The organism is Actinokineospora xionganensis (genome assembly GCF_014323725.1).
Lineage (GTDB): Bacteria > Actinomycetota > Actinomycetes > Mycobacteriales > Pseudonocardiaceae > Actinokineospora > Actinokineospora xionganensis.
This window is the reverse complement of the sequence record NZ_JABVED010000005.1, coordinates 225847-280603: the sequence shown is the minus strand read 5'-3', so window position 1 is coordinate 280603 and position 54757 is coordinate 225847. Positions and strand designations below refer to the sequence as shown.

General features: G+C 68.9%; 62 protein-coding genes, 4 pseudogenes and 1 riboswitch (2 of these 67 running past the window's edge). Of the genes and pseudogenes, 22 read left to right on the top strand and 44 right to left on the bottom strand.

Annotated features, from left to right (window positions below; all coding sequences use genetic code 11):
* The 5 genes from gcvT to GPZ80_RS11745 all read right to left on the bottom strand — a co-directional run.
* Positions 1–71: the 5' portion of a glycine cleavage system aminomethyltransferase GcvT gene (gcvT, locus tag GPZ80_RS11765; RefSeq protein ID WP_187220341.1), read on the bottom strand. Its footprint begins 1051 nt before the window's first position; the window shows 71 of its 1122 coding nt (coding positions 1–71); the start codon lies at positions 69–71; the stop codon falls past the left edge of the window.
* A 268-nt stretch (positions 72–339) separates the two neighbouring features.
* Positions 340–447: riboswitch (glycine riboswitch) on the bottom strand.
* A gap of 31 nt (positions 448–478) precedes the next feature.
* A complete protein-coding gene (locus GPZ80_RS11760; RefSeq protein WP_187220340.1) occupies positions 479–1207 on the bottom strand; it encodes an energy-coupling factor ABC transporter ATP-binding protein in 729 nt (242 codons plus the stop codon).
* A complete protein-coding gene (gene cbiQ / locus GPZ80_RS11755) occupies positions 1204–1944 on the bottom strand; it encodes a cobalt ECF transporter T component CbiQ (RefSeq protein ID WP_187220339.1) in 741 nt (246 codons plus the stop codon). Before cbiQ ends, GPZ80_RS11760 begins: the two co-directional genes overlap by 4 nt.
* Positions 1945–2277: a PDGLE domain-containing protein gene (locus GPZ80_RS11750; RefSeq protein ID WP_187220338.1), complete on the bottom strand. Its 333-nt coding sequence runs from the start codon at positions 2275–2277 to the stop codon at positions 1945–1947.
* A complete protein-coding gene (locus tag GPZ80_RS11745) occupies positions 2274–2981 on the bottom strand; it encodes an energy-coupling factor ABC transporter permease (RefSeq protein WP_187220337.1) in 708 nt (235 codons plus the stop codon). The genes GPZ80_RS11750 and GPZ80_RS11745 overlap by 4 nt, the downstream gene beginning before the upstream one ends.
* Before the next feature lie 185 nt (positions 2982–3166).
* Between GPZ80_RS11745 and GPZ80_RS11740 the strand changes: the two genes are divergently transcribed.
* Positions 3167–3844: an Rv0361 family membrane protein gene (locus tag GPZ80_RS11740; protein WP_187220336.1), complete on the top strand. Its 678-nt coding sequence runs from the start codon at positions 3167–3169 to the stop codon at positions 3842–3844.
* A 104-nt stretch (positions 3845–3948) separates the two neighbouring features.
* Positions 3949–4929: a hypothetical protein gene (locus tag GPZ80_RS11735; RefSeq protein ID WP_187220335.1), complete on the top strand. Its 981-nt coding sequence runs from the start codon at positions 3949–3951 to the stop codon at positions 4927–4929.
* On the opposite strand, the gene GPZ80_RS11730 is transcribed toward GPZ80_RS11735, so the two are convergent.
* From GPZ80_RS11730 to GPZ80_RS11715, 4 genes are all read right to left on the bottom strand, one after another.
* Positions 4834–5724, bottom strand: coding sequence for a GNAT family N-acetyltransferase (locus tag GPZ80_RS11730; RefSeq protein WP_222719150.1), 891 nt, complete (start codon positions 5722–5724; stop codon positions 4834–4836). The genes GPZ80_RS11735 and GPZ80_RS11730 overlap by 96 nt on opposite strands.
* A 41-nt stretch (positions 5725–5765) precedes the next feature.
* Positions 5766–6845, bottom strand: coding sequence for a zinc-binding dehydrogenase (locus GPZ80_RS11725; RefSeq protein ID WP_187220334.1), 1080 nt, complete (start codon positions 6843–6845; stop codon positions 5766–5768).
* A gap of 189 nt (positions 6846–7034) precedes the next feature.
* The gene (locus tag GPZ80_RS11720) at positions 7035–8204 is read right to left on the bottom strand and encodes an acyl-CoA dehydrogenase family protein (RefSeq protein WP_187220333.1); all 1170 of its coding nucleotides are present in this window, start codon (positions 8202–8204) and stop codon (positions 7035–7037) included.
* A 31-nt stretch (positions 8205–8235) separates the two neighbouring features.
* Complete coding sequence (locus GPZ80_RS11715; RefSeq protein WP_187220332.1) at positions 8236–9387, bottom strand: acyl-CoA dehydrogenase family protein; 1152 nt, start codon at positions 9385–9387, stop codon at positions 8236–8238.
* Positions 9388–9486: 99 nt separating this feature from the next.
* On the opposite strand from GPZ80_RS11715, the gene GPZ80_RS11710 reads away from it, so the two are divergent.
* Positions 9487–10119 (top strand): TetR/AcrR family transcriptional regulator, encoded by a 633-nt coding sequence (locus GPZ80_RS11710; RefSeq protein WP_187220331.1) that lies wholly within the window; start codon positions 9487–9489, stop codon positions 10117–10119.
* A 3-nt stretch (positions 10120–10122) separates the two neighbouring features.
* Here GPZ80_RS11710 and GPZ80_RS11705 read toward each other — a convergent pair whose 3' ends face one another.
* Entirely contained in the window at positions 10123–10527 is a 405-nt protein-coding gene (locus GPZ80_RS11705; RefSeq protein WP_187220330.1) for an Imm32 family immunity protein, read from the bottom strand.
* A gap of 175 nt (positions 10528–10702) precedes the next feature.
* On the opposite strand from GPZ80_RS11705, the gene GPZ80_RS11700 reads away from it, so the two are divergent.
* Both GPZ80_RS11700 and GPZ80_RS11695 read left to right on the top strand, forming a co-directional pair.
* Positions 10703–11125 (top strand): hypothetical protein, encoded by a 423-nt coding sequence (locus GPZ80_RS11700; protein WP_187220329.1) that lies wholly within the window; start codon positions 10703–10705, stop codon positions 11123–11125.
* Positions 11126–11190: 65 nt separating this feature from the next.
* Positions 11191–12057, top strand: a complete 867-nt coding sequence (locus tag GPZ80_RS11695) for a phosphatidylinositol-specific phospholipase C (RefSeq protein ID WP_187220328.1) — start codon at positions 11191–11193, stop codon at positions 12055–12057.
* 3 nt (positions 12058–12060) lie between these two features.
* Here GPZ80_RS11695 and GPZ80_RS11690 read toward each other — a convergent pair whose 3' ends face one another.
* The 5 genes from GPZ80_RS11690 to GPZ80_RS11670 form a co-directional block, all read right to left on the bottom strand.
* Complete coding sequence (locus GPZ80_RS11690) at positions 12061–12663, bottom strand: GTP-binding protein (RefSeq protein ID WP_187220327.1); 603 nt, start codon at positions 12661–12663, stop codon at positions 12061–12063.
* A complete protein-coding gene (locus tag GPZ80_RS11685; protein WP_187220326.1) occupies positions 12644–13204 on the bottom strand; it encodes a DUF742 domain-containing protein in 561 nt (186 codons plus the stop codon). The genes GPZ80_RS11690 and GPZ80_RS11685 overlap by 20 nt, the downstream gene beginning before the upstream one ends.
* A 7-nt stretch (positions 13205–13211) precedes the next feature.
* Positions 13212–13652 carry a roadblock/LC7 domain-containing protein gene (locus GPZ80_RS11680; protein WP_187220325.1) on the bottom strand — a complete coding sequence of 147 codons (441 nt, stop codon included), beginning with the start codon at positions 13650–13652 and terminating at the stop codon, positions 13212–13214.
* Positions 13653–13680: 28 nt separating this feature from the next.
* Positions 13681–16956 carry a sensor histidine kinase gene (locus tag GPZ80_RS11675; RefSeq protein ID WP_187220324.1) on the bottom strand — a complete coding sequence of 1092 codons (3276 nt, stop codon included), beginning with the start codon at positions 16954–16956 and terminating at the stop codon, positions 13681–13683.
* Positions 16957–17094: 138 nt separating this feature from the next.
* Positions 17095–17274 (bottom strand): hypothetical protein, encoded by a 180-nt coding sequence (locus GPZ80_RS11670; RefSeq protein ID WP_187220323.1) that lies wholly within the window; start codon positions 17272–17274, stop codon positions 17095–17097.
* 514 nt (positions 17275–17788) lie between these two features.
* On the opposite strand from GPZ80_RS11670, the gene GPZ80_RS11665 reads away from it, so the two are divergent.
* The 5 genes from GPZ80_RS11665 to GPZ80_RS11645 all read left to right on the top strand — a co-directional run bounded on the left by GPZ80_RS11665 (position 17789) and on the right by GPZ80_RS11645 (position 22336).
* Positions 17789–18196 (top strand): DUF485 domain-containing protein, encoded by a 408-nt coding sequence (locus GPZ80_RS11665; RefSeq protein WP_187220322.1) that lies wholly within the window; start codon positions 17789–17791, stop codon positions 18194–18196.
* Positions 18193–19779, top strand: a complete 1587-nt coding sequence (locus tag GPZ80_RS11660; protein ID WP_187220321.1) for a monocarboxylic acid transporter — start codon at positions 18193–18195, stop codon at positions 19777–19779. Before GPZ80_RS11665 ends, GPZ80_RS11660 begins: the two co-directional genes overlap by 4 nt.
* Before the next feature lie 110 nt (positions 19780–19889).
* Complete coding sequence (locus GPZ80_RS11655; protein WP_312880263.1) at positions 19890–21059, top strand: type III PLP-dependent enzyme; 1170 nt, start codon at positions 19890–19892, stop codon at positions 21057–21059.
* A 24-nt stretch (positions 21060–21083) separates the two neighbouring features.
* Positions 21084–21485 (top strand): adenosylmethionine decarboxylase, encoded by a 402-nt coding sequence (speD, locus tag GPZ80_RS11650; RefSeq protein WP_187220319.1) that lies wholly within the window; start codon positions 21084–21086, stop codon positions 21483–21485.
* Positions 21482–22336: a spermidine synthase gene (locus GPZ80_RS11645; RefSeq protein ID WP_187220318.1), complete on the top strand. Its 855-nt coding sequence runs from the start codon at positions 21482–21484 to the stop codon at positions 22334–22336. Before speD ends, GPZ80_RS11645 begins: the two co-directional genes overlap by 4 nt.
* 36 nt (positions 22337–22372) lie before the next feature.
* On the opposite strand, the gene GPZ80_RS32665 is transcribed toward GPZ80_RS11645, so the two are convergent.
* From GPZ80_RS32665 to GPZ80_RS11590, 12 genes are all read right to left on the bottom strand, one after another.
* Positions 22373–23209, bottom strand: a complete 837-nt coding sequence (locus GPZ80_RS32665; protein ID WP_246476979.1) for a hypothetical protein — start codon at positions 23207–23209, stop codon at positions 22373–22375.
* A gap of 60 nt (positions 23210–23269) precedes the next feature.
* Entirely contained in the window at positions 23270–23614 is a 345-nt protein-coding gene (locus GPZ80_RS32660) for a hypothetical protein (RefSeq protein ID WP_246476978.1), read from the bottom strand.
* Positions 23615–23689: 75 nt separating this feature from the next.
* Positions 23690–24043, bottom strand: coding sequence for a DUF3817 domain-containing protein (locus tag GPZ80_RS11635; RefSeq protein WP_187220317.1), 354 nt, complete (start codon positions 24041–24043; stop codon positions 23690–23692).
* Positions 24040–24378 carry a hypothetical protein gene (locus GPZ80_RS11630; RefSeq protein WP_187220316.1) on the bottom strand — a complete coding sequence of 113 codons (339 nt, stop codon included), beginning with the start codon at positions 24376–24378 and terminating at the stop codon, positions 24040–24042. Before GPZ80_RS11630 ends, GPZ80_RS11635 begins: the two co-directional genes overlap by 4 nt.
* A 38-nt stretch (positions 24379–24416) precedes the next feature.
* Complete coding sequence (locus GPZ80_RS11625) at positions 24417–24656, bottom strand: DUF397 domain-containing protein (RefSeq protein ID WP_187220315.1); 240 nt, start codon at positions 24654–24656, stop codon at positions 24417–24419.
* 99 nt (positions 24657–24755) lie between these two features.
* Positions 24756–25511 (bottom strand): DUF5753 domain-containing protein, encoded by a 756-nt coding sequence (locus GPZ80_RS11620; RefSeq protein ID WP_187220314.1) that lies wholly within the window; start codon positions 25509–25511, stop codon positions 24756–24758.
* A gap of 72 nt (positions 25512–25583) precedes the next feature.
* Complete coding sequence (locus GPZ80_RS11615) at positions 25584–26858, bottom strand: ATP-binding protein (RefSeq protein ID WP_187220313.1); 1275 nt, start codon at positions 26856–26858, stop codon at positions 25584–25586.
* 394 nt (positions 26859–27252) lie between these two features.
* Entirely contained in the window at positions 27253–28080 is an 828-nt protein-coding gene (locus GPZ80_RS11610; protein WP_312880262.1) for a lytic transglycosylase domain-containing protein, read from the bottom strand.
* A gap of 101 nt (positions 28081–28181) precedes the next feature.
* Positions 28182–28670, bottom strand: a complete 489-nt coding sequence (locus tag GPZ80_RS11605; protein WP_091374757.1) for a transcriptional regulator — start codon at positions 28668–28670, stop codon at positions 28182–28184.
* Between the two features lie 224 nt (positions 28671–28894).
* Positions 28895–29056, bottom strand: coding sequence for a hypothetical protein (locus GPZ80_RS11600; protein ID WP_166658057.1), 162 nt, complete (start codon positions 29054–29056; stop codon positions 28895–28897).
* Between the two features lie 326 nt (positions 29057–29382).
* Positions 29383–30519: a CaiB/BaiF CoA transferase family protein gene (locus GPZ80_RS11595; RefSeq protein ID WP_187220312.1), complete on the bottom strand. Its 1137-nt coding sequence runs from the start codon at positions 30517–30519 to the stop codon at positions 29383–29385.
* A 40-nt stretch (positions 30520–30559) separates the two neighbouring features.
* Complete coding sequence (locus GPZ80_RS11590; protein WP_222719208.1) at positions 30560–31681, bottom strand: acyl-CoA dehydrogenase family protein; 1122 nt, start codon at positions 31679–31681, stop codon at positions 30560–30562.
* 141 nt (positions 31682–31822) lie between these two features.
* Here GPZ80_RS11590 and GPZ80_RS11585 point away from each other — a divergent pair, with 141 nt between their 5' ends.
* Positions 31823–32440 (top strand): TetR/AcrR family transcriptional regulator, encoded by a 618-nt coding sequence (locus GPZ80_RS11585; protein ID WP_312880261.1) that lies wholly within the window; start codon positions 31823–31825, stop codon positions 32438–32440.
* 178 nt (positions 32441–32618) lie between these two features.
* Here GPZ80_RS11585 and GPZ80_RS33995 read toward each other — a convergent pair whose 3' ends face one another.
* Together GPZ80_RS33995 and GPZ80_RS32080 are read right to left on the bottom strand one after the other, a co-directional pair.
* Positions 32619–32819 carry a zinc ribbon domain-containing protein gene (locus GPZ80_RS33995; protein ID WP_222719149.1) on the bottom strand — a complete coding sequence of 67 codons (201 nt, stop codon included), beginning with the start codon at positions 32817–32819 and terminating at the stop codon, positions 32619–32621.
* Positions 32735–33289 (bottom strand): annotated as a pseudogene (locus GPZ80_RS32080) (RNA-guided endonuclease InsQ/TnpB family protein); the annotation flags it as partial. The pseudogene GPZ80_RS32080 and the gene GPZ80_RS33995, both read right to left, overlap by 85 nt.
* A 534-nt stretch (positions 33290–33823) precedes the next feature.
* Here GPZ80_RS32080 and GPZ80_RS11575 point away from each other — a divergent pair.
* The 3 genes from GPZ80_RS11575 (at position 33824) to sph (ending at position 37326) form a co-directional block, all read left to right on the top strand.
* Positions 33824–34978: a sialidase family protein gene (locus GPZ80_RS11575; RefSeq protein ID WP_187220309.1), complete on the top strand. Its 1155-nt coding sequence runs from the start codon at positions 33824–33826 to the stop codon at positions 34976–34978.
* Positions 34979–35943: 965 nt separating this feature from the next.
* Positions 35944–36336: a hypothetical protein gene (locus GPZ80_RS11570; RefSeq protein WP_187220308.1), complete on the top strand. Its 393-nt coding sequence runs from the start codon at positions 35944–35946 to the stop codon at positions 36334–36336.
* Between the two features lie 57 nt (positions 36337–36393).
* Entirely contained in the window at positions 36394–37326 is a 933-nt protein-coding gene (gene sph, locus GPZ80_RS11565) for a sphingomyelin phosphodiesterase (protein WP_246476976.1), read from the top strand.
* Here sph and GPZ80_RS11560 read toward each other — a convergent pair.
* The gene (locus GPZ80_RS11560) at positions 37314–37892 is read right to left on the bottom strand and encodes a pyridoxamine 5'-phosphate oxidase family protein (RefSeq protein ID WP_187220306.1); all 579 of its coding nucleotides are present in this window, start codon (positions 37890–37892) and stop codon (positions 37314–37316) included. The genes sph and GPZ80_RS11560 overlap by 13 nt on opposite strands.
* Before the next feature lie 57 nt (positions 37893–37949).
* On the opposite strand from GPZ80_RS11560, the gene GPZ80_RS11555 reads away from it, so the two are divergent.
* The gene (locus GPZ80_RS11555; protein WP_222719148.1) at positions 37950–38399 is read left to right on the top strand and encodes a MarR family winged helix-turn-helix transcriptional regulator; all 450 of its coding nucleotides are present in this window, start codon (positions 37950–37952) and stop codon (positions 38397–38399) included.
* Here the strand turns inward: GPZ80_RS11555 and GPZ80_RS11550 are convergent.
* Positions 38369–38926 carry a carboxymuconolactone decarboxylase family protein gene (locus GPZ80_RS11550; protein WP_246476975.1) on the bottom strand — a complete coding sequence of 186 codons (558 nt, stop codon included), beginning with the start codon at positions 38924–38926 and terminating at the stop codon, positions 38369–38371. The two genes, GPZ80_RS11555 and GPZ80_RS11550, sit on opposite strands and share 31 nt — an antisense overlap.
* A gap of 217 nt (positions 38927–39143) precedes the next feature.
* On the opposite strand from GPZ80_RS11550, the gene GPZ80_RS11545 reads away from it, so the two are divergent.
* Genes GPZ80_RS11545 through GPZ80_RS11535 form a run of 3 tightly spaced genes read left to right on the top strand, consistent with a single transcriptional unit; the run spans position 39144 to position 42476 of the window.
* Complete coding sequence (locus tag GPZ80_RS11545; protein ID WP_187220305.1) at positions 39144–40241, top strand: GNAT family N-acetyltransferase; 1098 nt, start codon at positions 39144–39146, stop codon at positions 40239–40241.
* Between the two features lie 33 nt (positions 40242–40274).
* Entirely contained in the window at positions 40275–41858 is a 1584-nt protein-coding gene (locus GPZ80_RS11540) for a succinic semialdehyde dehydrogenase (protein ID WP_187220304.1), read from the top strand.
* A gap of 15 nt (positions 41859–41873) precedes the next feature.
* Positions 41874–42476 (top strand): hypothetical protein, encoded by a 603-nt coding sequence (locus tag GPZ80_RS11535; protein WP_187220303.1) that lies wholly within the window; start codon positions 41874–41876, stop codon positions 42474–42476.
* Between the two features lie 106 nt (positions 42477–42582).
* Here the strand turns inward: GPZ80_RS11535 and GPZ80_RS11530 are convergent, their stop codons facing one another.
* From GPZ80_RS11530 to GPZ80_RS11515, 4 genes are all read right to left on the bottom strand, one after another.
* A complete protein-coding gene (locus GPZ80_RS11530) occupies positions 42583–45576 on the bottom strand; it encodes a helix-turn-helix transcriptional regulator (protein WP_187220302.1) in 2994 nt (997 codons plus the stop codon).
* A 25-nt stretch (positions 45577–45601) separates the two neighbouring features.
* Positions 45602–45769, bottom strand: coding sequence for a hypothetical protein (locus tag GPZ80_RS11525; protein ID WP_187220301.1), 168 nt, complete (start codon positions 45767–45769; stop codon positions 45602–45604).
* A 151-nt stretch (positions 45770–45920) separates the two neighbouring features.
* The gene (locus tag GPZ80_RS11520) at positions 45921–46127 is read right to left on the bottom strand and encodes a DUF397 domain-containing protein (RefSeq protein ID WP_187220300.1); all 207 of its coding nucleotides are present in this window, start codon (positions 46125–46127) and stop codon (positions 45921–45923) included.
* A complete protein-coding gene (locus GPZ80_RS11515) occupies positions 46124–47005 on the bottom strand; it encodes a helix-turn-helix domain-containing protein (RefSeq protein ID WP_187220299.1) in 882 nt (293 codons plus the stop codon). Before GPZ80_RS11515 ends, GPZ80_RS11520 begins: the two co-directional genes overlap by 4 nt.
* 295 nt (positions 47006–47300) lie before the next feature.
* Here GPZ80_RS11515 and GPZ80_RS11510 point away from each other — a divergent pair, with 295 nt between their 5' ends.
* Positions 47301–47576, top strand: coding sequence for a hypothetical protein (locus tag GPZ80_RS11510; protein ID WP_133794597.1), 276 nt, complete (start codon positions 47301–47303; stop codon positions 47574–47576).
* Between the two features lie 55 nt (positions 47577–47631).
* Here GPZ80_RS11510 and tesB read toward each other — a convergent pair whose 3' ends face one another.
* From tesB to GPZ80_RS33685, 7 genes and pseudogenes are all read right to left on the bottom strand, one after another.
* Entirely contained in the window at positions 47632–48558 is a 927-nt protein-coding gene (gene tesB / locus GPZ80_RS11505) for an acyl-CoA thioesterase II (RefSeq protein WP_187220298.1), read from the bottom strand.
* Between the two features lie 121 nt (positions 48559–48679).
* Positions 48680–50110: a pyruvate kinase gene (gene pyk / locus GPZ80_RS11500; RefSeq protein ID WP_091374645.1), complete on the bottom strand. Its 1431-nt coding sequence runs from the start codon at positions 50108–50110 to the stop codon at positions 48680–48682.
* An 89-nt stretch (positions 50111–50199) separates the two neighbouring features.
* A complete protein-coding gene (locus tag GPZ80_RS11495; protein WP_187220297.1) occupies positions 50200–50859 on the bottom strand; it encodes a DUF2461 domain-containing protein in 660 nt (219 codons plus the stop codon).
* On the bottom strand, positions 50856–51626 hold the full coding sequence (locus GPZ80_RS11490; protein ID WP_187220296.1) for an aminotransferase class IV: 771 nt from the start codon (positions 51624–51626) through the stop codon (positions 50856–50858). The genes GPZ80_RS11495 and GPZ80_RS11490 overlap by 4 nt, the downstream gene beginning before the upstream one ends.
* 67 nt (positions 51627–51693) lie before the next feature.
* A pseudogene (locus GPZ80_RS11485) lies at positions 51694–52110 on the bottom strand (trypsin-like serine peptidase); the annotation flags it as partial.
* On the bottom strand, positions 52035–52478 hold the full coding sequence (locus tag GPZ80_RS32655) for an RNA-guided endonuclease InsQ/TnpB family protein (protein WP_312880260.1): 444 nt from the start codon (positions 52476–52478) through the stop codon (positions 52035–52037). The pseudogene GPZ80_RS11485 and the gene GPZ80_RS32655, both read right to left, overlap by 76 nt.
* A 122-nt stretch (positions 52479–52600) precedes the next feature.
* Positions 52601–52729 (bottom strand): annotated as a pseudogene (locus GPZ80_RS33685) (RNA-guided endonuclease TnpB family protein); the annotation flags it as partial.
* 37 nt (positions 52730–52766) lie between these two features.
* Here GPZ80_RS33685 and GPZ80_RS32645 point away from each other — a divergent pair.
* A complete protein-coding gene (locus tag GPZ80_RS32645) occupies positions 52767–52964 on the top strand; it encodes a hypothetical protein (RefSeq protein WP_246477034.1) in 198 nt (65 codons plus the stop codon).
* A 31-nt stretch (positions 52965–52995) separates the two neighbouring features.
* Positions 52996–53187, top strand: a complete 192-nt coding sequence (locus GPZ80_RS32640; RefSeq protein WP_246477033.1) for a hypothetical protein — start codon at positions 52996–52998, stop codon at positions 53185–53187.
* Positions 53188–53198: 11 nt separating this feature from the next.
* Here GPZ80_RS32640 and GPZ80_RS32635 read toward each other — a convergent pair.
* Positions 53199–53375 (bottom strand): annotated as a pseudogene (locus tag GPZ80_RS32635) (helix-turn-helix domain-containing protein); the annotation flags it as partial.
* A 117-nt stretch (positions 53376–53492) separates the two neighbouring features.
* On the bottom strand, positions 53493–53984 hold the full coding sequence (locus GPZ80_RS11475) for a DUF3558 family protein (protein ID WP_187220295.1): 492 nt from the start codon (positions 53982–53984) through the stop codon (positions 53493–53495).
* A 14-nt stretch (positions 53985–53998) separates the two neighbouring features.
* Between GPZ80_RS11475 and GPZ80_RS11470 the strand changes: the two genes are divergently transcribed.
* A protein-coding gene (locus tag GPZ80_RS11470) for a lipase family protein (RefSeq protein ID WP_312880259.1) crosses the window boundary here: on the top strand, positions 53999–54757 show its 5' portion. It continues 486 nt past the right edge of the window; only the first 759 of its 1245 coding nucleotides appear in the window; the start codon lies at positions 53999–54001; its stop codon lies off the right edge, out of view.

Sequence of the window (54757 nt, the reverse complement as noted above, 5' to 3'; positions counted from 1 at the left end):
CAGCCTGCGAAGTCGGTGAACGAGGCACCGAGGGCCTCGTGCACCGCGTGCAGCGGGGAGGGGTTGCTCATGGAAGTTCGGTCTCCTTTTGCGCGCGGGTGGACAGTGCTCGCCGCAGCGTGGCACGACCGGCGTGCGGATGCCGTGCGGCGGAGTGCGCAGATGATGGTGTGGTGAACAACGACAGGGTCATGGAGCTCCTCAGGTACGACGTGACAGGGCACACCTGTCCCGCAGTGGGAACTCCCCCTCTGTCATGGCACCTGAGAGCTTCACCGCGGAGAGCGGCTTGCACCGTGGGTGAGACGCCGGATGTCGCGTCTGCTTTCCAGAGTGGCCTGGCCTGGAACGGTAGCTTTACCTGAGAGATTCCGGGGAGTTTGCTCCTTCGGTGCCCCACCTGTGCCGAACCGTGGCTGAGGGTGGAGGCTCTCCCGTTCCGACTCATGCGGCCCGGTATTCGGTTATGGCGCGAACCCTAGTCGAGGCGGAACCCGAACGGAAGTTCCAGCCGGTGCGCGGCCAGCAGCGCGGTGTCGGCCAGCAGGTCGCGGGTGGGTCCGTCGGCCACGATCACACCGCCGTCGATGAGCACGCTGCGCGGGCACACCTGCAGCGCGTATGGCAGGTCGTGGGTGACCATCAGCATGGTGCGGTCCAGGTCGAGCAGGACCTCCGCCAGCTCACGCCGGGCCACCGGTTCCAGGTTCGCGCTCGGCTCGTCCAGGACCAGGATCTCCGGGTCGCAGGCGAGGACGGTGGCGAGTGCGACGCGGCGGCGCTGGCCGCCGGAGAGGTGCATCGGCGAGCGGTCGGCGTGGTCGGCCATCCCGACCGCGTCGAGCGCCTGCTTGACCCGGGCGTCGAGGTCGGCGCCGCGCAGGCCGAAGTTGGCCGGTCCGAACGCCACGTCGTCGCGCACGGTCGGCATGAACAGCTGGTCGTCGGGGTCCTGGAACACCACGCCGACCCGGCGGCGGATCTCCTTGAGGTTCGCCTTGGCGACCGGCAGGCCCGCGACCTCGATGCGGCCCGCGCCCGCGGTCAGCACGCCGTTGAGGTGCAGGACCAGCGTGGTCTTGCCCGCGCCGTTCGGCCCGAGGACCGCGACCCGCTCTCCCTCCTCGACCCGCAGGTCGACGCCGAAGAGCGCCTGGTGGCCGTCCGGGTAGGCGTAGGCGAGCCCGTCGACGAGCAGCGCGGTCATAACGACACTCCCACCAGGACGGCCGCGGCGACCGCGGCGGGGACCAGACCGAGCAGCCAGGCTGACCGGCCCACAGGCCGCGGGTCGTCGGGCATCGCGCCCGCCCAGCCGCGCGACACCATCGCGAGGTGCACCCGTTCCCCTCTCTCATAGCTGCGGACGAACAGGGTGCCGATTCCCCGCGCGGTCGCGCCGACCTGCCACAGGAACCGGGGGTCGTGTCCCCGGCAGATCCGCGCGGTGCGCATCCGCCGCGCCTCGGCCGCGATGACCTCCAGGTAACGCAGCATCAGCGTGGCGATGGTGATCACCATCGCGGGCACCCGCAACCGCTGCAGGCCGACGATGAGGTCACGCGGCGACGTCGTGGCGGCCAGGGTGAGCGACACCAGCACGCCGAGGGTGCCTTTCGCGAGGATGTTCCAGCCCGCGAGCGTGCCCTGTTCGGACACCGCGACACCGAGTACGTCCACGGTCGGTCCACCCGCGACGAAGGGCAGCGCGAGCGCCAGGATGACGAACGGCGTCTCGATCAGCGCGCGCTTGGCCAGCCACACCGGCGGGATCCGCGCGACAGTCCAAACGCCTGCGAGGACGGCGAAGTAGAGCCCGAACGCCAGGAACTCGGTGCGCCTGGTCGCCACCACGCACAGCACGAAGACCAGGGCTGTGACGATCTTCACCTGGGCGGGGAGACGGTGGACCGGGGTGTCGCCGGGGCGGTGGAAGGGTTGCACTCAGGTCGTGGATCGCTTGCGCAGCAGCCAGAAGAGGCCACCCGCGAGACCCAGGGTCAGGAGCACGCCGAGGACGCCCGCCATGCCGGTCGACCGCTCGTCCCCGCCGACCGCGTAGTCGGCGAGGGGGCTCGACGAGAGCTGGTGGTCCCGCGCGCGCTGTGCGATGCAGTTCCCGGTGAGCCGCTCGGCGCCGTCGACCTCGACGACCTGGCAGCCGACCAGGGTCGCGTGGTCGAGCCCGTCCGGGTCGGAGTCGGCGAGGTAGGACACCGCGCCCGCGATCACCAGGGCGACCAGCAGGAAGCCGACGAAGAACCCGCGTTTCCTCATGCCGCCACCCCCTCGGCGGTGCGCAGTTCCAGCGGCCGCTGGGTGCCGCGCAGCAGGTAGACCAGGTCGGGACGGACCGCGGCGACGGCGCCGACGGTCAGCGCGGTGATGACGCCCTCACCGATGCCGATCAGGCCGTGCACGCCGACCACGGTCGCGGCGACGGCGCCCAGCGGGAACGAGGTCTCGCCGCCCATCGCGAACTCCACCACGAACCCGAGCGACGCCAGCACGGTGTTGACCACCGCGGCGATGAACGCGACCGAGACGAGCCCGACCCGGCCACGCTGGGCGATCCCCCGCAGCGCCAGCGCCACGAGGAAGCCGGCGGCGGTGCCGATCAGGGCCATGTTCGTGATGTTCGCGCCCAGCGCGGTGATGCCGCCGTCGGCGAACACAAGCGCCTGCACGACCAGCACGATCGACACGCACAGCGCGCCGACCCATGGGCCCACCAGGATCGCGGCGAGCGCCCCGCCGAGCAGGTGGCCGCTGACCCCGGGCAGCACGGGGAAATTGATCATCTGGGTGGCGAACAGGAACGCCGCGACCAGACCGGCCATGGGCGCGGTTCGGTCGTCGAGGGTCGCGCGCGCCCGCGACGCCGCGACCGCCAGACCGACCACCGCGACACCGATGAACAACATCGATGTCGTCGCGTTCAACAGGCCGTCGCTCATGTGCATGGCAACCGAGGTGGACATGGTTCCTCCCGTGCTCGACCCTCAGGTTAGTTGCCCATAGCGAGCAACCGCCAGTAGCTGGCAATTACGGCGGGAACCAAGTGTCCGCTTTCACCGTCGGAACTTGACGCGAATACAGTGATCGAGCCGGCGTCGGGGTGTAGAAAGGCGCGGGTGTGATCCAGTCGAATCCCAGGAGTCCTCCCATGTCGCAACCGCCCCAGCCCGGCGGCTACCCGTTCCCTCCGCAGCCGGGCGGTGACCCGCAGCAGCCTGGCGGGTTCCCCCAGCAGGGCGGGCATCCCCAGCAAGGCGGATACCCGCAGCAGCAAGGCGGATTCCCCCAGCCTGGCCAGCCGCAGCCGGGTCAGCCCCAGCCGGGTGGATACCCGCAGCAGGGTGGCTTCCCGCAGTCCGGTGAGTTCCAGCAGCAGGGCGGCTACCCCCAGCAGCAGCCGTACGGCCAGCCCGGCGGGTACCCGCAGCAGTACGGCCAGCCGTATGGCGCCCCGCAGAAGAAGAACAACAAGCCGTTGATCTTCGGTGCGATCGGCGTCGTGGTGGTCGGCGTCGTCGTCACCCTGATCCTGGTGCTCACCGGGGGCAGCGGTCCCCAGGCCACCACCGAGGCGCTCATCGACGCGTTCATCGACAAGGACGTCGCCGCCGCGAACGCCCTCATGTGCGACGCGAAGGACCATCTCCCGGCTGAGGCCTTCAAGGAGTCGTCGCAGTTCATCCCGACGGACATCAAGATCATCGATGTCCAGGAGAACGGCGACACCGCGAAGGTGAAGGTCGAGGCCACCATCGCCGGCGAGAAGGACACCAACACCTTCGACCTTCGCAAGAAGGACGGCGACTGGTGCGTCGACGACCTCTGACGTCGCGCCCTGTGAAATCTCGTCCGAGAATCTCCCTCCCGAGGGGGAGCTGACTCCCTCCCGGGACTCAGGTGCGGCGGCGGCGCCAACGCCAGGCTGACGGTATGACGACCACTCGACAGCTGGTGGGTCTCGGCGCCGTCGCCGCCACCTTTCCCTACCTCGCGCTCAAGCTGAACTGGATCTTCGGCGGCACCGTCGGCATCGTCGGCGCCGACATGGACGAGTTGCTGGTGGCGAACATCGCCACCGTGTTCATGGACCTGATCGTGCTGGTGACCGCCTTGGCGCTGACCCGGCCGTGGGGCCTGCGGTTGCCCGCGCCGGTGGTGATCGTGCCCATGTGGCTGGCCTCGGGCATGCTCGCGCCGATCGTCATCCTCGCCCCGCTGCTGCCCACCCTGCTCGGCGACGCTCCCGCCGATGACAAAGCGTTCCTGCAGCCCTGGGTGTTCGCCGTGGTCTACGGCGGTTTCGCGCTCCAGGGGGTGCTGCTGATGGCCGCGTTCATCCTCTACACCCAGGCGCGCTGGCCGCGGGTCTGGGCGGCTCACGACACCGACCCAGCCGACCCGCTCGCGTCGGGCCTGGCGCTCGTCGCGTCCGTGCTGGCGGCCGGTGTGGCGGCGGTGTACCTGTCGTGGGCCTTCGGTTCGACCCTGTGGGCGCCGCCCGGTCTGACCTCGACTCCCGGTGCGGGCGACAGCGTGACCATCGGCATCCACGGCCTGGCCGCCGTGCTCACCGCGACCGGCTTGACCTGGCTGGTCCGCCGCGCGCCGCGGGGGCGGTCGGTGGTGGTGCCGCTCGGCATGACGTGGGTCGGCGCGGGCGCGATGTTCGGCTGGGCCTGCTGGTCGCTGGTCACCCTCGGCACCCGCTTCGGCGGCGAGGACGTGTCCCAGCTGGTTGTCTACGTCCTCGTGCTGACAGCGCAGGTCACCGCCGCCGTGTTGGCCGCAGTGATCGCCGCCTACCGCGTGACCGGACTAGCGGATGAGGCCGATTCGGGTGGCGACCTGGCGGTAGCCGAGCCAGTGGTTGACGGCGAGCATGGGCGCGTTTCGGGCGTCCATCGAGGTTGAGGCTCGCACGATGCCCGCTGTCGCGGCCCTGGCCAGGGCGGTGGACTTCACCAGCCTGGCCAGGCCCCGGCCGCGGTGGCCGCGCACGGTCCCGGTCATCCCGGACCAGGCGCGGTCGCCGTCGGTCTGCACCGCGGTGAAGCACGCGACCTTGCCGTCGACCATGGCGGCGGTGCTCAGGTCGTGGTCGAGCATCGGCGCTGACCAGACCTCGGTCAACCACTCGTCGTAGTCGAAGGAGTCGATGGGAGCGAAGTTCGGCTCGTCGAGCGAGGCGGCGGTGTCCGCGTCGTAGACCAGCCGTGGGTCGACCGCTGCGATCGATACCACCTCCACGCCGGCGGGCGAGGGCGGGCACCGCGGCACGAAACGCGGATCCAGGCTCGCGTAGCGCATCTCGCGGGCGGGCGCGAAACCCTGTGCGACCGCGAAGTCCACCGAGTCGGCGGCGGCGAACACCTCCACCCGCTTCGCCCCGATGTCGGCCAGGTGGCCGTCGGTGCGCGAGAGCAGCGAAGAGCCGATGCCCGCCCGCCGGTGCGCCGGGTGGACGTGCAGGTTCAGGAACCCGACACCGGCCTGGCTGGTCCACGAGTTCAGCCCGCAAGCCGCCCAGCCGACGACAGCGTCATCCAAACAAGCCACCCAGATTGCCCCGCGCTGCGCGGGTGTCGGCTCGGCGATGTCCCGACGCAGTTCCGCGGCACTCATCACGAGGTAGGGAAAGACAGCTCGGCGCAGCGCGGCGGCCGATTCGGCGTCGTCGGGGTGGGCGGGCCGGACGGTGAAAGGCACGACTGGAAGCTAGCCGCGCGGCCATCCGACCCGCCACGCAATTACAGGCGCACGAGTGTTCGGGCGCCGCGGCCGGAGCGCATGTCCTCAAAGGCGCCCTCGATGCCGTCCAGGTCGGTGGTCGAGGTGACCAGGCTCGACACGTCGAGCTGACCGGAGCGGACGAGGTCGAGCAGGCGCGGGACGTCGACGTCGGGGTCGATCGAGCCGAAGACGCAGCCGCTGACCTTGCGGCCGAAGTAGTACAGCTCCAGCGCGCTGAACTCGACCTTCGCCTTGGCCGAGCCGACACCCACGATGACCAGGTGCCCGCCGCGCCTGCTCGACGACCACGCGGTGCGGATCGCCGCCGGGTGGCCGACGCACTCGAACGCGACGTCGGCGCCGCGGCCCTCGGTCAGCTTGCGGACCGCCTTCGCCGTGGTGTCGTCGGAGACGACGAAGTCGGTCGCTCCCTGCGCCAGGGCAAGGTCGCGCTTCGCCTCGGAGGTGTCGACCGCGACGATCGTCCCGGCGCCCGCGATCCGGGCGGCCTGCAGCACCGAGAGCCCGACGCCGCCGACACCGACGACGACCACGGACTGACCCGGTCGCACGGCGGCGGTGTTGAACACCGCGCCCGCGCCGGTCAGCACCGCGCAGCCGAGGACGGCGGCCTGCTCCAGCGGGATGTCGTCGGGGATCTTCACCGCGCCGCGCGCGGGGACGATGGTCTCCTCGGCGAACGCGCCCGCGCCGAGGCCCGGGTACAGCGCGGTGCCGTCGGCCAGTTCGGCGTGCGGGATCTCGGCGGCGTCGGCGGCCCGCTCACACAGCCACGGCTCCCCCTCCCCACAGAACCAGCACTCGCGGCACGGTGGCGCCCAGTTCAGCAGCACGTGGTCGCCCGGGACGACGTTCGTGACGCCCTCGCCGACCTCAAGGACAACCCCGGCGCCCTCGTGGCCCAGCACTGCCGGGATCGGCTGACGCAGCGTGCCGTTGGACAGCGACAGGTCGGAGTGGCACACACCGGCGGCCACGACCTTCACCTTGACCCGCCCAGGACCGGGGGCGGGCAGCGTGATGTCGGTGACCCGCATCGGCTTGCCCTGTTCGGTGAGAACAGCAGCCCTGACCATGACGCTCCTAGTGTTCTGCGCCGGAAATCCGGCGTCTTTATCGGTGGTCCAGGTTTTCGCTGGGCGTGCGGATGGAAGGTTCGCGTACTGGTTGTCCGTGGGCCTTTCGTCCGTGCGGTCAGCGGGAAGCTGGGCCGCCGAGAAAGATGTCGGATTTCCGGCGCAGGACACTGTGTTGGTGGATCGGTTCTATCCGAGTGTGCCGGACACGCTCGCGTGTCCTTTGAGCAGGTTACGGGCGATGGTGCGGCGCTGGATCTCGTCCGTTCCCTCATAGATGCGCAGCAGCCGCAGCTCCCGGTACCAGCGCTCGACCGGAAGTTCCCGGGTGTAGCCCATGCCGCCGTGGATCTGCAGGACCCGGTCGACGATCTCGTTGGCCTTGACACCGCCGTACAGCTTCGCGATCGACTGCGCCTGACGGGAATCCCGCCCCTGGTCGACCACCCACGCCGCGTGCAGCACCAGCCACCGCAGCGCCTCGATCTCCACCGCCGAGTCGGCGATCATCCATTGGATCGCCTGGTACTCCGCGATGGGCTGCCCGAAGGTGACCCGGGTGTTCGCCTGCTCGATGGCCATCCCGACCAGCCGCTCACACGCGCCGAGCGCGCGGGCGGGCAGGGCGTAGCGGCCGCGGCCGATCCACTGCATGGCCAGCTCGAAACCCTTGCCGACCTCGCCGAGGATGTTCTCCTGCGGGACGCGGACGTCCTCGAAGACCAGCGCCGCCGGTCCCCACTCCCCCATCGTGTCGATGGGCTCCGAACGCCAGCCCGCGTCACGGTCGACCAGGAAGCAGGTGACGCCGCCGTTGGCACCTTTCTCCTTGTCTGTCACCGCGAACACCATCGTGAAGTCGGCTTCGTTGCCTCCGGTGATGAAGGTCTTCTCGCCGTTGATGACCCAGTCGGTGCCGTCCTGCCTCGCCGACGTGCGGATCGCCTTGGCGTCGGACCCCGCGCCCGGCTCGGTGATCGCGAAGCAGGACTTGCGCTCGCCCGCGATCGTCGGCAGCAGGTAGCGCTGCTTCTGCTCGTCGTTGGCATGGAACAGGATGTTGTCGGCGTAGCCGCCGAAGCGGAACTGGACGAACGAGCGGCCCAGCTCGGCCTCGATCAGCGCCATCATCACCGCGCTCAGGCCCATGCCGCCGTACTCCTGAGGCGTCTGCACACCCCAGAAGCCGGACTCCTTCGCCTTGAGCTGCAAGGCTTTCAGCTCATCCGCGGGCAGCCCGGGCTGGTTGGCCCGCTCGCGGCGCAGCACCTCGGGCTCCAGGGGCATGATCTCCTTGCGGACGAACGTGCGCACCCACTCCCGGACTTCGCGTTCCTCGTCGCTCAGCGAGAAATCCATGCCCTGCTCCCTTGAACACGTAGACGAAGACTCAGCTGAATGCATTGACGCCGGTCAGGGCGCGACCGATGAGCAACTTCTGGATCTGGCTGGTGCCCTCGTAAAGCGTCATGACGCGGGCGTCGCGCAGGAACTTGGCGACCGGGTACTCGTCGAGGTAGCCGTAGCCGCCGAACACCTGGATCGCCAGATTGGCCGCGGACACCGCGTTCTCACTGGCGAACAGCTTCGCCATGGACGCCTCGGTGCCGAACGGCTTGCCGCGCTCGATGAGGTCCGCGACCCGCCAGACGAGCAGCCGGGCGGCGTCGGTGGCGACCGCCATGTCGGCCAGCATCTCCTGCACCAGTTGGTATCCGGCGATCGGCTTGCCGAACTGGGTGCGCTCCAGCGAGTACTTCACGCTGGCGTCGAGCGCGCCCTTCGCCAGGCCGACGCAGCCCGCGGCGACCGACATGCGGCCCTTGTCCAGCGCGGACATCGCGATCTTGAACCCGACACCTTCGTCACCGAGCCGCGCCGACTCCGGCACGCGCACGCCGTCCAGCACAAGCTCACCTGTGGACTGGCCACGCAGGCCGAGCTTGCCCTTGATCTCGCGGTGGGTGAAGCCCGCCGAGTCGGTCGGCACCAGGAACGCGCTGATCCCCTTCGGCCCGGGGCCGCCGGTGCGCGCGAAGATCAAGGAGACGTCGGCCCAGGTGCCGTTGGTGATGAACATCTTCGAGCCGGTGATGACGTAATCGTCGCCGTCGCGAACCGCCTTCGTGGCGAGACTGCCCGCGTCCGATCCGGTGTCGGGCTCGGTGAGGCCGAAGCAGGCCAGGGACTCACCGGAGCTGAGCCGGGGCAGCCAGTGCCGCTTCTGCTCCTCGGTGCCGTAGCCGGCGATGGACTTGCCGACCAGGCCGAGCGAGACGGAGACGATCCCCCGGATCGCCGAGTCGCCGCGGCCGAGTTCCTCCATCATCAGGCAGTACGACAGGTGGTCGCCGCCGGAGCCGCCGTACTCCTCGGGGATGGTCATGCCCAGGAACCCGATGGCGCCGAGCTTGCCCACGATCGCCCGGTCGACCTGCTCGCGGCGGTCCCACTCGGCGGCGTTCGGCACGACCTCCTTGTCGATGAAGTCGCGCGCCAGATCCCACAGCGCCTGCTGCTCATCGGTGAGAGCGAGGTCCATGACACTCCCGTTCGTAAACCGTACGGTGTTAGGTTTAGCCAGGATAGGATCGCCGAACCGTCCCGGCAACCACTGCCGGCAGTGACCTGGGAGACACACGTGCCACGGCCGAGCACCCCGCTCCTGAGCCGCGCCCGTATCCGCGAGCGCGCTTTGGCGATGGTCGACGCCGAGGGCCTGACCGGCCTGTCGATGCGGAAACTGGCAGGCGAACTGGGTGTGCAGGCACCGTCGCTGTACAGCCATTACCGCACGAAAGACGAACTGCTGCACGATATCGCGGACGAACTCATGTCCACAGTGGACGTCAGCGACTTCGCCGGAACGGACTGGGCGGCCGGGGTGCGCACCTGGGCCCGCTCCTACCGGGCGGCGCTGGCGGCCCACCCGAACATGGTCCCGGTGCTGGCCACCGGCCCGGCCCGCCGCGAGACCTCACTGGCCCGGGCCGACGCGGTCCATGGCGGCCTGGTCCGAGCAGGCTGGCCGCCGCGGTACGCCACGATGATCGGGGCGTCGACGAAGTACCTGGTGTTGGGGGCGGCGATGAGCTCGTTCTCCCGCGGGTTCGAGGACGACGTGCAGGTGTATGTGGACCGGTATCCGCACCTGGACCAGGCACACCGACTGCGCGACCACGCGGACGAGATCGACGCCGACAGCTTCGAGATGGCCTTGGACGCCTTCCTCGACGGCCTCAGCGCGATGCGGACCCGCTTGGCCGACCGCTGACCATCACCCCTCGACGATGTTGCGAACGACCGAAATCGAGCCGTCCGCCAGGTACCAATGGTCAGGGTGGTAATCGAGGTGCGCGTGCGCGGCCGCTCCAGCCTCCTCCGCCATGCCCCGGATGTCCTCGGCCAAAGCGTCCAGCGCCCCCCTGTCCCCGCTGACCCACAGCGCGTCGCCCCACTCGGCGACCTCGAAGCTGACCTTGGTTCCCGGGTCCACCCGCACGACAACCTCGCGGAGCACTCGCGCGTATGGCGCGGGATCCCCGTTCCACGGCGTGCGGATCGATGCGATGCCGTTCTCGATGGCGTCCGCCAGATCCCGCAGACCCACGCGACCGGCAGCGATGTCCACTTCGCCGCCGATCGAGGGCGAACACCGAATTTCCAGATCAGCTATCCGCATGGCCGGATGCTTCCGCTTTGACGGTGATCGCACCCATAATTTGATCAGGACGGGCCAACGTCGGTCTGGGCGCAAGGGGGAACACATGCCTCAGTGACGACGGGTCGCGCCACGGTCCGCGAACGCCGAGATAGCAGGCGCGTTTGCGGTGTTCGGCGCGGTTCTCACGGCCTTCATGATCTACACAACGGTTCGCGTTGTGATCGACGGCCCATCTCGCCTGGCCATGCTCGCCGTTGTCGCATTCACAGTGCTGTGGACCACGTTCTCCTGTCGGATGTTCAAACGCGGCATCTATGTCAGCGGACTCGGGGTGCGAACGCAGGAGTTCTTCAGCTCCCGAACCTTCCTTTGGGAGTCGATCCACAAATTCAGGATCCTTCACACCGACCCGATCCACTTCAGCGAGGAAGTGCTCATCGTGCTCCGAGACGGGTCGACCGTGCCGACACCCGTCCGATTCCCCGACGACCCGGACGTCACACCCGAGAACGTCGTCAAGCAATACTGGGCAGGCCCGACCGTATGCAGGATGGCGGTCGAGCGACTCATGAAGGAGTTGGCCCAGGCGCAAAGCCGAGCGGGCCACGACAGCTGACGGGGTCCCAGACTCAAGATCCACCGCTAATGTGAACTCCATTCACAACCGGGATGGAGTGGGCCATGGACGCGTTGATCTCCCGAAGGACCTTCGGCCGAGCAGTCGTCGGGGCAGGACTTGTCACCGCGGGCGTTTCGCTCAGCACCGCCACGGCCTCCGCCGCCTCATCCGACTGGATGGGCGGTCTGCCCGACAGCACCCTGCTCTCGCGCATCAGCATGCCGGGCACTCATGGCTCAGCGACCAGGGTCGGTGGGCCCGCGGTCGCGAATCAGGACCTCACGGTCGCCGAGCAGCTCCAAGTCGGGGTGCGGTTCCTCGACGCCCGCTGTCGGCTCATCAGCGGGTCGTTCGCGATGCATCATGGCGCGTACTACCAAAATCTCATGTTCGGCGATGTCGTCAACCAGTGCGCCGCTTTCCTCTCCTCGCATCCGAGCGAGACCATCCTCATGCGCGTCAAGCAGGAGTACTCAAGCGACTCCGATGCCGCGTTCGGCGCCGTGTTCGCTGACTACCAGCGTCGGTGGCCCACCCTGATGAAGACCGACGCGCACATCCCGACCCTCGGCCAGAGCCGCGGCAGGGTCGTCGTCATCTCCGACAACGGCGGCGTGCCCGGCATCGGCTGGGGCGGGCTCGACATCGCCGACGACTACGACATCCCCACCATCTTCGACCTCTACTCCCGCAAGTGGCCTGGCGTGCGGCGACACCTCGACGCCGCCCGGACAGCCAACTCGAGCAACCTGTTCATCACCTTCACCTCGTCCTGGGGCTGGGCCCTGTGGCCCCGGGACGCGGCCAACGCGATCGCGCCCAAGGTGAGCGGGTATCTGGGCGCGCTGAACCGGCAGTTGGTCGGGGTGGTGCCGATGGACTTCATGACCGCCGCGAAGGCCAGTCAGATCTACCGGCTCAACTTCTGACCCTCAGCCGACCCCGGCGCCGTGCAGGGCGACCCAGCGGCGCATCGAGTACTCGACCATCGTGATCAAGGTCTGCTTCGTCGACTGTCGGTCACGGGCGTCGCAGGTCACGATCGGGACTTCCGGGCCGATGGCCAGGGCGTCGCGGACCTCCTCCAGGTCGTGTCCCAGCACGCCGTCGAAGCAGTTCAGGCCGATGACGTACGGCAGGTTGCGCTCCTCGAAGAAGTCGATCGGCGAGAAGCAGTCCGCCAGCCGACGGGTGTCGGCCAGCACGACCGCTCCGATCGCGCCGCGGACGAGGTCGTCCCACATGAACCAGAACCGTTGCTGCCCGGGGGTTCCGAACAGGTACAGGATCAAATCCGAGTCCAGTGAGACACGGCCGAAGTCCATCGCGACCGTGGTCGTGGACTTGTTCGGGGTTGCCGCGAGATCGTCGATGCCCACGCTCGCGCTGGTCATCACCGCTTCGGTGGTGAGGGGCATGATCTCCGAGACGGAGCCGACGAACGTCGTCTTTCCCGCGCCGAAACCACCAGCCACCACGATCTTGACCGAGGTCAGCGTGGGGGCCGCCGAGTCCTCATAGCCGACGGAGTCCACTCAGTACCCTTTCCATCAACACCAGGTGGGCCTTGTTGGCACCACCGGTTGCGGTCTTGTGCACCGTGACCAAACCGAGCTGGGCCATGTCGCCCAGCAGGACTTTCGCGACGCCGAGCGGCGCGCCGAACAGGGTGGCCACCTCTGCGACCGACCGCGGTTCCTTGCACAGCGCCCCGATGGCGCGGTGTTCGGACTCCGCGAACGCGTTGGCGTCCGCGGCCCGGCCGCTTGTGGACACCATGGTCTCCACACGCAGTTCGAACGTGGACCGGGTGCGCCCGCGGGTCCAGGCATACGGGCGAACCATGGCGGCGTCTTCGACGGGGAGCGGCTCGACCGGAGCATGATCGGCCACCCCGGACTCGCCCAGGGGCCACTCCGGTTCCACGTCTCCGTTGTCCGCCACCGATTCCGCTGGTGGAGGCGGTTCTTCCAGTTCGGGCTTGCGGTGCTTCTTGCGGCCCCCGCCGAGCGAGAGTCCGTTCATCAGGTCGGCGATGGTCATTTCCGGAGCGGGTTCGCCCCACTGACTGGTCATGTCTCGGTCATGCGGGCTGCCCCACCATCCTCCCGGCAGCGCCTTGGAGGGCCGCGCGCAGTTCCGGGGTCAGGATCTGGCCGACGCGGTCGACCAGAAGGGTCATCTCGTAGGCGACCTGCCCGATATCACAGGTCGGTGCGGCGAGCACGGCCAGACAAGAGCCGTCGCCGATGGCCATGAGGAGCATGATTCCGCGCTCCATCTCGACCACGGTTTCCTTGACCTCGCCCGCGTCGAAACACCGTGCGGCGCCGGAGGTCAGGCTGATCAGCCCGGACGCGACGGCCGCCAACTGGTCGGCGCGGTCGACCGGCAGCCGGGCGGACGAGGTCAGCAGCAACCCGTCGGCCGAGACCACCACGGCGTGCGCCACCCCGGTGACTCGTTCCGCGAAGTCATTGACCAACCAGCCGAATTGGCTTGGCTTGGACTGCGTGGACGTCATCGTGCTCCATTCATGGGAAGGTCCGGGCTCAGACATCCGACCCGTGATCCTGTTCTCCTGCTTGGCGGGCAAGACTTTCGCGACCGCGGCCGACGCCGCGCTGCAAACTGCCGAGCCGGTCGCGCAGCGCGTCGGCGTCGCGCTCGACGCGCACCTGCGGGCCGGGCGCCGGGTCGAGACTGCCGGGCAGCAGCCGTTCGCGCGGCGTGCGCCGCGGGAGGCTGCCGTCGGTTGTGGTGTCCGAAGTGGACGTGGTGACCTGTTCGGCCGCGGCCCAGCCGGAGTCCGCGGCGAAACGCCACTGCGCGCCCCGCAGGTCCAGGCCGGGCTGGATCTCCGGCCGGCCGTGCGCGGGCCCGGTGTGGTGGGCGCCGCGGGCCCGGTGGACGCCGCGCTGGTAGTTCGACAACCGGGTCCGCAGGTCCTCCGCGTCGCGTTCGGCGACCGGCGGGGCGGTGGTGGCCTTGGGCTCGGCGCTGCCCGGCACGAGGTTGCGCCGAGGGGTCCGCCGGGGCAGTCCGGAGCGGGTGTAGTCCTCCGGCTCGGCCCGCGAAACCGCTTGCGCGGCCTGGAAACCCTGGTCGGCGGCGAAGTCCCAGGCCTGCGGCATGGCGACGTCGGCGGCGGTGGAGTTCGGGTCGTCGGTGACGGCGCGGAACCAGGCCGAGACCATCTCGTCGAAGATCGGCGTGGTCTCCTGGATGCCGCGGTCGACCGGGGCGCCGGGAGCGCGCTCGTAGATGACCGTGGTGTCCCACCAGCCGGTGGTCTCCGCGGCGGATTCCGGCAGGCTCGGAGCCACCGGGGCGGGCGGGGCGGTGTTCTCCTTGGCCTCAGCGGCCTTTGCGTCCTCGACCGGCACGACCGGGTCGAACAGGGCTTCCGCCGGGGCGTCCTCGGCCAGGCCGGTGGGGACCGGGTGGCTCGGCCAGGCCGCCTGCTCGGCCGCGGGCGGCTCGGGCAGCGGATCCATGGTGTCGACCGCGTCGCGCGGCACGGGGAACTGCTCGGGCAGCTGCGCGCCGTCGCCCCGGGTGAGCGCACTCAGCGCGTCGACGCCGCTGCGGATCGACCGCCGCGGCAGTCCGTTCGCGGTCGCGTTGCCACCCGAACCGTTGGTGCCGTTGACTTTCGACCCATTGGTCCCGTTTACCGAGGACCCGTTCACGGTCGAGCCGTTGACCCGCGAGCCGTTGACCGCAGAGCCGTTGGACCTGGGTCCGTTCCCCGGCTGCCCGCCGCCCTCTTGGCCGGTGCCTCCGGATCCATTGCCGTGGGCGTTGTCCGCGGGCGGGAGAACCTGGGTGGCGGGCGAGGAGGGCAGTGCGACCACATTGGACGTCACCAGCTCCGCAGGCACCACGACCGTGGCCCGCAGGCCGGACGGCGTCCCCGGCCGCAGCCGCACGTTGACGCCGTGGCGGGCGGCGAGCCTGCCCACCACGAACAGGCCCATCCGGCGGGACGTGGTGGCGTCGACGACGCCGTCCTCGGCGAGCCTTCCGTTGGCCTCGGCCATTTCGTCTGGCTTCATGCCGATGCCGCGGTCGCACACCTCGATGCGGACGGCGCCGCCTTCGGTGTGGTGACTGGAGATCACGACCTGGGTGGCGGGCGCGGAGAAGGCGGCGGCGTTGTCGAGCAGCTCGGCGGTGAGCCGGACCAGGTCGCCCACGGCGTAGCCGACGACCAGCACCGTCGGGGGCGAGGTGATGACGACCCGCTGGTACTGCTCGACTTCCGAGACCGCCGCGCGCAGCAGGTCGGACAGGCTCACCGGCTGCTGGGCCCGGCGGGCCTGGTGCTCACCGGCGACGCTGCCCGAGAGGACCATCAGGTTCTCGTTGTTGCGCCGCATCCGGGTGGCGAGGTGGTCGAGCTGGAACAGCGTGGCGAGCTGGTCGGCGTCCTCCTCGTCGCGTTCGAGCCGTTCGAGGAGCTGGAGCTGGCGCTGCACGAGCCCCTGGCTGCGGCGCGCGAGGTTGACGAACACGCCCGCGTAGTTGGCGCGCATTCCCGCCTGCTCGGTCGCGAGCCGAAGGGCCTCCTGGTGCACGGCGTCGAACGCCCGGGCGACCTGGCCGACCTCGTCGGCGGTGGCCACGGCGACCGGCTCGACGGTCGGCACCACCGGGTCCTTGCCGTCGCGGATCCGCGCCACCGCGGCCGGAAGCCCGCGCTCGGCGATGTCGAGGGCACCGCGCCGCAGGGCGCTGAGCGAGCCCAGCAGCTGCCTGCCGATGACGAACATGATCGCGGCGGCGAGCACCAGGGCGAGGATCAGCACGACGGAGGCGATGCCCGCCGCGTCGCTCGCCGAGTCCTGCAGTTCGGCGGACCCGTTCCTGATCTGCGTGCCGAGGGTGGCGCTGACATCGCTGAGCTTGCCGGAGACCAGATCGCTCGCGGTGTTCCAGTCCTGCCCGCCGATCGGCGGGGCCGCGCCCGGGCGCCCGCCCATGACGAGTTGGACCAGGTTGGCGCGGGAGGTGAGGTCGGCCTCGGTCAGCGTCCGGTCGTACTCGGCCTGCTGCGCCGGGTCGGCCAGGGCGCGGAAGTCGGCGGTGCGGTCGCCGAGGCGGGCCTCGGAGGCGCGCAGGGCGTCGATCTCCTGCCCGGTGAGGCCGCCGCGGGCGAGGCCGACACCGACCAGACCCTGTTGGTAGTACACCTCTTCCTTCGCCGCCTCGAGGTCGTGCAGGGCGCCTGCCGTGCCCGACAGGGCCGGGTCGGCGACCTCCTCGGCCGCGGCGCGGTCGAAGGCGATCAGCGAGCGGATCACCAGGGTGTAGCCGTCGAGCGCGGTGGGGCCGTCGATCTCCCTGGCGCCGACCCGGCCGCGCAGGACGTCGAGTTCGCCGAAGCGGGTGAGGACATCGGCGTAGCGGGCGCCGGTGGTCTCGCTGGCGTAGGACAGGCCCGCGGCCGCCTTGATCAGTTCGTCGCGGGCGCTGTCGGCCTGCCGCTGCTCGGTGAGCACCTCGAAGGCGATCTCACGCGAACCCGAGGTCAGCAGGACCGAGGCCTTGGTGCGCTCGCGCTGCAGCCAGGTGACGGTCTTGTGGAGGGTGTCGTTGACCGTGACGAGCCGGTCGATCTGCCGGTATGTGTCCGCGCGGTCGATCTGCGAACCGATCTGCAGGGCGCCGAGCACGATCGCGAACACGGCCGGGACCAGGGTGACCGCGGCGAGCTTGACCGGGATTCTCCAGTCACGCCACTGGCGGAGCACCGACCGGCCGGGGGTGGAGCGCGAACGCCTCACCCCAGGTGGGGAGTCGGGATTGGACACGATCTCGGTCACTCGCACTCCTCCGCGACGGACTCTGGTCGCCGTGGGAATAACAGCCTCACCGCGCCGTTCTCCTTCCACCACGAATCCCGGACAGCACAGGGCACAACGGGGAACCACATGCAGGTCACCACATCCACTGGGGACAACTCACCGAACCGCGTCAACCGAATGGCGTCGCGTCGTCTCTCCCCGGACATCGGCGACTTCGGCGAGAACTTGAGAGCACAGCGTACCGTCGTTCAGGCGATCATCAACCTTTTCCGATGCGACCGGACTGACCTGCATAAACACCTGAAACAGGGCTTTAACGACCGGCACGCGCGGCACTCACGACAGCATTTAGTCACACATCGAGTGGTATTTGGAACCTTAATCGCTCGATCGGGTTACATTGACTCCCGGGCGGCCCAGCGATCTTCGCCGCCACACCTCTCTTTGCTTCTACCTGCAACTACTCTGCCCCGACCAGCGTCCTGACCTCCACTTCGGCCCGTGATCACTCCACGATCGGTGACCGTCACCCTGCCGTGAGCCACGATGAACACGGGGCGTGATCATCCGGTTCACCGGGTCGTGTGAAGTACGAGATCCGGCCGTATCCAATTGCCGCCGCTATCGTTCCGTGATCCGCACCCCGAAATAGCACCGATCATTAGACGATCGCGCTAGTCGTGGTTAGTATGGCGCGGCCCGGTTCCCGCAATGCGGCGACGGGCACGCGACCATTCGGCGCGATATCGGTGGCGCCGCCGAAGGACCGACCATTCACCGACGCGAGTCATCCCACGCGAGTCACCCGACGCTTGCCACTCGCCTGCCACAGCAGTGACGGAGGAATGCAATGACCGAGGTCGTCCCGCCCCCTGTGCGCGCACGCGGTCAGCGCGCCGCGACATTCGGCGGTATCACCACCCCGGCCGGTCAGCCCCGACCGCCCGCCGGTCCCGACTACGCCGCGATCCACGCGAGCGCGGAGTTCACCGAGTTGCGCTCCCGGTTCCGCCGGTTCGTCTTCCCGATGACCGCGCTGTTCTTCGTCTGGTACCTCGCCTATGTCCTGCTTGCCGCCTACGCCAAGGACTTCATGAGCATCCGGCTGTTCGGCTCGGTCAACATCGCCCTGGTGTTCGGCCTGCTCCAGTTCGTCTCCACGATCGGCATCACCGCCTGGTACGTGCGGTGGGCCCGAACCCGGATCGACCCCGAGGTCGAGCGGATCCGTGTGCGGGCGGGGGTCGACGCCCGATGACGAACCTCGCCGCGAGCCAGGTGGGCGACCCGGTCCTCAACACCATCGTCTTCGCCGCCTTCGTCCTGATCACCCTCTACGTCGTCTACAAGGTCAGCACCCGCAACAGCTCCACAGCGGACTACTACGCCGCGAGCGGACGCTTCACCGGCCCGCAGAACGGCATCGCCCTGTCCGGCGACTTCCTGTCCGCCGCGTCGTTCCTGGGGATCGCGGGCGCCATCGCCATCAACGGCTACGACGGCTTCCTCTACTCCATCGGCTTCCTGGTGGCGTGGCTGGTCAACCTCCTGCTGATCGCCGAACTGGTCCGCAACACCGGCCGGTTCACCATGGGCGACGTCATCGCCTTCCGGATGCGCCAGCGCCCGGTGCGCGCGGCCGCGGCGACCTCCACGCTGGTGATCTCGCTGTTCTACATGCTCGCCCAGATGGCGGGTGCGGGCGCGGTCGTCGCGCTGCTGCTCAACGTGCAGGGCAAGGGCGGGCAGGCGCTCGTCATCGCGGTGGTCGGACTGATCATGGTCTTCTACGTGCTCGTCGGCGGGATGAAGGGCACCACCTGGGTGCAGATCATCAAGGCCACGCTGCTGATCCTCACGGTCGTGCTGATGACCGTGTTCCTGTTGGGCAAGTTCGGTTTCAGCATCACCGCGCTGCTCGACCAGGCCGCCGCCAACAACTCCAACGGGACCCGGGTGATCGACCCCGGCGCACAGTACGGCCGTACGCCGACCGCCACCCTCGACTTCATCTCCCTGGCCCTGGCGCTGGTCCTCGGCGCCGCGGGCCTGCCGCACGTGCTGATGCGGTTCTACACCGTGCCCAACGCGACCGAGGCCCGCCGGTCGGTGGTGTGGGCGGTCGGCGCGATGACCGTGTTCTACGGCGCCACACTGATCATCGGCTACGGCGCCTCAGCGCTCGTCGGTTCCGAGCGGATCCTCTCGGCCACCGGCCGGGAGAACGCGGCGGCGCCGCTGCTGGCCTTCGAGATCGGCGGCACGGTGCTGCTCGGCATCGTCGCGGCGGTGGCGTTCGCGACCATCCTCGCCGTCGTCGCCGGTCTCACGATCACCGCGTCGGCCTCGTTCGCCCACGACGTGTTCAACAACATCTTCCGCAAGGGCAAGGCGGACCCGGTCGCCGAGATCAAGGTCGCCCGGCTGACCGCCGTGGTGATCGGCGTGCTCGCCATCGTCGGCGGCATCCTCGCCAACGGGCAGAACGTCGCATTCCTGGTGGCGCTCGCGTTCGCGTTCGCCGCGTCGGCCAACCTCTCGACGCTGCTGTACTCGCTGTTCTGGAAGCGGTTCAACACCAACGGGACCCTGTGGGCGATGTACGGTGGCCTGGGCTCGTGCCTGCTGCTGGTGTTCTTCTCCCCCGTGGTGTCCGGGGCGCCGACGTCGATCATCTCCGGCGTCGACTTCCACCTGTTCCCGCTCACCAACCCGGGCATCGTCTCGATTCCCGTGTCGTTCCTGTGCGGCTTCTTCGGCACCGTGCTGAGCAAAGAGCAGGCCGACGTGCCCAAGCAGAAGGAGATGGAGGTCCGGTCGCTGACCGGCATCGGGCGGTAGTCGCCCGGCCACCAGCGGTCTCCGGGTTCGACGTGCCCGGGATGGTACGGCCACCATCCCGGGCACGGGCATGGCCAGGTCGTCGATTACCAGGTAGTCCAGGTATTACAGTGCACGCCGTGCTTGACGTTCCCCTGTCGGCGCCGGACACCCCCACCCGGCTACGCGCGTATCTCGATGATCACGCGCCGACGACGCCGTGCCTGCTGATCGACCTCGACGTGGTCCGCGCCAACTACCGGGCGCTGCGGGTCGCGCTGCCCGAGGCAGCGGTCTTCTACGCGGTCAAGGCCAATCCGGCGCCCGAAGTGGTCCGGGCGCTGGTGGCCGAGGGGTCGAGCTTCGACGTGGCGAGCACCGGCGAGATCGACCTGTGCCTGACGCAGGGCGCGGCGCCGGAGTCGCTGTCCTACGGCAACCCGATCAAGAAGGCCGCCGACATCGCCTACGCCTACGGCCTGGGCGTCCGGCGGTTCACCTTCGACTCCGAGGGCGACCTGGAGAACCTGGCCGTGCTCGCCCCCGGCTCCCGGGTGTCGTGCCGGTTCATCGTCGACGCCCCGCAGTCGGGTACTCCGTTCGGCCGCAAGTTCGGCTGTGCCCCGGACATGGCGATCCGGCTGCTGGCCCGCGCCGCGGATCTGGGGCTCGCGGTGGACGGCGCCTGCTTCCACGTCGGCTCGCAGCACACGGACCCGGCGGCGTGGGTGTCCGGCATCGCCGAGGCGGCCCGGATCGCGCGCGCGCTCGACGAGTGCGGGGTGCCGACCCGCTCTCTCAATATCGGCGGCGGCTTCCCCACCGGCTACGCCACCCCCGCTCCCCCGCTCGAAGTGCACGCCGCCGCGATCCGCGCGGGCGTCGCCGAGCACTTCGACACCGCGCCGGAACTGCTGATCGAACCGGGTCGCGCCGTGGTGGCGACGGCCGGTGTGATCAGAAGCGAAGTGGTGTTGGTCTCACGAAAGTCCGACACAGACACCCATCGTTGGGTGTACCTCGACATCGGCCGCTACTCGGGACTGGCGGAAACCGAGAACGAATACATCGCATATCGGCTGCTCACACCGCATCCGGCGACACCAGACGGTCCGGTGATCATCGCCGGGCCGACCTGTGACGGCGATGACGTCATCTATCAGCACACCAGTTACAGTCTCCCGCTGGCATTACGCGCGGGCGACCACGTCGACATCCTCGACGCGGGTGCCTATACGGCGAGCTACTCGTCGGTGTCATTCAACGGATTTCCGCCTCTGCCGACGCTGTTCGTCGGCTGATCACCCCCGCAGGAGGTTAGACAGATGTCGTACGACCCTGCGCCCGAACTGGGCGTCGGCTATTTCGCAGGCCGACACGTGCTCGCCGAGTTCGATGGCGTCGATCCGTTGTTGCTCGACGATCTGAGCTTCCTGCAACAGGCACTCGAGGAGTCGCTGAGCAAGGCAGGCGCGACGATCTGCGACGTCGTGTCCAAGCAGTTCGAGCCCCAGGGCGTGACCGTCCTGGCGCTGCTGTCGGAGTCCCACGCGTCGATCCACACCTACCCGGAGATCGGGTCGATGTTCGTCGACATCTTCACCTGCGGGGAGACCGCCGACCCCGAACTCGCCGTGGCCCTGCTGCGCGACCGCCTGGGCGCGCTCGAGGCCCGGATCAACACCATCCACCGGGGAAACCCGATTCCCGCGGAGCCCGCCCGATGAGCACCATCGTTGAACCCCTCGCCGAAGGCATGACCCGGGTCTGGGAGATGCCCGAGGTCCTGGTCGAGACCGACACCGACTTCCAGCACCTGGTGATCGGCAAGACCCACCAGGGCGTCAGCCTGTTCTGCGACAACGACCGGCAGAGCACCGAGTTCAGCCAGCTGACCTACCACGAGGCGCTGCTGGTGCCCGCCCTGCTGCTGGCCCGCAAGATCGAGCGCGTGCTCGTCGTCGGGTCGAGCGAGGGCGTCGTCAGCCAGATCTCGGTGGCGGCGGGCGCGTCGGTCGTCGACCACGTCGACATCGACCGGCGGGCCGTCGAGCTGTGCGCCGAGCACCTGCCCTACGGCTACACCACCGAGGAGCTCTCGGCGGCGGTCAAGGGCGAGGGCCCGGTGCGGGTGCACTACGCCGACGGCTGGGAGTTCCTGGCCCAGGCGGAGGCCGAGGGCGCGAAGTACGACATCGTCCTGGTCGACCTGCCCGACGAGCGCGCCGAGTTCGCCCAGCACAACCGCCTCTACGAGGAGGAGTTCCTCACCCGCTGCCGGGCCGTGCTGGCCGACGGCGGTGTCGTGGTGTGCCAGGCGGGCTGCCCGACGATGTGGCGCAACGAGACCCTGATCCGGTCGATGAAGCGCTTCGGCGACATCTTCGGCACCACGGTCTACTACGGGTCCGACGAGCACGAGTGGGCGTTCCTGTTCGGCATCGCCGATGAGGACGCGAACACCACCGAGCGGATGATCGAGCGGCTGGCGACCCTGCCGTATCGCCCGGAGACGATCGACGCGGACGCCCTGCGCGGCTGCACGATCCCGCCGTACCTGGTCCGCAAGGCCCTCTGACCCACCCGCGAGTCCCCACTTCCCGACGACGAGTTCTCAGTTGAAGTGAGAACTTGGTGTCGGGAGTTGGGGACTCGCGGGCGTCAGGGGACGCAGGTGAGGATTGGCGTGGGCACGGTTGGCCGTGCGGGTGAAGTGGTGGCTCCCGGGTACGGGGTCGTGGTGACGGGACACCGTGGAGGCGGCGGAGGCGGCGGGTCCGAGCCGGAGACCGAGAGGACCACGGCGATCCCCGCCACCACCGCCACGCCGACCGCCCCCGCGATCAGCGTGCGGGTTCCCGAGCGCGACGGCGGTGGCGGCAGCGGCCGGGACGCCGCGTAGGCGAGCTCCTCCGGGTGCGCCGTCGGCCGCTCCGAGACGGGCGACGCGGCTCGTGCGGGCGGGTCGAACTGGGCGGAGCGCTCCACCCGGAAGCCCTCCTCGTCGACCGTCGGGCCGGTAGTGCCCTTGTGGCCGCTTGTGCACCTCGTTTCCTTGCAGCACAGCGAAATCGTGGCCGACGGCGCTCACCGGCAGCAGGCGCACGATCCGTCGCGTGCTTTGGATCGTGACCAGGTCGCGGAATCCGTCGACGCCCATGAGCAGTTCGCGCACCATCTCCAACCGGGTGTTCTCGTCGGGGTGGAGCCCGTCGAGCAGGTCCCACTTGGTGATGACGAAGGCGATGGGTGTGCGGGCGCCCAGCATCGCGTTGATCATCGCGTCGAGTGATGCCTGCAGGAGCAGCATGCCTCGCTGATCGCCCTGGTGGGCTTGCAGCACCCGCAGTCCGTCGATGATCCCGATGAGAGCGTCGGCTTGGGCGATGGACTCGATCAGCCGGGCCTGCGCGGTGGAGCCCGGGGGCGTCGGGGTCGGTGAGGAGCTCACCGGGGTATTCGAGATAGCCCAGGGTGAACACGGGCTCGGCGCCGTCGTGGGTCGGCGCCATCACGCTGAACTCGAACTCCCGCATCTCGCCGCGGCGGGTGCCCCGAGGCCAGTCGTCGGCGGAGCTGGCGACCTGCTGGTACCAGCGGTTGAGCTCGATGAGCTGGTCGTAGGGCGCGCGCAGGTAGAACCCCCGCCCGCCGGCGTCTGCAGGCGGCGGTACATGCTGGTCAGCAGGAGCGTCTTGCCGGAGCCCTGCAGGCCGAGCGTCACGACCCGGAACTTGGGCAACAGGGTCCGCGGGAGGGTCGGTTCAGCCTTCTCCTGCCGCTTGGACAGCGCGTAGAGCAGCAGCCCCAAGCCGACGATCGCGGCGAGCACCAACGAGACGGAGTTGATTTCCACCGGGCTCACCTCCGCGTCTCCCCGTCATAAAGGAGACGCCAGATGGACGGCGGATACAGCGTCCGTTCGGGTGAGTCAGAGCTTCTCGCCAGCCCTCACCTTGTGCGTCACCTTGCGCTCGACGACGAAGGAGAGGAACGGGATCATGCCCGCGACCAGGACCATCAGGGTGCCCTTGACCGACCAGCGGGCCTTGAGCGCGAGGTCGAAGGCGAAGAGCAGGTAGACGGCGTAGAGGAAGCCGTGGGCCGGGCCGACGACGGCCATCGGGCCGGCGTTGTCGCCCACGTACTTGACCAGCATGGCCACGACCAGCGCGAGCAGCCCGACACCGACGATGTAGGCGAGCACCCGAAACCGGGCGAGCGCCCCGCGGATCCCCTTCGCCGCGACGGCCTGGGCCGGGTTCTCCTCGTCGGTCATGCTCATCGGTTCTCCTGGTCGTTCAGTGCGGCGAGATAGCGGTTGTAGGCGACGAGTTCGTCGTCGCCGTCGTCATCGGGGATGAGCTTGGGCCTCGGGGGCGGTGGTGGCGCGGGATGGGCGGCTTCGCGGTCGCGGAGTTTGCGCATCCGCCAGAACATGTAGGCGGGGGCGAGGCCGAAGAGCGGCCACTGCAGGACGTAGCCGAGGTTCTGGAACGTCCCATTCGCCGACTCGAAGCGTTGCCACTGCCACCAGGCGAGACTCAGGCAGGCGACGAGAGAGAGCACGCTGACCCCGATGACGAGGAGCCTGCGTGAGTAGTTGGATGTGTCGCCCACGGTGCCGATGGTAAACCTCGGTACCTGAGTGAGGGCCGTCACCTGGGGAGGAAGGCACTCCAGGCGGTCGTGGGAAAGGTGAGATGGGGGCCTTCGGAGTTCTTGGAATCGCGGACACCGACCAACTCGGGCTGGACCGCCACCTCGACACAGTCATCGTTGCCGCCGCCACCGCTGAAGCTGCTCTTCCGCCAGGCGATCTCCACACAGGCGTCATTGCCGCCCTGCCCACTTCGGGTGCTCTTCCGCCACGTCACATCAGAGAAGTCCGCGGTCATGGTTCGCCTCTCAGCCGGACTGGTAGCCACTCCCCACCCGCTCGATGAGGAGCATCGATTCCTCAGATGGGAGCGCCTGTGAGCGCAGGCGGGCGAACATCATCCTAGCTTCGGCGACTTCACTGACCCGCTCGATATGCGCAGCCCCGTTGGATAGGCGATGTAGGCGATGTCGTGATCCTCCCCTTCGGGGAAGCCCAGCACGATGAACGCCCCATCCATCCCGACGTGCGCGCCTGCCCCGAACGGCACCACTCGCAGATCCACGGTCGGGAGTTGGGCACGTGCCACGATGTGCGCGCACTGCGCGGCCATCAGGGCCCGCCCACCCACCTGCCGGTGAAGAACCGCTTCGTCGATCACCGCCTGGTAGTGGAGCGGGAAGTCCACATCCACCAAGCGCCGCTGCCGAACCCGCCGCGCCCGCACGTGGTTGGCAAGTTGCTCATCAGTCCAAGCCGCCGGGCCCGCCGCGAGCAACGATCGCGTGTATTCCTCGGTCTGGAGCAAGCCCGGCACGTTGATCACGCTGAACTCGCGAACATGGGAGGCCTCGGTCTCCATGTCGATGTATCCGCGATCCCGGATCCCGTACTGCGTCCACCATCCCGGCGGCACGGCCTTGCGCACCTCGTCCAACAGCTCACTGTCATAGCAGTCGTAGACATCCATCATCGACCTGGCGAGATGAACATCCATCTTGTTCGCGCCCGACTCCAGCCGCGCCAACGTGAACCGATTCATATCCAACGCCTTGGCCGCCACCTCCAGCGTCATCCGAGCACCCTCCCGCAGCTCCCGGATCCGCCGACCCAATCTCCTGCGACGGAACGGCGGAATCGACTTCGGTGACACCCGACTACCTCCCGTGTGCGAGCGATCACCCAATGATCCGGGTGCGCAGTGCACAACGCCCACGAGCACCGCTTACGGTCCGAGCAAAGCCGCCGGGATCACCGCGATCCCATCCGCCCGGCGGTAGGCGTGGGTGCCAGTGGTGACAACAGCCGCATCCAACAGATCGGTGCCGATGCGGTCGCGAAGCCAGTGAAGGTGCACGACGTCTCGGTCATCGACGGTGGCACTGAGTTTGACCTCGATCGCGACAACCTTGTGATCGTCTCGCTGGATGATGAAGTCCACCTCGTGACGCCCATCTATCGTCCGGAGGTGGTGCAGCGTGGCTTCATTAGCTTGCGCGTAGACGCGGAGATTCAGGGCGACCAAGGATTCGAACAACGCGCCAAGAAGAGTGCCGTCGCGCGGTATTCGTGGGCCGGTAACGTCTCCGGATAGCAGGGACTGATTGGTTGCACCGAGGAGGCGAGCCGCCAGCGCGGGGTCTGCGAGCTGATGTTTAGGCCCCTGGGCGAGCCGGCTGAATGGGTTGCGGGTGGGCAGCCAACTGGGAACCGGGTCGAGCAACCACAGCTGAGTCAGGACATCGCGGTAGGCGATCGTCGTGACCTTTGCGGGCTTATCACTGTCGCCGGGTGTCGCGGCGTCCAGGATCGCGCTGTATGACGCCGTAGTCGACGTGGCGGCCGCGTAAGCGGTCAGCCAGGCCCGCAAAGTGGCGGGCCGCCGCACAAGATGACCCTGTTCAGGGAAGTCGTGCTCGACGATCCGCGCCAAGTAGCCTTCGAGTTGAGCTCGTCGCGCACGGTCAGGCAAGTTGTGAATGCCGGGGAACCCGGACTTCAAGATCTCATGGGTGTACCGGGGCAGATCAATTGCCGTTTCCCCGTCGATCGGCGCTCCGCTGCCGGACAGCAAGTCACTCAAGCCGATCGAAGGTGTTTCGACACCGCGCTCCACCAACGCCATCGGCCGCATCCGAACCTGCACGATGCGCCCCGCCCCGGAGTGCGTCGGCGCGGTCACCGGCGTCGCACTTCCGGTCAGGAGAAACCGCCCGGGTGTGGGATCTTGATCGACGCTTCGCCGCACCAGGTCCCAGACGGCGGGATGCCGCTGCCATTCATCGATCAGCACAGGAGGGTCTGCCCGGTCGAGCCGCCCGGGATCGGCCATCAACAACTCTCGAGCGGCAGGGTCGTCCAGCGGGAAGGTCGTACGGGCGCGGCGTTGGGCTGTCGCGGTCTTGCCGACGCCTTTCGGACCTTCCAAAGTGATCGCGGGCAGCCCGGGGACAAGTTCATCGAGTTCGATGTCGACGACGCGGGGCACATAGCTGGCCATGCGGCCTACTGTACCGTTTGTGCGCGTCTTACGATACCATATGTGCACCATCTAGTGAACCATTTGTGCATCCAGTGGAATGCGCGAGCTTACCGTGCAAGGGCAGCTCGATCGTTAGGAACTATCGATTCAAACGGCAGGCAAGCGGGTTCGAGATGTCGCCGGCGTCATCGCCAGCACACGGCGGACACCGACCAGATCAGCGCACGGATCTGGCTGGAGACTTCGCAGGTCAAGGATGCGTTCAGGGGTGTGCCGCACGCACCGAACGAGGACGAACTCCAGTCGCTTAGATTCGGCCCTAGCTCCGGCTGTCGCGGGTTCGAGCCCTACCGGGTTCGGGTTAGGCGGGATCACGTGACAGGCCAGTACGAGTTCGAGTGGGCCCGGTGAGCTACTGCGAGGCGGTGCGGGCGTAACCGTCGGCCAGGCCGAAGACCTTCTGCCCATAAGGCACCGAGTTGTTGTACGAGAACACCCCAGCCCACCACCCCGCCGCACTGCCCATGTCGCGGCCGTTGGCGCACAGGTACCGGCCCGCGGCCAGGGCCGCGTCGTCGATTTGCTGGGGGTCGCCGCGGCCGTCGAGGTTCGCGTCGGAGGCCCAGCGCTTCCAGGTCGACGGGATGAACTGCATCGGTCCCACCGCCCGGTCCACCTGGCTGTCGCCGTCGAACTGGCCGCCGTCGGTGTCCGAGATCGCCTTCACGCCGGGTGACCCGTCGAGCGGGACGCCGATGATGGGCTTCGACGGGCGGCCGTCCTCGCCGAGGGTCGCACCGCCGTAGCGGCCGTGGTTGGACTCGATGCGGCCGATCCCGGCCAGCGTGGCCCAGGACAGCCTGCACTTCGGCGTGGTCGACCGCACGACCAGCTCAGCGTTGCCGTAGGCCATGAGCGCCCGCGCCGGCACGCCCGTAGGACCCGCCAGCCGCTCCGCCCACGCCCTCAGGGGGTCGGCGCCGCCCGCGCCCGCCTGAGGCTGTGGTTGCTGCGCGGGCGGGGCGCCCGCGTCGACACCGGCGGGCACGACCGAGCCGGGCTCGACCTGCGCGGCCTGGACCTCCAGTGCGGGAATCTCCGCCGACACCACCGGCGGTACGAGAAGCGCCTTGACCAACCAGACGACACCGGCGCCGACGGTCAAGACCATGGCGACGACAAGCAGCCTGGCCAGGATGCCCGCACCACTCCGGGTCACCGGGTTGTTCGAGTCCGCCACCGTGCTCCAGCCTGGGTCGTCAATGCCGCCACTGACAGCATCAACGACCAGGGCACTTCGGCGTTACGCGAAGTGGCTGACACCACCCGCGGCAAACAGGCTCAGGCCGCGCCGTCCCGACGCTGTCGCTGCAGCCTAGCCACACACCATGCGGGCGCGCTTCCGCGACGCAGGTGTTCCAACACGGTCAGGGGACCGAGTCGCCTGCGCAGGTCCGAGGGCGCCAAGCCCGCGGCACGGTAGTCGAGGGCGCGCTGGTCGAGCGGGCTCATGCCCGCGTCCCACCACTCCTCGGCCTCCGCCACGCCGCCGACCATCTGCCACCAGCCCGCCGCGGCGGAGAGCAACTCCTCCGGGACCCCGGGCAGACGCTTGCGCATCGCGACGAGGTAGCGGGGGTCGGTGCTTTCCACTTGGGACCAGCGGGAAGCTCCCGCCCGAGCCCGCTGACCGGGAATGCCCGGCGCGGCTACGGGCGCGTCCGCCATCCATTCCGACGCGATGCGGTGGGCCTCCACCGCGTCGGCGTCATGTGAGCGCTCTGCGGTCCACTGGCGGACCAGGGCGTCGACCCCGGGGTCGTCGAGCATTCTGCCTCCTGGAGGTCTCATGATCACTCGATGGCCCAAACCGTAGGGGGCAGCACCGACAGATCGCCAGACCCAAACCAGCAGAACTTTCCCAACCTGGCCCTGAAACCCCTAGATCCACCCTTACGGTCCAATTTGGATCTTCTCGAAACCAAGATCATCACAGAGGGTGATCAGGCCGCGGACAGACTTCTCCCAGAGTTCACGGGGAAGCCCGTTCGTTACTAGGCGAACAAGTTCTTGAGGAAGGTGATGATCGCTTCAGCACCGTCACGGAGCCAGCCGAACAGGTTCTGCACGGCCTCGGCGGCGGCCGTCGGCTGCGTGATGACGTAGAACAGGCTCAGGGCGACCACCACGAGGATCGCGGCTTTCTTCGCATCCATCGGTTCACTCCATCCGCTCTGTCCATGCCGGGGCCCCAACGCGGCCCCATCTGCCCATGATCCCCCAACTTGGGGGGTTGACGGGCAACTTTCCGTCGTTTGGCGGCACGGTGGGTGAGAAATTCTCCTCACCCGACACTATCGCTGTCCGGCGATCACTCTAGAGGTCTAGTACGACACTCCAACGCGAGACACCCCGGTCGCGAGCCGGGGAAGTGATCAAGACCGGGCGTACGGACCGGCGGGACCTGTTCGCCCAGGTTCCGCCAGCCCGCCGCGCCGTGCCTTCGGGTGAAAGCTGTAACTCGATAGAGGAGTGAACGGGGTCAGGCGATCGTTCCCGCCGCCCGGAGCCGCTCGATCTCCGCCGCGGGCACGCCGAGCTCCGCCAGCACCTCGCCCGTGTCCGCCCGCGCTTCGCTTGGCCGCGCGGGGATACCGGGCGCGGTTCGGCTGAACTTGGGGGCGGGCGCGGGCTGCTTGGTGCCATCGATCTCGACGAACGTGCCCCGCGCGACGTTGTGCGGGTGCGCGGGCGCCTCCTCCGGCGTCAGCACCGGCGACAGGCAGGCGTCGGTGCCCTCAGCCAGCTTGGCCCACTCGTCCCGGGTCCTGGTGCGCAGCGTCTCCTCCAGGAGGGCGCGCAGCGCGGGCCAGTTCTCGGGGTTCATGTGGTCGGGGACGTCGTCCAGGCCCAACACCTTGACCAGTTCGGCGAAGAACCGGCCCTCGATCGCGCCGACGGCGACGAACTTGCCGTCGGCGGTCTCGTAGGTGTCGTAGAACGGCGCGCCGCCGTCGAGCAGGTTCTCCCCGCGGGGCTTGCTCCACAGGCCCAGGTTCTTGAGGCCGTGCAGGCTGGTGGTCAGCAGCGCCGCACCGTCCACCATGGACGCGTCGACGACCTGGCCGCGGCCGGAGGACTGCCGCTCGACCAGTGCGGCGAGCACACCCATGGCCAGCATCAGGCCGCCACCGCCGAAGTCGGCGACGAGGTTGAGCGGCATGGTGGGCTTGTGGCCCGCCTGGCCGATCGGCTCCAGGGCGCCCGCGATGGCGATGTAGTTGATGTCGTGCCCGGCCGCCTCGGCCAGCGGACCGTCCTGGCCCCACCCGGTGATCCGGCCGTAGACCAGGCCTGGGTTGCGCTCGAGCAGCGTGTCCGGGCCCAGGCCCATCCGCTCGGCGACGCCCGGGCGGAAGCCCTCGACCAGCACGTCTGCCTCGTCGACCAGCTTGAGCACCAGCTCAAGGCCCTCCGGGGACTTGACGTCGACGCCGATCCAACGCCTGCCGCGGGTGAGCGGGTCGTTCGGGAAGGAGAGCACGTCGAAGCCCGGCTTGGCCCGGTCGACCCGGATCACGTCCGCGCCCAGGTCGGCCAGCACGGTGCAGGCGAACGGCGCGGGCGCGAGGCCCGCGAGTTCGACGACCTTCAGACCAGCGAGGGGTCCGGTTCCCATTGACTGTCCTTTCCAGACTGATCGGTCGGCTGGGCCGGGGTCAGATCGTGCGGGCGATGATTTCCTTCATGATCTCGTTCGTGCCACCGTAGATCTTCTGCACACGCTGGTCGGTCCACATGCGAGCGATGGCGTACTCGCTCATGTAGCCGTATCCGCCGTGCAGCTGCAGGCACTCGTCGATGGCCGCCATCGCGCGGTCGCTGGTCCACCACTTGAGCATCGCCACGGTCGGGATGTCGAGCTCGCCCTTGAGATGCTTGGCGATGCAGTCGTCGAGGAACACCCGGGCGATGCGCGCCTCGGTGGCGATCTCGGCGAGCTTGAACTTGGTGTTCTGGAAACCGAAGACCGGCCTGCCGAAGGCGGTGCGGTCCTTGGTGTAGGTCAGGGTGGTCTCCAGGGCCAGCTCCATCGCGACCACCGACGTCACGCCGATGATCAGGCGCTCCTGCGGCAGCTGCTGCATGAGCTGGACGAAGCCCTGCCCCTCGGCGCTGCCCAGCAGGTTCGTGGCGGGGACGCGCACGTCGTCGAAGAACAGCTCGGCGGTGTCCTGGGCCTTGAGGCCGACCTTGTCGAGCACGCGGCCGCGGCGGAACCCGGCGCGGTCGGCCTCGACGACGATCAGCGAGGTGCCCTCGGCGCCCTTGGTCGGGTCGGTCTTGGCGACCACGATGATGACGTCGGCCTGGCCGCCGTTGGTGATGAAGGTCTTCGCGCCGTTGATGACGTACTCATCACCATCGCGGATCGCCTTGGTCTTGATGTTCTGCAGGTCCGAACCGGTGCCGGGCTCGGTCATCGCGATGGCGCCGACCCACTCGCCGGAGGCCATCTTCGGCAGCCACGCGTGCTTCTGCTCCTCGGTGCCGTAGGCGAGGATGTAGTGCGCCACGATTCCGTTGTGCAGCAGCACTCCCCAGCCGCTGTCCCCGGCGCGCGCCTGCTCCTCGACGAGCACGGTCTCGTGGGCGAACGTGCCGCCGCCGCCGCCGTATTCCTCCGGGATCGACAGGCAGAGCAGGCCGACCTCGCCCGCCTTGGTCCAGAGTTCGCGGTCGACCTGCTTGTTCTCCATCCAGCGTTCGACGTTCGGCGTCAGTTCCTTCTCGCAGAAGGTGCGAGCCAGGTCGCGGAAGGCGTCCAGGTCTTCGTCCATCCACGGCGAGCGCTGCGTGGGAGCCATGGCTCCGACCTCCAGAGTTTAGAGAAACAATCCAGAATGCATGTAAGTTACGATCTGAAGGTACATGCACGTTCGACTGCCCGTAAAGTGCCTCCGACCGCCCGAGGAGGAGATGTGGTGTCGACCACACGCACCCACCGCACGCAGCAGGAACGCCGAGAGCAGACCCGCGAGGCCCTGCTGGACGCGACGATCACCTGCCTGGTGGAGCTGGGCTACGCCCGGACCACGGTGCAGGAGATCTGCGCGCGGGCCGGTGTGTCCCGAGGTGCGCAGCAACACCACTTCACGACCAAGGCCGAGCTGATGACCGCGGCCCTGGAACACCTGTTCGACCGGCTGATCGCCGAGGTCGTCGAGGGCGCGGCCGTGCTGGCCCCGGGTCGGGAACGGCTGATCAAGGGCATCGACATGCTCTGGGCGGCCTACTCGGGCACCCTGTCGACCGCCGCGGTGGAGCTGTGGGTGGCGGCCCGGACGGACACGGAACTGCGCGAAGCCCTCCTACCGGTCGACCGGGCGCTGGGCCACGCCACCCTCCAGGCCCTGCGCGCCGCGGCGGAGAGCGACTCGCCGGAATCGACCGGACAGGCGGAGACGATGCTGCTGCTGACCATCAACCTGGTCCGCGGCCTGGCACTGGACGCCATGATCGGCGGCGACCCGAAGCGGCGGGCGCGGCTTCTGGAGGAATGGAAAGCCGCCGCTTTGCAGCGCTACTTGGGCGATTGACATCCTCCCCCGCCTGAAGGCCGGGGATTCCAACAGCGACTACCGCACAATGAGAAGGTCGCGTTGAGGTTCACGGTTCGCAAGCCCACCCAACGGCGGGCCTCCCCGTGCGGTCACGANGCGCTACTTGGGCGATTGACATCCTCCCCCGCCTGAAGGCCGGGGATTCCAACAGCGACTACCGCACAATGAGAAGGTCGCGTTGAGGTTCACGGTTCGCAAGCCCACCCAACGGCGGGCCTCCCCGTGCGGTCACGACATGCCCTGCCGCGAATCGAATATTCAGTGCCGCGTTCACGTCCGCGTTGCAGGCGAGACCACAGGACCGGCACCGGAAGACGGCTGGCTCTCGCGCGCCTCCCGATCCACGATCCCGCACGCCGAACAACGCTGATTCGTGTATCGCGGGTCGACCTTCACCACCCGGCCCGGAGCCTTGTCTTCCAGCCGAGTCACCAGCAGACCCCACCCGCTGGCGAGGATCCCCCGGTTCAGGCCAGCCTTCTGCCGCACACGCCTGCCGGGGGCTTCCATCTTGCCTTTCGCCGACCGGGTCATGTTCGTGATCTTGAGATTCTCAACGGCGATCACGTCGAAGTCCCGGGCCAGGCGGGTGCTGGCCTTCTCCACCCAATCCTTGCGCCGGTCGGTTTCACGCGCCTTGAGCGTCGCGATCGCCGCCTTGACCTTGCCGCGCCGGGCGGAACCGCGCTGGGCTCGAGCGAGCTTGCGCTGCAGCCGCAGCAACCGCGCCTTTTCTGATCTGCCCAGGGTGGGCGCGTTCAGCAGTTCCCCAGTGGACAACGCGGCCGACACCGCCACACCGCGATCCACGCCCACCACAGCGCCCGTACCCGGTGGACTCGGGCTCTAGGGCGAACGCCACATGCCAACGCCCCGCCCGGTCACGGGTGACGCGGTAGGACTTGACACCGCCGGCCACGGCCCGTGACCAGCGGAACCGCACCCACCCGACCTTGGGCACCCGCACCTCACCGACCTTGCGGGACACCCGACGCACATCACCGGGGATGACTCCCACGATCCGGAAGCCCTCGCGCTGTTCGCGTTTGCGCCTCCTGAGCGGGCGTCGGCTGAAGCCGGAAACGGGACATGCCGATCAACCTAACGACCACCACGGACAAACCCGGAGACGTCCGTGCGACCCGGCACGGCCTTGACGGGCCTCCCGCACCCAACTCCTTCCCGGCGTGAACGTCGACGCATCCTCGTGAGATCCCGGTGACCGCCGTGCCCGGCGACAAAGCAAGATCATGCGTCCCCCGCCACCGTTGTCCACCCGAAGGTGTTCCAACGTTTGCGTGTGAGTCGATCTCCCTGGACGCTCGGTCGAAATGCCGTCTGACCAGGTCGGGAGTGATCATGCTGATCCGGACGCTCGGCACCTTCGTCGCGGTGATCCTGCTCGCCCTCGCGGTTCCGGCCGAGGCCGCTCCCCCGCGTCAGCTGCTTGAGGACGTCGGCAGCAGCTACCCGCGCGTGATCCGGCTCGAACACGGTCCCGGCGCCGGGCGGATCATCACGAGCATCGGCAGCATGATCGACGGCAAGAGCGTCGGCCTGATCCATGAGAGCACCGATCGCGGCCGGAGTTTCCAGCGGGTGGCGGTGATCTCCGACCCGGACCTGGCCACGTCGCGCGGCATGTGTTGCGCCACCCTGTTCGAACTGCCGCGCCAGGTCGGCGACATGCCCGCCGGAACGCTGCTGTGGGCGACCACGGCGGGACTGGACACCGGCGACGACCGCCGGGTGCGCCAGCGAGTGTGGCGCAGCGCCGACGTCGGCCGCACGTGGACGTTCCTCTCGGACATCGCCATCGCGCCGAACTCGCAGCCGGGTTGGGAGCCTGAACTGGCTGTCGCCGCCGACGGCGCGCTCGTCGCCTTCTACTCCGACGAGTCCGACACCACCCGCCACGACCAGAAGATCGTGCGGGTCCGGTCGACCGACGGCAGGACTTGGAGCGAGCCCGTCGACACCGTGAAGCACCAGCGGCACGGGGTGCGGCCGGGAATGGTGGGCGTGCGGGCGCTGCCGGGCGGCACGTATTTCATGGTCTACGAGGTCTGCAACATCGACTTCCAGCGCAACTGCGGCATCTACTTCCGCATGTCCGCCGACGGCTGGGACTGGGGCGACCCGATCGACCTGGGCACCCAGGTCATCACCGAGTCGGGCCGGTACCCCCGGCACACCCCGACCATCGCGTGGAGTCCCAACACCGGGTCCGACGGGGCGATCCTGCTGATCAGCGAGATGCTCGTCGAGGCCGACGGCAGTCTGGCCGCGGGCAACGGCGCGACGATCCTGGTCAACGACCCGGAGGCGGACGACCCGTGGGAGGAGTTCCCGGCGCCGATCCCGGTCATCGGGGTGGACAACGAGGGCTGCCGGAATTTCAGCCCGAGTCTGCTGCCGAGCCGCGACGGCCGTACCGTGCTGGAACTGGCCACGGACCTGGACGACGGCGTGTGCAAGACATTCGTGGCCACGGGCCAGATCCCGATCGACTGAACGCTCGACTGAGAGCCGTTCCGACCCGGCCCTCGCTCGGGTCGGAACGGTCTTGACGTGCGCCCCAGGGGCCTCACGACCTTGGTAGCAACGGCCGACCCGGCCCTCGCTCGGGTCGGCCGCTGCTCATATAAGGAAGAGGGCCGCGGAGTGAAATAGTGACGTTCGCTTTTGCTAACACTTTGTCGAAAGGTGCTCATTCCGCGCGTTGGCACAGGTCATCGGCGTTGTAGTGGTCCGCGATCTCGCCCGCGGAGATGCGTCCCACCAGCGGGCAGGCGGCGCGTCGACATCGTCGAGGCACCCACCGTGTCGTCATAGCCGGAAGTTGGGGTGCGGGTCGCCCAAGTCCAGGCCGAGCGTCGACTCGCCGGCTGGCACGCCAGACACGCGGCAGCACGCAGTCGTGACCGAGGTCGTCGCTGGGGCCACGCGGGCAGCGCGGTCGCTGAGGATCCGGTCGGCGCAGCGAGATGCCGAACTCGGCGGCGAGGCGACCTGCCTGCTTGGCGCCACCGCTGCGAGATGATCCGAAGGTGTCCGATGGCCCGCGCCGTCACCTCGCTGACCGTCTGCCTGGCGCGCCCCAGGGAGGCCGCGGCACGCGTGGCGGCGGGACTGGCCGCGGTCGGCGATGCCGCACTTCGTACCGGTGTTCCCGGCGGTCACCGCGAAACGGTTCCGGCTGTGGGCTACGCGGGTGGTCCGCTTCTTTACCGCACCGTGTGCCCGGTCGCGGTGGCCGCCAACCCCGGACACCAAATGGACGCGCCTCGGCGCAACCACAAACAAGCAAATCCCAGACCGCAAACGCAAAGGGCAGGACCGAGCGGCCTGCAGGAGTTGCCCGCCCACCACCCACTGCTTTACAGGCACCCAAGATCAAACTCTGCCGCGCTGTCACACCCCACCCCGTCGACATCGTCCCAATGGCGAGACACGACAGAGCCAACAAGGGTGGGCACATGGGCAACATCATCACCAAGTCGATCGTGGCGCTGAGCGCCCTCTACGCCGCAACCTTCGCGGTATGGATGTGGGCCTGGCCGCAGGCGTTCTCCGACTACGTCGGATTCCCGAACCACGAACACTTCCTCCACGATCTCGGCGCGTTCCACTTCGGCATCGCGGTCGGGCTGGCGATGTCGTTGATCTGGCGGGATTCGATCCTGGTCGTCCTCACGGGCTTCGCCGCGGCCAATCTCGTCCACACCGTGAACCACGCGATGGATCTCCATCTGGGCGGTACGACCAAGGACCCGTACCTCATCGGTGGCCTGACCGTCATCGTGGCGATCGGCGCGGCGCTCAGGGCACGACAGCTCGGTGATGCGCGAATGAACGAACCGCAAAAGTGAATCTTTTTCCTTGCTCCGCACGAACGTAAGCCGCACAATCGGCACATGCGAACGCAAATGTTATTCACGTCACTGCTTGTCGCTGGGCTGAGCCTCACCGCCGCGCCCGCTCAGGCCGCCCCCACGGCACCGAAGATCGCGAGCTACAACGTGTTCATGCTGTCGCGGAACCTGTACCCCAACTGGGGCCAGGTGACCAGGGCCGACCTGATCGACCAGCAGAACGTGTTGGCCGGACAGGACATCGTGGTGCTCAACGAGGTGTTCGACAACGGAGCGAGCGACCGCCTGCTGCACAACCTGTCCGACACCTACCCGCACCAGACGCCGGTCGTCGGCCGGTCGCGCAGCGGGTGGGACGCCACGCTCGGGGCGTACTCGGACTCCACGCCGGAGGACGGCGGGACGGCGGTGATCAGCCGGTGGCCGATCACCCGCAAGGTGCAGCACGTGTTCACCCAGCGGTGCGGTGTGGAGCCGATGTCGAACAAGGGCTTCGCCTATGTCCGGCTCAGCTCGCCCGCGGGCCCCGTCCACGTGGTCGGGGTGCACGCCCAGGCCGAGGACAGCAGTTGCTCGGTCTCGCCGGGGTCGGTTCGTGCCGCCCAGCGGGCCGAGATCCGCGCGTTCCTCGACCGGCAGGCCATCGCGGCGACCGAGCCGGTGTACGTCGCCGGTGACATGAACGTCATCGGGGAAAGCGCGGAGTACGGCCAGATGCTCACCTCGCTGAACGCGCGGGCGCCGCGGCTGGCCGGCCACCGGTACTCCTGGGACTGCGTGACCAACAGCGTCTGCAAGGGGCAGTACGGCAACGCGGCGCCCGAGCATCTCGACTACGTGCTGTCGATCAACGGCCACCCCGGCGGCGACCTGGTCAACGACACCCGCGCGGTCAAAAGCCCGACGTGGAAGGTGACGTCGTGGTTCACGACCTACAGCTACAACGACTACTCCGACCACTACCCCGTGTTCGCCTACGGGGCCTGAGGCAGCGGCAGCGGGAGACCGGGCAGCCCGTCGAGGCTGGTGCCGACGTAGTCCTTCGCCTCACAGAAGGCGGCGAACTCGGCATCGGTCTTGCGGCCCAGGAAGTTCGCGAGCAGCGTGCGGTCACCCTGGTAGTCCATCAGCGGGACGCCGTAGCCACAGCTGTCGCTGATCCGGTCGGCGGTGATCACGATGATCGCGCGCGCCCCGGGCTTCGACCCCTCGGGGATCCTGGCGATGAGGTCCGGCCAGCGCGGGTCGTCGCGGAAGACGGGCTCGCCCCGGCCGTGGACTCGCACGATGTCGGGCGGGCCGTCGAAGGCGCACCACATCACCGTGACGCGCCCGTTCTCCCGCAGGTGCGCGATGGTCTCGGCGCCGCTGCCGCCGAAGTCGACGTAAGCGAAGGTGCGATCGTCGAGAAGTGCCCAGGAGCCCGCGCCACCCTTCGGCGAGAGGTTGACGTGCCCGTTCTCGCCGAGCGGTGCGGTGGCGATGAAGAAGAGCGGCTGCCGCTCGATGAAGTCGCGGAGCCTCCCGTCGATCCGCTCGTGCGTTTTGCCCATGCGCCCAGTATCTGTGGGCCACGCCTAAAGTAAAGGCAATTGACCCGAGGAGAGATCATGGCCACCGAGATTCCCGCGCTGCTGGCCATGGCGTTCCGGTCGGTGATGGACGAAGTGCACGAGCACCTGGCCGCCGAGGGGTTCGGGGATGTCCGGCCCGCGCACGGGTTCGTCTTCCAGTACCTGTCACACCGCGAGGGCGCGACCGCCGTGGATCTGGGGCAGCACCTCGGGGTGACGAAGCAGGCCGCGGTACAACTCGTGGACGAGCTTGAACAACGCGGATACGTCGAACGCAGGCCGCACCCGACCGATGGCCGGAGCCGGATGGTCATGCTCGCGCCGCGCGGGTGGGCGTGCGTCGAGCGGGTCGTGGCGAAGTGGTCCGAAGTGGAACGCCGCTGGGTGGACCTGATCGGCGCCGATCAGGTCCAGCGGCTGCGCACGGATCTTCAGGCGATCGTCACGGAGTCCGGTCAACCGGTGGCGCTGCGCCCGGTGTGGTGAGACTCCCACCGGTACGGCTCGAACTCCGCGTCAAGCGGCGCGCCGGTGAGACGGTTGGCGAAGGTGGACAACGTGTAGGTGCCGACGCCGAGCACGACGTCCAGCGCGTTGCGTTGGGTGAAACCCGCCGCCAGGAAAGCCGCCATGTCCTCTTCGGACACTCCGCCACTGGTCGCGAGGACCGCGGTGGTGAACTGCCGCAACGCTTCCAGGCGCGCGTCGTCGATCGGCTTGCCTGACCGCAGCGGCTCGGCGATGTCGCCCGGCAGCTTCGGGGTGTGCATCGCGACGCAGTAGTGACACTCGACGCGGACGGCCATCGTCATGACGACGACTTCCCGCTCGACCTCGGTCAGCGTCGAGCGGTCGAACACGGCGATGTTGCCGAGGAACGTGCTCAGCAACTCCGGCGACTCGGCCATCCGGGCGACCGGCTCGGGCAGGTAGCCGAACTTGCGAGTGGTGGCCTCGATGATGAGCCGCGCTTTCGCGGGCGCGGTGTCGATCGTGTGACTGACGAACGTCAAGAGACCTCTTCTCTGTGGGACACGGATCAAGGTAACCGGACTCTCATCAACTAGTCAAGCAGCTTGACTACATCGGTTCTGGTGGCAGAGTTCGATCTCGCTCACCGACAGGTCCCGACCACGAGGGCCGACAGGGCAGCGGTCCTGGCGCAAACCCATCACATGCCCGAAACATCGAGGCCCCCGACTGGCAATGTTCGCCCTGCATCCTCGAAGCATGGACACGACCACCGCGACCCAGCCCACGACCTGGCGGCTGCGTATCCGCCTGGACGATCGTCCAGGCACGCTCGCCCGGGTCACCACCCGCCTCGCCGCGCGGGACTGCAACGTTCTCGGGCTCTCGGTGCTCCCGGTGCCCGGTGGCGTCATCGACGAGATCGTCGTGAGCACCCCGGCGGGAACCGAGCCCGCGTCGCTGATCGACGACATCCGGGCCGAAGGCGGCCGCTGCGTCGGCATCACCCGCGCCCAGGTGCGGCAGATGGTCGACCGGACCACGGCCGCCCTCCGCGCCGCGGGCGCCGCGCTGCGTGACCAGGCCGCGGCCGCCGAGGCCGTGCGGACGATGCTCGGCGCCGACTCGGTGCGCGTCGCCGAAGCCGGTGACGTCGAATCCGACCAGAGCGGACACGTCGCCGTCCTGCGCCTGGGCAAGGACGCGACGCTGGTCGCCCGCCGCGGCTGGGCTCCGTTCACCGAGGTGGAACTGGCCCGGGTCGCCGCGTTCGGCGAGGTGCTGAACGCGGGCGCGACCGCCGCGGGCGCCCCGAGCGCGATCATCGCGAACAACGGCGCGGGCATCGTCCTGCGCCCCGGCACGCCCGCCGACGGTGACGCGGTCGCCGACCTGCACGCCCGCTGCTCCGCGCAGACCCTCTTCTCCCGGTACCACTCCGGTCTGCGCACGCTGCCCCGCCGCTGGCTGCACCGCCTGTTGCAGCCGCCGCGCGGCAAGACGCTGCTGGCGCTGTGCGGCACCGAGGTCATCGGGATGGCCCAACTCATCCGCACCAACGACCCGGCCGAGGCGGAGATCTCGCTGCTGGTCGAGGACGGCTGGCAGCGCCAGGGCGTCGGGACCGCCATGATCGACCGGCTCGGCGGCATCGCCCGCGCCGAGGGCCACCGGCAGATGATCGCCTGGTGCCTGTCGCAGGAGATCGGGTTCGAGCGGGCCGCCCGGTCCTCCACGCATCCGGTGACTGTGCGCTACGAGGACAGCATGCTCCGGGTGGCCATCACGGTGGACGCCGCCCACCAAGGGAATGACGTGACCGCTGCCACTGCGACGGAAGGTGCTACCCGGAAGTAACATGGGCGCTCAGTGTCGAGCGAAGGAGCGCCCATGAGCACGGCCACGACCTCAGCGACCATCGGTGGAGTAACCGGCGCGCCCACGGTGGTCCGTGCGACCGAACTGGTCGATCGCGCCGTCACCGGGACCGACCCGACCACCGTGCAGATGGCCGCGCCATTCACCGGCGAGCCCATCATCACGCTCCCCCAGATCGACGACGCCGACGTGCGCCGCGCGTTCGCCCGAGCCCGGGTGGCCCAGGCGAGTTGGGCGGCCATGTCGGTGGCCGACCGGTCGCGGATCTTCCTGCGCCTGCACGACCTGCTGCTCGAGCGGCAGGACGAGGTTCTCGACATCATGCAGGTCGAGACCGGCAAGTCCCGGGTCGACGCCTACGACGAGGTCGCGGTCACCGCGATGACGGCGTCCTACTACGGCCGCAAGGCCGCCAGGTTCCTCGCCCCGCGGCGGCGCGCGGGCGCGCTGCCGGTGTTCACCCGGACCACGCAGGTGCGCCACCCCAAGGGTGTCGTGTCGATGATCTCGCCGTGGAACTACCCGCTCGCCCTCACCGGCATGGACGCCATCCCGGCGCTCATCGCGGGCAACACCCTCGTGCAGAAGCCCGACAACCAGACCGCGCTGTCCGCGCTGTGGCTGCAGGAACTCGCCGAGGAGGCCGGGCTGCCCAAGGACGTCTGGCAGATCGTCCTCGGCCGCGGCTCCAGGATCGGCACCGCGCTGATCGAGGAGGCCGACTACCTCGGCTTCACCGGCTCCACCGAGACCGGCAAGGGCCTGGCCGCCAAGGCGGCGGCGCTGCTGACCAGCTACTCGATGGAGCTCGGCGGCAAGAACCCGATGATCGTGCTGCCCGACGCCGACGTCGACAAGACCGCCGCGGGCGCGGTCACCGCGTGCTTCTCCTCCGCGGGTCAGCTGTGCGTGTCGGTGGAGCGCATCTACGTCCACGAGAGCATCCGCGACTCGTTCACCCGGGCGTTCGTGGCCAAGACGAAGGCCGTCAAGATCGGCGCCGACCTGTCCTACGGCCCGGACCTGGGCTCGCTGACCTCCGCCGAGCAGCTCAAGACGATCGACCACCACGTCGAGGACGCCCGCGGCAAGGGCGCCGCCGTGCTGGCGGGCGGCAAGCCGCGCCCCGAACTCGGCCCGCTGTTCTACGAGCCCACGATCCTGACCGACGTCCGCGAGGGCATGCTCCTGTTCGCCGAGGAGACCTTCGGCCCGGTCGTGTCGATCTACGGCTACAGCGACGAGCAGGAAGCCGTCGACCAGGCCAACGCCACCCGCTACGGCCTCAACGCCAGCGTGTGGACCCGCAGCAGGCGCTCCGGTGAGCGGGTGGCCAAGCGCATCCACGCGGGCACGGTCAACGTGAACGACGGCTTCGGCGCCGCGTTCGGCAGCCTGGACGCGCCGATGGGCGGCATGGGCGAGTCGGGGGTGGGGAGGCGCAACGGCGAGGAAGGCCTCACCAAATACACCGAGGCCCAGACGATCGCCGCGCAGCGCGTGGTTCCGTTGCGCGGGTGGAAGAGGATCCCGTCGAAGGCGTGGACGAAGGCACTGACGATCGGCCTCAAGGCCCTCAAGCGCCTGCCTCGCTGATCGGCGAGGGGGAGAATGCGGTCGAGGTTCGCGGTGTTTTTGGCGGGCGCGCTGCTGGTGGCGGGGTGTTCTGAGTCCGTCACCGGCAGGCCGCGGATGGGTGCCGAGCTGACGGAGACGAAGAAGGAGCAGCCCGAGCCCGGGAAGCCGAAAACCTCCTCCAGCGCGACAAAGATCAACGCGACCGGCGCGCCGGTGTTGCCGAAGCGCGTCGGCGAGGACGCGGGCGTGGTGGCCGACGACGGCTCGCGGCTGGTCACGTTTCGGCTGGACAAGGTCGAGGTCGACCCGGAATGCACGGCGCCTGAGGCCAAGGAGCCGGAGCGCGGACACTTCGTCGTGTTCACGATGACGGTGGAGCCGATGGAGAAGTACTCGGACGAACTCAGACATCTGCATGCGGGCTCGTTCGAGATCTTGGGCGACGATGGTGTGGACACGCTCGTTTCGACGCCCGCCGCGAACGCTTGCTTTCCGGCGGCTGAATTGCTGACCCGGCATCACAAGCCAGGCGAGAAGACGACCGGGAAGCTCGTGTTCGACACGAAGTACACGTCGGGGAAGGCGACCCTGACGAGCGCTGAGGTCGACGGGACTGGGTGGACCTGGGAGTTCTGAGCCCGACTCGGCTGCTTTGCTGCCGGGTGCCCGGTCGGATCGGCCGTCGCGTACCGGGCCACCCAGGGGGCCATTCTGTTGAGCCCCTTGCGTTTGCGGTGGCCGGTCAGCCTGCCGAGGGCGTCTGTTCGGTGAGCAGGCCGCGTTCGTAGGCCACCGCTACTGCCTCTGCCCGCCTGCTCGCGCCCAGTTTGGCCATGATTCGGCTCAAGTGGACACTCACGGTCTTCTCGCTGATGAACAGTTCGTCGCCCACCTGTCGGTTCGTCCTGCCCAGCGCCACCAGGCCGAGCACCGACCGCTCGCGCGGGGTGAACAGGTCGACCTCGTCGCGGGTTTCGACGTTCTCGTCGAGTGAGACCCTGCCCCGGCGGGCCGCCTTGCGGACGGCTTCACGCAATGGGCGGGCGCCGAGGTCGGCTGCCACCGTGTCTGCCAGGCGGAGTTCCACGGCGGCTTCGTCGCGGCGGTCGGCGGCCAGTAGGGCTTCTGCCAGTCGCCTTCGGCATACCGCCTGCTCGTATACCGCGCCGTAGTCGAAGGCGTCGACCGCGGCTCGCCACAGGTCCGGGTCGCCGGGGCCGTCGACGCGGCTCAGCTCCGCTTCGGCGCGGGCCAGCCAGGCTTGGCCCTCGGGCCCCAGGGTCCCGGTGAGCGGGCGGCCGTCGCGGGCGGTGTTTCGGGCGAGTTCGGCCAGTCTGCGGGCTTCGACCGCCGAGAGTTGGGCCGCCTCCACATCGCGCCGGGTGGTGGCCGCGGCGGCGAGGTCGGCGTGGGCGGCGATGCCCAGGGCGGACATCCGGATCGCGGCGAGCAAGGTCGCGCCGCCCGCCTGGGCGACCCACTCCAGGGCGTCGCGGACCCACTCGACAGCGCGGTCGGGCCTGCCCCGCCATGTCGCCAGTTCGGCGCCGACACCGCCTGCCACCAGTGGGATCTGGATGTCGCGGTGCCAGTCGGAGCGCAGTTCGTTGACCAGGCGCTCGGCTTCGGCGAAGCGGCCTCGGCCCACCGCGACATGCGCGCCGACGGCGGCCAGCCGCGCGGACACCGTGCTGGACACGCGGTGACCGGGTGGTTCCGCCGCCGCCTCACTGCCGTCCCAGTCCCCCGCCGCGTACCGCATGATGACCTGCACGACCCGCAGCTCCAGGCCGAAGGCGCTCCAGGTGAGGCCGGTTTCGCGGGCGCGGTCGACACCGCCGTCGACCGCGGCGATCGCGTCGGCCAGCAGACCGTGCTCGTAGAAGTTGATCGCCAGGAAGAACCGGGCACGCAGCTCGACGGTGATCGCCTCGACGGCGGCCGCACGCCGCATGGCCTCGACGAGCATGTCGCGGGATTCCCCGGCGAGCCCGCGGGACTCGGCGAGGATGGCCAGGGTGATCAGACCCTCAGCCGCGGGACCGCCCGCGTCGACCGCCTCCGCCACTTCGATGGCCCGACGCGCGTACCCCTCGGCCTCGTCGCGGCGGCGCAGGGCGCGCAGGATGGTCGCGTAGGCCGCGAGGACCCACGCCTGGTCGGGGCTGGGCGGCCGGTCGGTGACCAGCGCCCACGCCTTCTCGATGTTCTCCAGCGCCTCCTGCTCGCGCCCGTCGAGCACATAGAGCGCCTGCGCCAACCTGCGGCGCAGCGTGGCCTGGTGCTCCGGGTCGGCACCGCGGTCGGCGGCTTTGACGGCGGACCGGGCGAACGCGATGGCCCGCTCCGGGTCCCCCGACGTGCCCGCCACCCACGACGCCCGGCGCAGCAGGGTCAGTTCGCTGGCGTCGGGCCGGTCGGCGGCGGGGACCGCCTCCCACAACTTCAGCGCCCGTTCCAGGTGTTCGAGCGCCTCGGCTGGCGCGCCCTGGCCTTCGGCTTCCTCCGCCGCCTGCACGGACGCGACCAGCGCCGGGCCGAGGGCGTGGCTCTCCATGCTGTGGTGGGCGAGGGCGGCCGCGGTCCCACAGGTTGCGCACTCCTTCGACAGCTCACGCGCGTACGCGGCGTGCAGTCGGACCCGCTCACCCGGGAGGAGGTCGCCGTAGACGGTCTCGCGCATCAGCGCGTGCCGGAAGGCGTAGACATCGCCTTCGCCGGGCACGAGCACGTGGTGCTGCACGGCCTCGCGCAGCGCTTCCTCAAGTTCGGTGTCCCCCAGGTCGCTGACCGCGCGCAGCCGGGCGTCCGGCACTCGGCGACCACCGACGGACGCGGCCCTCACCGCGCTCTGGGCGGCCGGGCTGAGGCGTTCCACGCGCGACATCAGGACGTCGACCAGCGTGGTCGGGATGCCGCCACCGCCCTCGGCGGTCGCGGCCAGGAGTTCCTCGGCGAAGAAGGCGTTGCCCTCGGATCGGCCCGCGACCTCGCGCAGCACCGGCTCGCTCAGCCGCTCCTCGGCGAGCGCGGCGACGAACAGGCGGGAGTCGGCGTTGCCGAACGGGGTGAGCTGGATGCGCTCGACCTGCGGCAGCCGAACCAGTTCGGCGAGCAGGGGGCGCAAGGGGTGGCGGCGGTGCAGGTCATCGCTTCGGTAAGTGCCCAGGATGAACAGTTTCTGGCCGCGCAGGCGGGACAGCAGGAAGGACAGCAGGCTGCGGGTGGAGGCGTCGGCCCAGTGCAGGTCCTCCAGGATGACCACGACCGGCGTCTCGCGGGCCAGGTCGTCCAGCACGCCGTGCACCGCGTCGAAGAGCTGCAGCTGGCCGATGTCCTGCTCGGAGCGCGAACCCGCCGACGGCATGCCCATGCCGGAGGTGAACTGGCCGGGATCCGGCGTGGGGGTCGCGGCCCCGGGAAACAGCCTGCTCAGCGCGGTCCAGTCGCGCACGCGGTCGCGCACCGACGAGAGTGCCTCGGCGATCGGGAGATAGGGCAGGCCCGCCTCACCGATGTCGAGACAGCGGCCGGTCAGCACCAGCGCGCCCTGCTCGACGGCGAAGGCGGTCACTTCTTCGGTCAGTCTCGTCTTGCCGACTCCGGCGTCCCCGGCCAGCAGGACGGCTCCGGCCCGGCCGGAGGCGGCCGCGTCGAAGGCGGCGCGCAGACCGCGGAGTTCGCGGCCGCGCGCCACCAGCGGAATTCCAGAACCCAGACGCGGCATGGCTGGCATGGTCGCACAACCCCGGCGCGCCGGGTCAGTTGGCCGAACGCTCGCTTGTTCGAGGGGCGCCCCGGTGCAGCAGCCGGGTCAGCCAGGCCGGTCCGGTGCGCCGGACCTCGTGCAGGTGCAGCCTGCTGGTGAGGTCGCGCGTGCCGTCGCGCCGGTAGCTGATCTCCGCGTTGATGGCCTCGGTGGTCCACATTGTCTGTCTCCTCATCGCTTCGAGCTCCAGTGATGAGGAGAGTGCCGCTGAGGCGGCGGACCCGGCATCGGATGATCACGCAGTCCTGAGCGGCGGACCCCTTACCCGCCGCCGGTCAGGGGCGCACGGCGGCAGGTAAGGGATCCGTGACTCAGCGAGCGTCGAACTCGTCGCCCTTCAGGGCGCCGACGAACACCCGCCATTCCAGGTCGGCGAAAGCCAGGTGTCCGTGCTCCGCGTTCTTGGAGTCACGAACCGCTGTCGCGCTGGTGCCGACGGCGAGCTCGACACAGTCGTTGCCCGCGCCGCTGCGGCTGCTCTTGCGCCACTCCGCGCGGGCAAGCCCAGAAACGGTCACGCCCCGCTCCTCTCGTTCTTTCCGGATTCACGACCCAGCCGATCGGCTGTCCGCTGGACCAGGTCGACGGTGTCATCGGGCTTCAACGCCGCCGCGCGCAAATGGTCGAACATCAACGTATACCGACGGACATCCGACGGCTGTTCCAAGTAGACACCCGAAGTGGTGTTCTCGACGTAGACGACATCAGGGTCGGACTGTTCGGGAAATCCCAGGATGAGGAACGGGGTTTCCATTCCGGCGTGTGCGCCGGTCGCGAACGGGACGACCTGCAGGGTCACGTGCGGCATCGCGGCGGCCTCGACGAGCCGGTGGAGCTGGGCGCGCATCACCTCGGGTCCGCCGACGACGCGGTGCAGGACGGCTTCGTCGATCACCGCCCAGTACTCGGGCGGGTGCGGGTCGGTGAGCAGCCGCTGCCTGACGAGCCTGCCTTTGACCCGCTTATCGATCTCGTCGTCCTCGACGTCGGGACGGATGGCCCGGATGACGGCGCGGGTGTAGTCCTCGGTCTGGAGCAGGCCGGGCACCAGGAGCGCCTGGTGGGTGTGCAGGAACGCGGCCTCGGACTCCAGCCCGACGAAGGACCCGGTGAACACCTCGGTGTAGGCGTGCCACCAGCCCTTCTGCCGGGCTTCCCTGGCGAGTTGGACGAGGGCTTCGCGCCGGTCCTCCTCGATGCCGTAGAGCTCCAGCATGTCGCGCACGTCGCGCGGGGTGACACCGACGTGGCCGGTCTCGATACGGCTGATCTTCGACGCCGAGCATTCGAGCTTGTCGCCGACCTCGTCGATCGTGAGGTTCGCGGCCTCCCGAAATCTCCTCAGCTCACCCGCGAGCCGTCTGCGACGCACTGTCGGGCTGAGGTCTCGCGCCACCTGGTTTCACCTCGTTTCGACTGCGGGCATAACGACCCCGCCCACTGATGGGTGCGACTGGGTCCGCGCACGGCAAGTCTCGATGCTGATCTTGTCGGACACAAGGGACTCTCCTCCGTGTTTTGCGGCCAGTCTGTGAGCGGCTCACCGGACACGCCAAACCCGTCACCCGATCGTGTATTGCAACTTGCAGAATGCCGCCACGACCACGCAGTCTCTCTAGGGAAGAACTGTCTTGCGGTCATCCGCGCCGCCGATTGGAAGGACCCGGGTGAACGAGTCGATCTTCGGGCACATGGAATCGTCGTTACAGGACTATCTGTCCACGCTCAGCACCCGGGCGACGGAGAGCGGTGAGCACGCCGCCGCCGAACTGGCCCGCGGCGAACTCCCCCGCATCGTCTCCGCGCTGCAGGCGCTGCTGGACGAGCACCACCCGGACGCGCAGGGCCGCTGCCCGACCTGCCGCACCCGGCTGTTCACCAAGGCGCCATCACCGTGCCGCGCGTACCTCACCGCGCACCTGTGCCTGCTGATGACCGAAGAGAGCGAAACCCCGCTCTACCGCTAGAGGCTCTACCGCCGCTGGTGGCCGAGCGATTGAGCAGTGCCGCTCAGGCGCGCGGTCAGCCGATCCGGATCAGTCCCTCTTGGACGACGGTCGCGATGAGTTCGCCGGACTGCGTGAAGAACCGGCCCGTCGCGAGACCGCGTCCACCCGAGGCGCTCGGGGAAACGCAGTCGTAGAGGACCCATTCGTCGGCCCGGAACGGCCGGTGGAACCACATGGCGTGGTCGAGGCTGGCGCCCATCACGTTGTCGGTGCCCCAGTAGACGCCGTGCCGGGCGAGGATCGCGTCGAGCAGTGTCATGTCGGAGGCGTAGGCGAGCACGCAGACCTGCAGCAGCGGGTCGTCGGGGAGCGTGCCGTCGGCCCGCATCCACACCTGGTTGCTCGCCTCCCGCGGACCGGACTCCCGGGAAAGCCACGGCGGTTCGGAGACGTAGCGGATGTCGATCGGCCGGGGCCGGTCGGCGATCCTGCCGAACTTGGCCTTCAGCTCTGGCGTCATCAGCTCGCCGTGCGTGGGCAGCCCGTCCGGCGCGGGCACTTCCGGCATCTTCTCGGCGTGCTCGACCCCTTGTTCCACCTTCTGAAACGAAGCCGACAACGCGAAGATCGCCTTGCCGTGCTGCACGGCGACCACCCGTCGGGTCGTGAAAGAGCGCCCGTCGCGGATTCGGTCGACCTCGTAGACGATCGGCACACTCGGGTCGCCGCCGCGGATGAAGTAGGCGTGCAGCGAGTGCACCCCACGCTCCGGCGGCACCGTCCGCCCGGCGGCGACCAGCGCCTGACCGGCGACCTGCCCACCGAACACCCGCACCGGCGAGTGGCTCGGACTGACCCCACGGAAGATGTTCTCCTCGATCTTCTCCAGATCGAGCAGAGCGACAAGCCGGTCGAGAACAGCCTGTCCACGAGGGACACCGTCAGCCGTCAACGGCTCCTGGTCCAACGCCTCAGCCGCCGCCCGCGCAACCTCAGTCATCGCTCGACCCTACCCGCGAGTTCAACGTTCAGAACACCGAGATCAACGTTCGGGGATCACGAAACCGGCGCGTGATGTTCTGAACGTTGGACTCGTTGTCCTGAACGTTGGACTCGCGGGGTCAGGCGTGGTCTTCTTCGCCTAGGCGGTGGACGCGGATGAGGTTGGTGGAGCCGACGGTTCCGGGCGGGGAGCCCGCGACGATGACGACCAGGTCTCCGGGCTGGTAGCGGCCCATGGCCAGCATCGAAAGGTCCACCTGTCGGACCATCTGGTCGGTGGAGTCCACCTGGGGCACCAGGAACGTTTCCGTGCCCCAGGTCAGCGCCAGCTGGCTGCGGACGTGGGGTTCCGGGGTGAAGGCAAGCAGCGGCAGCTTCGTGTGCAGTCGCGCGAGCCGCTTGACGGTGTCGCCGGACTGCGTGAAGGCGACCAGGGCCTTGGCGTTGAGGCGTTCGCCGATGTCGCGGGCCGCGTACGAGATCACGCCGCGCTTGGTGCGAGGGACGTGGGTCAGGGGCGGAACGGCGTCCGGGGTGGTCTCGGTCTCGACTGCTTCGATGATTCGGACCATCGTCTGCACGGACTCGACGGCGTAGCGGCCGACGCTGGTCTCGCCGGACAGCATCAGGGCGTCGGCGCCGTCCAGGACCGCGTTGGCGACGTCCGAGGCCTCCGCGCGGGTGGGGCGGGAGTTGTTGATCATCGAGTCGAGCATCTGGGTGGCGACGATGACCGGCTTGGCGTTCTCGCGGGCGATCTGCACCGCGCGCTTCTGCACGATGGGGACATACTCCAGCGGCAGTTCGACGCCCAAGTCGCCGCGGGCGACCATGATGCCGTCGAAGGCCAGCACCACGGCCTCGAGGTTGTCGACCGCCTCGGGCTTCTCCAGCTTGGCGATCACCGGGAGCCTGCGCTTGCCGACCCGGTCCATCACCTGGTGGACCAGGTCGATGTCCGCGGGCGAGCGGACGAAGGACAGCGCGATGAAGTCGACGCCCAGGTGCAGGGCGAACTCCAGGTCCTCGATGTCCTTTTCGGACATGGCCGGGACCGAGACGTCCATGCCGGGCAGGGACAAGCCCTTGTTGTTGCTGACCGGGCCGCCCTCGGTGACCTCGCAGACCACGTCCTGGCCGTCGACCTCGAGCACGGTCAGGCCGACCTTGCCGTCGTCGACGAGCAGGCGGTCGCCGGGCTTGGCGTCGTTGGCGAGGCCCTTGTAGGTGGTGGAGACGCGGTCGTGGGTGCCCGCCACGTCCTCGACGGTGATCCGCACGACGTCGCCGGTGTTCCACTGGACGGGACCGCCCGCGAAGGTGCCGAGGCGGATCTTCGGGCCCTGCAGGTCGGCCAGCACGCCGACCGCGCGGCCTGCCTCGTCGGATGCGGCGCGCACGAGGTCGTAGACCTCTTTGTGGTCACTGTGGCTGCCGTGGCTGAAATTCATCCGGGCCACGTCCATGCCCGCTGCCACGAGCTCACGGAGCTTCTCCGGAGTGGCGGTGGCAGGTCCCATCGTACAAACGATCTTCGCGCGTCGGCTCACGAGAGGCAGCTTAGACCGCCGAGCTTGACCGATCATGATGTACCGGCCAGTAAGTTAAGTTTCGATTCAGATTGTTCAGCCTGCGGTGATCAACCGGTCACCGCGACGCCAACATGGTCGCGGGCCCATTCGTTGAATGGGCGCAGCTGACGCCAGGCCTTGCGCACGCGGTCGAAGCACGCGCGCTCGTGCAGGACGTCGTCCGGCTCCCACACGCGCACGGCGTAGACCGAGCGGTAGCGCAGCAGGTCGATCCGCTCGTGGTCCTTGTCGTACCCGCGCGGAGCGGACTTGAGCTGGTCGCCCTTGATCTCCCAGCCCGTGCGCCTCAGCGTGGCCAGGATGGCGCGCAGCCGCTCGCCGTGGATCTCCTCGGCGACCGCCGCACGGTACCGGGCGAGCTGGTCGGACTCCAGGTGGAAGCAGCCGCCGCCGGTGCGCAGACCAGCCGGGCTGACCTCGACGTAGTACGCGCCGCCGCCCCGGCCTGCCTCGATCACCCCGCCGCAGTTGGTCTTGTACGGCGTCTTGTCCTTCGCGAAGCGCACGTCGCGGAACGGCCGGAACACCTTCGGCGCGCCGAACTCGCCGCCGAACTCCTTCTCCAACTCGGTGAGCAGCGTCCGCATCGGCACACGCACGTCGGACTCGTAGGTCGCCTTGTTGGCGTCCCAGTAGGTCTTGGAGTTGTCGGCGACCAGGCCGTCGAAGAAGTCGACCGCGTACTCGCCGAACCCCTCGAACCTCACACCCGTTCCTCGGGGGTCAGGTCGTGCGCGCGGAGCAGCCGGGCCGCGGCCTTCTCGTCGACCTCGTACTCGACGTCGTCGATCACCGAGATCGACCGGACGGGGCTCAGCGCGTTGGTGGCGAACGCGGCGCGGAAACCGGACAGCTCCGCCATCGCGACCGGCCGCACCTCGTAGTCCAGCCCGCTGCGGGTCATCCCGCTCTGGATCAGGCCCATCGCGATGCCGGGCAGCACCGGCGCGCTCGGCCAGACGACCTTGTCGCCGTCGAGGAAGCAGACGTTCCAGGTGGAGCCCTCGGACACCTCGCCGTCGGAGTTGACGAACAGCGCGTCGTCGAAGCCCGCTTTGCGGGCGATGCGGCGCTGGTAGAACAGGCCGAACGTGCCGACGTGCTTGACCTGCGGCAGGTCGCGCTGGTAGCCGGCGGTGCGCAGGCGCAGCGGCGCGACGTCGTCGGGCGGCAGTTCGCCGATGGTCACCACGACGTCGGGCTCCACCTCGGCTTCGGGCACCCGCGGGTCGAACTTGGGAGCGAAGACATTGGCACGCGCGTAAACCGGCTGCGCGCGCCCCTCGATCGCGCGCCGGATCTCGGCGCGGACCAGGTCCTCGGCGATCCCGAGCCCGAACACCACGCGGGCGTCGCGGTCGAGTCTTTCGAGGTGCCGGGCCAGGCCTCGGACCCGGCCGCGGTCGACCCGCATCGAGGTGAAGTGTCCGTAGTTCACCAGGGCCATCGACTGGAGATCATCTTGCGCGCTCATCGCCTGCAGTCTCGCATGCCCGGCAAGGAACACGGTCCCGCGGACCACCCCGCGGGACCGTGTCGCGTCAGCTCGCCCGCGCGGTGTTGTAGCCGTTCTGCGCGTCGGCCCCGAAATACGGGCCGAACATCCAGTTCGGAAAGAAATTGATCTTGTAGCTGTTGACCGAGTTCTGCACGCCGACGCCGGTTCCCTCGACGAACGACTTGAACCACGGACCTCCACTGGACCCGCCGGTCATGTTGCAGGTCATGCCGATCCCGTTGCTCAGCAACGCCGAGAACGTCCCACCCGAACAGTAGATCAGCTTGCTGCCGTCGTAGGGCGACGCGGCCGGGTAGCCGAAGGCGTACATGTTCTGCGACTTGGGCTGGTTGAACGCGATCCACTGCGCCCCAACGACATCGGTCAGGCTTTGGCCGTTGAGCGGGTTGACGACGGCGGCGCCGACGTCGTAGTTGATGTCCTCACTGGCGTTCCACTGCGTGGGTTACCGCTTCTCCGCGCGCTGCCGGCACGAGTGCTGGTCTTACGTGCGCTCCACGGTCGTTTTCCGTTGTCCGCCTGCCCGGCGGCCAACACATTGATCGCGGCGTTGACGTCCCGGTCGTGGGTGCTGCCACACGGGCAGTCCCACGTTCGGACGTTCAGGGCCATCCTGTCGTTGACGCGTCCGCGGTCCGAGCACATCCGGGTGGACGGGAAGAACCGGTCCACCCGGGCGAAGGTGCGCCCGTACCGGGCGGCCTTGTACTCCAACATGGCGGTGAAGCAGGCCGACCCGGCGTCGTGGACGCTCTTGGCGAGCCGGGTCCTACCGAGACCGACGACGCACAGGTCCTCGACGTACACCGCTTGGTTGTCACGGATGATCGCTGTGGACAGTTTGTGCTGCCAGTCTCGCCGGGTGTCGGCACCCGGGCGTGCGCCCGGGCTACCTTCACGACCGCCTTCCTACGGTTGTTGCCGCCGCGCTGCTTGCGGGCCAGGTCCTGCTGCAACCGCTTGAGCTTGCGGGCCGCGGGGCGCAGGAACTTCGGTGCCGCGACTTTCGTCCCGTCGGACAGCACGGCGAAGTGCGTCAGCCCCAGGTCGATACCCACCTCGGACTCGACCGTCGGAAGCGTCTCCTCCTGCCCGGTGGTGACCACGAACGATGCGAAATACCGACCGGCCGCATCCTTGACGATCGTCACCGACGAGGGGGCCGAGGGCAGCACCCGCGACCAACGCACGTCCAGGTCGCCGATCTTCGGCAGCCGCGGCCTGCGGTTGTCGAGGACCTTGAAGCCGGGCGTTCTTGGTGAACCGGATGGCCTGCCGGTTGTCCTTGCGTGACCGGAACCGGGGCGGGGCGAGGGCGCGGCCCTTGCGCTTGCCCGAGATCGAGTTGAAGAAGTCGCGGTACGCGGTGTTCAAATCCGCCAGGGCCTGCTGCAGCACGACCGACGACACCTCGCCCAGCCATACCCGTTGCGGTGTCGCCTTCGCCTGGGTGATCAGGCGGCGGGACAACTCCCCGTCGGAGATGTACTTCTCGCCCGCCTCGCGGGCCTGCTGACGCAGACGCGGCCCGTCGTTGAACACCACCCGCGCGCACCCGAATGCCCGGGCCAAGTTTCGGCACAAGGTTTCGGCGACCGGCACCTTGCCCGTATGGAGAAGATCATGCGGGCAAGGTGCGCCGACTTCGAGACCGAGATGGTTCCTACTTCGCAGGCTCCGCCGGCGGCGCGCCCCGCCAAGCATCCAGCAGTACATCGAGCAACAGAACCGCCCGGTTCAAGGCACTACCCGGGCCTTGACGGCCCTGAAAGCTACACAGATTCCTGCCGCCACAGATCTGGCTTCCGGGTGAACTTCGATCTACCAGCCGAGCTTGGCCACGGCCGCCGCGAGGGCGGTCGCGGCTTCCGGACACCACTCGGTCTTGTCCGACGCGACCGCCCGCAAGTCGATCGCGACACCGTCGATGTCGACGCGGACGTCACAGGTGTACTCCAGCTCCTCGGCCACGATCCCCTTGCGGGAGCCGACGTCGATGGCGCGCTTGCCCTCGACCGGCGCGGCCTTCGTCAGCGACAGCCACACGCCGCGGAACTCCCCGTCGCCCCAGGCGCACGCCGCGCCCTCGCGGCGGGGATCTGGCGGGGTGTTCGCGAGGATCGGGCGGACGTCGTCGGCGGTGAGCAGCGCACACGGGTCGACACCCGAGATGTCGCGCGCGGGGGCGGCCGCCGTGGTGGTCGTGGTGACTGTGGTGGCCGCAGTGGACACCGGCACCGGGTCGGGAGCGGGAGCGGCGCAACCCGACAGAAGGAACATCGCCGCTCCGAGGAGCGTGAGCGTTGATTTCACGCCACGATCCTCCCGTGGCCCTTCGACCGACCCGCCGATGGGGCGCTCTCGCGCTCGCGTTCGGCGCCCTCGTGGCAGGCGGCGTGCTCGTCGCACCGGCGACCCAGGCGCAGGAGGACCCGCCGTCGTTCTACGACGTACCGGCGACCCTTCCGCCGAACAACGGCGACATCGTCCGCGCGGAGCCGATGACCTTCTACCTCGAACCGGTCAGGCTGACACGGATCGAGGCCGACGTGCACCGGATCATGTACCGCAGCACCGACCGGGTCGGCACGCCGATCGCGGTGACCGGCATGGTCATCACCCCGAGGACCCCGTGGCTCGGCGCGGGCGAGCGGCCGATCATCGGCTACGCCCCCGGCACCCAGGGCCTCGGCGACCACTGCGCGCCGACCCGCCAGGCGGCGATGGGCACCGAGTACGAGGGCCTGTTCCTCGCGGGACTCGTGCTGCGCGGGTACGGCATCGCGATGACCGACTACCAGGGTCTCGGCACCCCAGGTGTGCACACGTACATGAACCGGGTCGTGCAGGGCACCGCCGTCCTCGACTCGATCCGGGCGGCCCAGCGGTTGCCCGAGGCGGGCCTTCCGGACAGCGGTCCGGTCGCGGTCAGCGGCTACTCCCAGGGCGGGGGCGCCTCGGCGGCGGCGGCTGAGCTGCACCCGGCCTACGCCCCCGAGCTGGACGTGCGGGGTGCGGTGGCGGGCGCGGTGCCCGCCGACCTGGTCAAGGTCGGGGTCAACATCGACGGCGGCCTCTACGTCGCG

Excerpts from the sequence above, each read along its gene's own strand:
- GPZ80_RS11760 (WP_187220340.1), bottom strand. The coding sequence starts at position 1,207 with ATGACCGCGCTGCTCGTCGACGGGCTCGCCTACGCCTACCCGGACGGC.
- GPZ80_RS11750 (WP_187220338.1), bottom strand. The coding sequence starts at position 2,277 with ATGAGGAAACGCGGGTTCTTCGTCGGCTTCCTGCTGGTCGCCCTGGTG.
- GPZ80_RS11745 (WP_187220337.1), bottom strand. The coding sequence starts at position 2,981 with ATGTCCACCTCGGTTGCCATGCACATGAGCGACGGCCTGTTGAACGCG.
- GPZ80_RS11740 (WP_187220336.1), top strand. The coding sequence starts at position 3,167 with ATGTCGCAACCGCCCCAGCCCGGCGGCTACCCGTTCCCTCCGCAGCCG.
- GPZ80_RS11735 (WP_187220335.1), top strand. The coding sequence starts at position 3,949 with ATGACGACCACTCGACAGCTGGTGGGTCTCGGCGCCGTCGCCGCCACC.
- GPZ80_RS11725 (WP_187220334.1), bottom strand. The coding sequence starts at position 6,845 with ATGGTCAGGGCTGCTGTTCTCACCGAACAGGGCAAGCCGATGCGGGTC.
- GPZ80_RS11720 (WP_187220333.1), bottom strand. The coding sequence starts at position 8,204 with ATGGATTTCTCGCTGAGCGACGAGGAACGCGAAGTCCGGGAGTGGGTG.
- GPZ80_RS11715 (WP_187220332.1), bottom strand. The coding sequence starts at position 9,387 with ATGGACCTCGCTCTCACCGATGAGCAGCAGGCGCTGTGGGATCTGGCG.
- GPZ80_RS11705 (WP_187220330.1), bottom strand. The coding sequence starts at position 10,527 with ATGCGGATAGCTGATCTGGAAATTCGGTGTTCGCCCTCGATCGGCGGC.
- GPZ80_RS11700 (WP_187220329.1), top strand. The coding sequence starts at position 10,703 with ATGATCTACACAACGGTTCGCGTTGTGATCGACGGCCCATCTCGCCTG.
- GPZ80_RS11695 (WP_187220328.1), top strand. The coding sequence starts at position 11,191 with ATGGACGCGTTGATCTCCCGAAGGACCTTCGGCCGAGCAGTCGTCGGG.
- GPZ80_RS11685 (WP_187220326.1), bottom strand. The coding sequence starts at position 13,204 with ATGACCAGTCAGTGGGGCGAACCCGCTCCGGAAATGACCATCGCCGAC.
- GPZ80_RS11680 (WP_187220325.1), bottom strand. The coding sequence starts at position 13,652 with ATGACGTCCACGCAGTCCAAGCCAAGCCAATTCGGCTGGTTGGTCAAT.
- GPZ80_RS11665 (WP_187220322.1), top strand. The coding sequence starts at position 17,789 with ATGACCGAGGTCGTCCCGCCCCCTGTGCGCGCACGCGGTCAGCGCGCC.
- GPZ80_RS11660 (WP_187220321.1), top strand. The coding sequence starts at position 18,193 with ATGACGAACCTCGCCGCGAGCCAGGTGGGCGACCCGGTCCTCAACACC.
- speD (WP_187220319.1), top strand. The coding sequence starts at position 21,084 with ATGTCGTACGACCCTGCGCCCGAACTGGGCGTCGGCTATTTCGCAGGC.
- GPZ80_RS11645 (WP_187220318.1), top strand. The coding sequence starts at position 21,482 with ATGAGCACCATCGTTGAACCCCTCGCCGAAGGCATGACCCGGGTCTGG.
- GPZ80_RS11635 (WP_187220317.1), bottom strand. The coding sequence starts at position 24,043 with ATGAGCATGACCGACGAGGAGAACCCGGCCCAGGCCGTCGCGGCGAAG.
- GPZ80_RS11625 (WP_187220315.1), bottom strand. The coding sequence starts at position 24,656 with ATGACCGCGGACTTCTCTGATGTGACGTGGCGGAAGAGCACCCGAAGT.
- GPZ80_RS11615 (WP_187220313.1), bottom strand. The coding sequence starts at position 26,858 with ATGGCCAGCTATGTGCCCCGCGTCGTCGACATCGAACTCGATGAACTT.
- GPZ80_RS11605 (WP_091374757.1), bottom strand. The coding sequence starts at position 28,670 with ATGCTCGACGACCCCGGGGTCGACGCCCTGGTCCGCCAGTGGACCGCA.
- GPZ80_RS11600 (WP_166658057.1), bottom strand. The coding sequence starts at position 29,056 with ATGGATGCGAAGAAAGCCGCGATCCTCGTGGTGGTCGCCCTGAGCCTG.
- GPZ80_RS11595 (WP_187220312.1), bottom strand. The coding sequence starts at position 30,519 with ATGGGAACCGGACCCCTCGCTGGTCTGAAGGTCGTCGAACTCGCGGGC.
- GPZ80_RS11590 (WP_222719208.1), bottom strand. The coding sequence starts at position 31,681 with ATGGACGAAGACCTGGACGCCTTCCGCGACCTGGCTCGCACCTTCTGC.
- GPZ80_RS11575 (WP_187220309.1), top strand. The coding sequence starts at position 33,824 with ATGCTGATCCGGACGCTCGGCACCTTCGTCGCGGTGATCCTGCTCGCC.
- GPZ80_RS11570 (WP_187220308.1), top strand. The coding sequence starts at position 35,944 with ATGGGCAACATCATCACCAAGTCGATCGTGGCGCTGAGCGCCCTCTAC.
- sph (WP_246476976.1), top strand. The coding sequence starts at position 36,394 with ATGTTATTCACGTCACTGCTTGTCGCTGGGCTGAGCCTCACCGCCGCG.
- GPZ80_RS11560 (WP_187220306.1), bottom strand. The coding sequence starts at position 37,892 with ATGGGCAAAACGCACGAGCGGATCGACGGGAGGCTCCGCGACTTCATC.
- GPZ80_RS11555 (WP_222719148.1), top strand. The coding sequence starts at position 37,950 with ATGGCCACCGAGATTCCCGCGCTGCTGGCCATGGCGTTCCGGTCGGTG.
- GPZ80_RS11545 (WP_187220305.1), top strand. The coding sequence starts at position 39,144 with ATGGACACGACCACCGCGACCCAGCCCACGACCTGGCGGCTGCGTATC.
- GPZ80_RS11540 (WP_187220304.1), top strand. The coding sequence starts at position 40,275 with ATGAGCACGGCCACGACCTCAGCGACCATCGGTGGAGTAACCGGCGCG.
- GPZ80_RS11535 (WP_187220303.1), top strand. The coding sequence starts at position 41,874 with ATGCGGTCGAGGTTCGCGGTGTTTTTGGCGGGCGCGCTGCTGGTGGCG.
- GPZ80_RS11530 (WP_187220302.1), bottom strand. The coding sequence starts at position 45,576 with ATGCCAGCCATGCCGCGTCTGGGTTCTGGAATTCCGCTGGTGGCGCGC.
- GPZ80_RS11525 (WP_187220301.1), bottom strand. The coding sequence starts at position 45,769 with ATGTGGACCACCGAGGCCATCAACGCGGAGATCAGCTACCGGCGCGAC.
- GPZ80_RS11510 (WP_133794597.1), top strand. The coding sequence starts at position 47,301 with ATGGAATCGTCGTTACAGGACTATCTGTCCACGCTCAGCACCCGGGCG.
- tesB (WP_187220298.1), bottom strand. The coding sequence starts at position 48,558 with ATGACTGAGGTTGCGCGGGCGGCGGCTGAGGCGTTGGACCAGGAGCCG.
- GPZ80_RS11490 (WP_187220296.1), bottom strand. The coding sequence starts at position 51,626 with ATGAGCGCGCAAGATGATCTCCAGTCGATGGCCCTGGTGAACTACGGA.